We start from the raw sequence: 57,671 nt of genomic DNA, 5'->3' as shown, positions 1-57,671 counted from the left end.
CCGCCTACGACGGCAGTACGACGGGGCCCGCGGATTCGGAATTCGGCCTGGAGATCAAGAACCCGCGCGGCGTCAACTACATCGCCACCGCACCCGGCGACCTCGGGATGGCCCGGGCCTATATCGCCGGTGACATGCTCGCCCACGGTGTGCACCCCGGCGACCCGTACGCGCTGCTGAAGGCCATGGCGGGGCTGAAGTTCCGCCGCCCGACCGCGCTGCAACTGGTGGTCATCGCCCGTTCGCTCGGCTGGGAGCTGATGAAGCCGGTGCCGCCGCCGCCCCAGGAGGCCATGCCGCGCTGGCGGCGGGTGGCGTTGGAGGGGCTGCGCCATTCCAAGCTGCGCGACGCCGAGGCCATCCACCACCACTACGACGTGTCGAACACCTTCTACGAGTATGTGCTCGGTCCGTCCATGACCTACACCTGCGCCGCCTACGACAACGAGAATCAGACGCTCGAAGAGGCGCAGGAGAACAAGTACCGGCTGGTCTTCGACAAGCTGCGCCTGAAGGAAGGCGATCGGCTGCTCGATATCGGCTGCGGCTGGGGCGGCATGGTGCGCTACGCCGCCAAGCGCGGGGTCAAGGTCATCGGCGCGACGCTGTCGGCCGAGCAGGCCGAATGGGCGCAGCGCAGGATTCGCGAGGAGGGCCTGACCGACCTCGCCGAGGTGCGCCACTCCGACTACCGCGACGTGCCGGAGGGCGACTTCGACGCCATCTCCTCCATCGGCCTCACCGAGCACATCGGTGTGCACAACTATCCCGCGTACTTCACCTTCATGAAGTCGAAGCTGCGCGACGGCGGTCTGTTCCTCAACCACTGCATCACCCGGCCCGACAACACCCGCACCACCAAGGCGGGCGATTTCATCGACCGGTACGTCTTCCCCGACGGGGAGCTGATCGGCTCCGGCCGCATCATCTCCGAGATCCAGAACGTCGGCCTCGAGGTTCTGCACGAGGAAAACCTGCGCCGCCACTACGCGCTCACCCTCTCCGAATGGTGCGACAACCTGGTCGAGAACTGGGACAAGGCGGTGGCCGAGGTCGGTGAGGGCACCGCCAAGGTCTGGGGCCTCTACATGGCGGGCTGTCAGCTCGGCTTCGAACGCAATGTGGTGCAGCTGCACCAGGTCCTGGGCGTCAAGCTCGGAGCCGACCAGGAATGGACGGTGCCGCTACGCCCCTGGTGGCAGCCTTAATCCTCGACGCGAACCACCCTCGACGCGAACCGCGGACGGTTCCGTCACAGCAGTGAGTCCAGGAACCGCCGGGGCAGCTCCTGCGGCTCCTGTCCCCCGGTGCCCAGCGGCATTTCGTGCCGGAGGGTGCGCAGGATGCCGAGCACGCCGGGACCCGCGTCGAGCAGGGGGCGGGGCCAGTTCAGTTCGGCGCAGCGCACCACCACCGGGGTGAGCACGCTGATGGATTCGCCCGCCCAGCCCGCGGTGGACAGGCACTCGGCCAGCAGCAGGGCGGAATCCAATTCGGCTCGGGGACGGCGTTGTTCGCGGATGCGGGCGTGCAGGGCGCGGGCGCGTTTGACGGTGGTGTCATCGGTGCCGAGCGGGGCGATGTCGTCGTTGCCGAAGTAGCCGTCCGACCCGCGGTAGTGGCGGGCCAGCAGCGCGCGGATGGTGGCGATCTCCTCGGCTTCCGCGGTGAGCCAGGCGGTTCCGGTGGTGTGGCGGACAGCGCGCACCAGCGGTTCGGTGACCTGACCGCCGGTGAGCGGGTCGGGCGGCAGACCCAGGCGCAGGCGTTCGGCGCGAATATGGGCCGCGAGGCGGGCCACCTTGCGGTCGGCCGCGATGCGCGCCCCCTCGTCGAGGCGGGCGGCGGCGGTCTCCAGATCACCGCGCACGGCCTTGACCCGCGCACCGATCACGAAGGTGGTGATGAGGAAGTCCACCGGCCCGATTCGAGCCGTCAGCTGGTGACTCTGATCGAGCAGCCGTTCGGCGGCCTCCAGATCGCCGCGTCGGTAGGTCATCTCACCCAGTAGCGCCGCCGCCACCCGCACCGCATGCGAGCGCGGTCCGGACCGATCCCGTGCGGTCTGCCACGCCTGCTCGAAAGCCGCGGTGGCGGTGGCGATATCGAGTTGTTCGTAGGCCGCGGCCCCGAGCCCGCACAACCCGAGCACCTCGCCCAGCGGATCGGCGGAGCGGGTGTGATAGGTCGCCGCCCACTCCTGCATCTCGCGCGCGCCGTCGAAGTCGAAATCGCACAGCCGCACGAAGGAGGCCAGATTCGCGGCGGTGGACACCGTCCACGCGGGCAGATCGTCGGCCAGGCGCAGACATTCGGCGATGCGTTCGGCCACGCCCTCGGTGCGGTCCCGCGCCACCTGGTCGACGGCCGCCAGCACCGCGGCCTGGCAGCGCTGCCGCACCGCCTCGGCATCGGTCGGCGAGGTGCGGGCGAGCAGATTCGACAGCCGCCCCAGCGCCGACCACGCCGCGCTCGACTGCTGTAGGTTCACATTCGCCCGCGCCAAGGCCATGAGCAGCTTGGAGCGTGAAGTCACCTGCTGCACAGGCAGTTTCGACACCGTTCCGAACAGGGTGGCCAGTCGCGAGCGGTCGATGAGATCCATGCCGCCGTTCTCGACCAGGTCCAGCGCCATCTTGAAATCGGCGGCGGCCAGTGCGTGATCCACCGACTGGCGCAGCATATTGTGCTCGGCGAACCAGCGAGCCGCCTTGCGGTGCAGTGCCTTCTGTTCACCCGGCGCGGTGCGGTCCAGACGGGCGCGCAGCTGTTCGGCGAACATGGGCTGCATCCGGAACCAGGTCGGATCGTCGTCGAGCCGGTGCAGGAACAGCTCACGCTCCTCCGCCTGCTCCAAGAGCCCCGCGGCGTCCGGATCGCCGGTGAGCGCGGCGGCCAACGAGGCGTTCACCCGTTCCGGCACCGCGACCGCGCTGAGGAAGCCGAGCATGCGCGGTTCCAGCCCGTCGAGCACGTTCTCGGCGAGGTACTCGCGAATCGCCTTGGTATCACCGGACAGTCGCGCGATGAGCTGCTCGGGGTCGTGTTCGGAACGCAGTGTCATGCAGATCAGTTGCAAAGCGGCGGGCCAGCCGTCGGTGGCGGTGTGGATCTGCTCGATCTGCCGGTCGGTGAGCTCGCAGGCGGACCGGTCGGCCAGCATCTGTCGCGTCTCCGCCTCGGTCAGCCGCAGCTGCCCCGACCCGATCTCCACCAGTTCGTCGGCCACCTGCATCCGGTTCAGCGGCAGCCCGGACCGATCCCGGCTGGTGATGACGAATCGCAGGTGGTGGCAACCGTTGTCGAGCAGTGCCTCCAGCACCCGCTGCGCGCCGGTATCGGTGCTGCGATGCCAGTCGTCCACCACCACGACCACGGTGGACCCGCTGGCGTGGATCTCGTCGATGAGCGTGGACACCGCGAACGGCACCGCGTCGGCGGGACGCTCCTCGAGGGCCTGCTCCAGACCCGCTCCGAGCTCGGGCCGCACCCGCCGGATGGCGGCGATGATATGGGCGAGCAGCCACACCTCGTTGTCGTCGTCGCTGTCGATGCCGATCCAGGCCACCGCCACGCCGCGATCGGTGAGTTCGGCGCACCACTGCGCGGCCAGGGTGCTCTTGCCGAAGCCCGCCGGGGCGTGGATCAGCGCGAGCCGCCGCTGCCCGGCCGCCCGCAGCGGTTCCAGCAGGCGTGGGCGCGCCACCGGTTCCCGCGCCGGGGTGGGCGGCCGGAATTTGGTGACGGCGGTGGGGGGCATCGTGGTGCCGGTATGGGCGGCCTGGCTGCCGGTGGCGGTGCCCGCGCGGGTTCCGCCGAGCGGCGGGAAGCTCAGCGACCGCCGCGGCGACGTCACCACCGTGCCACTGCGCACTGGTGAATAGGATTGGGCGGCAGGAGATTCCGCCGACACGTCCGACTCGGGCGGGCCACTGTCGAGCAGTGCCATCTCATCGGGAACCTGACCGTGCTCGCGCTGCACCGTGCGCAGCATCTCCCCGAATTCCACCGCGCTGGCGGGCCGGTCGCGTGGATCGGGCGCCATGGCCGCCTCGATGGCCGCGGCGACATCGGCGGGGATGTCCTGCTCGCGCAGATCCGGCAGCGGCTGGCTGGTAATGCGCAGGAACTGGGAGACGACCTTCTCCCCCACCTTCCGCTCGAAGGCCGCGTGCCCGGTCAGCAGGGCGAACAGGGTGGCCCCGAGGCCGTAGACATCCGAGCGCACGGTCGGCTCCTCGCCCTTGAGCACCTCGGGCGCGGTGAAGGCGGGCGATCCGGTGATCATGCTGGTCGAGGTGCGGAATCCGCCCGGAATGCGAGCGATGCCGAAATCGGTGAGCTGTGGTTCCCCGTACCGGCTGAGCAGGACGTTCGCGGGTTTCACATCGCGGTGCAGCACGTGCGCCCGATGCGCGCTCTCGATGGCTCCGGCCAGTTTGACCCCGACCCGCACGGTGTCCGACCAGCTCAGCGGCCCGCGGTCGCGCACGAGCCGTTCCAGCGAACCGTGCACGGCGAAGGGCATGACGATGAACGGCTGTCCGCTCGCCGTCACGTCCACCTGCAGGATCTCGACGATATTGGGGTGTCCGGACAGTCGCCCCATGGCCTGTTCCTCACGCAGGAAGCGCTCCCGGCTCTCGTCGTCGATCTCCGAGGACAGCACCTTCACCGCGACCTCACGGTCCAGGGCCCGCTGGGCGCAGCGGTACACCACGCCGAACCCGCCCCGTCCGATCTCCTCGGCGTCGAAGAGTCCCATCACCTCGAGCTCGTCGACCAGGCCGACCGGAAGGTAGTTCTGCGTGTTCGTGTCGGCTGGAGTTGTGTCTGCTCGGGGTTTCCCCGAACGTGACTGTGGATTCATCTCCGCCCACCTCGAACTCGGAACAAGCGCATACCGAAACGTACGGGCCAGCCCAGTGTTCTACCCGCGCATATTTCAAACGTAGCGCGGGTGTGCGGGGTGTGTGGACGATTCGCCGCGTATCTCGGCGTGCCGACCGGTTCGAATCAGCAGGGTCGGTGGAGGTCGGGAAAACGGGACACGGCCCGGACCGCGATATTCGCGATCCGGGCCGTGTGGTTCACCCCGGCAGACACGGTACGCACCGCGTCAGTGGCGCATATGCGCCCGCAGGAGAGTTACTTGCGCAGCGACGCAGGCACCTGGAAACGGTCGCCGAACTTGGCGGCCAGTTCGTCGGCACGGGCCACGAAGGCCTCCTGCCCACCCGGGTAGCCCACGATGAACTGGTGGGTGCCACCGGTCCAGGCCGGGAAGCCGATGCCGAAGATCGAGCCGATATTGGCGTCGGCGGTGGTGGTGAGCACACCCTCGTCGAAGCACTTCTGGGTCTCGATGGCCTCCGCGAACAGCATGCGGTCCTTCAGATCCTGGAAGGTGACGCCCTCGGGCAGTTCGGTCGAGGTCTTGTACAGCGAGCGCAGCTCCGACCACAGGCTGGTGGCCTTGCCGTTCTCGTAGTCGTAGAAGCCCGCGCCACCGGCCTTGCCCTTGCGGTCGAACTCGCCCACCAGCTTGTCCAGGATCGCGGCGGTCGCGGCGGAGGCGGCGTCGATCTCGCCACCCTCGGCCTCGAGGGCCGCCGCGGTCTCCTTGTAGATCTTCTGCATGGTGGTGAAGTTCAGCTCGTCCGACAGCTTCAGCGGAGCCGCCGGGTAGCCCGCCTGCAGACCGGCCTGCTCGATGGTCTGCGGGTCGATGCCCTCGTCGAGCATCTTGATGGCCTCGTTGATGAACTTGCCGATGACGCGCGAGGTGTAGAAGCCGCGCGAGTCGTTGACCACGATCGGGGTCTTGCGGATGGCGAGGGTGTAGTCGTACACCCGGGCCAGCGCCTCGTCGGAGGTCTTCTCGCCCTTGATGATCTCGACCAGCGGCATCTTGTCGACCGGCGAGAAGAAGTGGATGCCGATGAAGTCCTCGGCCCGCTTCACTCCACCCGCCAGCAGGGTGATCGGCAGGGTCGAGGTGTTGGAGCCGAGCAGCGCGTCGGCGTCCACGATGTCCTCGATCTCCTGGAAGACCTTGTTCTTCAGCTCGGGATTCTCGAACACGGCCTCGATGACGAAGTCCACGCCAGCGAAATCCTTGGGATCGGCGGTCGGGGTGATCCGATCCAGCAGCGCCTTGGACTTCTCCTCGGTGGTCTTGCCCCGCGAGAGCGCCTTCTCCTCGAGCTTGACCGAGTAGTCCTTGCCCTTGTTGGCGGCCTCGATGGTGACGTCCTTGAGGACGACGTCGATGCCGGCCTTGGCGGTGACGTACGCGATGCCCGCGCCCATCATGCCCGCGCCGATGACGCCGACCTTCTTGATCTCACGCTTCGGCACGTCCTTGGGACGCGAACCGCCGTTGTTGATCGACTGCAGGTCGAAGAAGAACGCCTGGATCATGTTCTTCGCGACCGGGCCGGTCAGCAGCGAGACGAAGTAGCGCGACTCGATGAGCGAGGCGTTGTCGAAGTCGACCTGCGCGCCCTCGACCGCGGCGGCCATGATGGCCTGCGGGGCCGGCATGTTCTGGCCCTTGAGCTGCTTGCGCAGGTTGGCCGGGAACGCCGGCAGGTTGGCGGCCAGCGACGGGGTGGACGGGGTGCCACCGGGGATCTTGAAACCCTTGACGTCCCAGGGCTGCACGCCCTTGTCCGGGTTGGCCTTGATCCACGCCTTGGCGGCCGGGACCAGCTCCTCGATGGAACCGACGACCTCGTTGACCAGGCCGGTGGCCTTGGCCTTCTGCGCGTTGAACTCGTTGCCCTGCAGCAGCACGCCCATCAGGCCGTTGGCGATGCCGAGCATGCGGGTGACGCGGGTGACGCCGCCACCGGCGGGCAGCAGACCCAGCTTCACCTCGGGCAGGCCGATCTTCAGGCCCTTGACGTCGGCGGCGATGCGGTAGTGCGTGGCCAGCGCGATCTCCAGGCCACCACCGAGCGCGGCACCGTTGATGGCCGCGACAACCGGCTTGCCCAGCTGCTCGAGTCGACGCAGGTCGCTCTTGATGAAGGTGAGCTCCTCCATGATGGCGGCGGCGTCGTCCGGGCCGGTCTGCATCATGTTCTTGAGGTCGCCGCCGGCGAAGAAGGTCTTCTTCGCGGAGGTGATGACGACACCGGTGATGTCGTCGACCTCGGCCACGAGGCGGTCCACGGTGGCCCGCATCGAGTCCTTGTACAGCTGGTTCATGGTGTTGGCGCCCTGATTCGGGTCGTCCATGGTCAGCACGACGATACCGTCGGCGTCCTTCTCCCAGCCGATCATGTTCTCAGTCATTGGTTCTCGTTCTCCTAGAGAAAAGTCAGTGGGCGTCAGACGCGTTCGATGATGGTGGCCACACCCATGCCGCCGCCGATGCACAGGGTGATCAGCGCGTAGCGGGCATTGCGACGGTGCAGCTCGTCGACCATGGTGCCGGTGATCATGGCGCCGGTGGCGCCCAGCGGGTGGCCCATGGCGATCGCGCCACCGTTGACGTTCAGCTTCTCGTCCGGGATCTGCAAGTCCTTCTGGAACTTCAGGACGACGGAGGCGAAGGCCTCGTTGATCTCGTAGAGATCGATGTCCTCACGCTTCAGTCCTGCCTTCGCGAGGGCCTTCTCGGCGGCCGGGGTCGGGCCGGTGAGCATGATGGTGGCGTCGGCGCCGGAGGTGGCGGTGGCCACGATGCGGGCGCGGGCGGTCAGGCCGGAAGCCTTGCCGGCGTCCTCGTTGCCGACCAGCACCAGGGCGGCGCCGTCGACGATGCCCGAGCTGTTGCCACCGGTGTGGACGTGCTCGATCTTCTCGACGTAGGTGTAGCGCTGCATGGCGACGGCATCGAAGCCGCCCATGTCGCCGATACCGGCGAAGGCCGGGTTCAGCTTGCCCAGGTCGGCGGCGGTGGTGCCGGGACGCATGTGCTCGTCGTTGTCCAGCACGGTCAGACCGTTCATGTCCTTGACCGGGACGACGGAGTTGGCGAAGTAGCCGTTCTTCCATGCCTTGGCGGCGAGGTCCTGCGAGCGGACGGCGTAGGCGTCCACGTCGTCGCGGGTGAAGCCCTCGATGGTGGCGATGAGGTCGGCCGAGATGCCCTGCGGAACGATGTAGTTCGGGTACGCGGTGGCCGGGTCCATGAACATGGCGCCGCCGTCGGAGCCCATCGGCACGCGGGACATGGACTCGACGCCGCCGGCGATGACGAGATCGTCGAAGCCGGAGCGGACCTTCTGCGCGGCCAGGTTGACGGCCTCGAGGCCGGAGGCGCAGAAGCGGTTGAGCTGGAAGCCGCCGACGGTGTCGGGCAGACCCGCGGTCAGCACGGTGGTGCGGGCGATGTCGGCGCCCTGGTCACCGACCGGCGAGACCACGCCGAGGATGATGTCCGAGATGCGGTCCTCGTCCAGGTTCGGGAACCGGTTCCGCAGCTCCTGGACCAGACCGGTTGTCAGGTCGATCGGCTTGACCGAATGCAGCGAGCCGCCACGGTTCTTGCCGCGCGGAGTGCGGACGGCCTCGTAAATGTAGGCCTCTGTGGTCATATCGGAGTTGTCCTCTCTAAAGGTGCGCCGTCACCGCGTTGTGCGGAGCGGCCGCGGTTACCTCGCCGACCGGCCTTGTCGACCGACCGTCCTGACGCTGTACAAACCGCGTCACGAACCGGCTTGTCGACGCTCCGGCAGCCCTTGCGCCTGGGCATACCTTAGAACCTCGCCGAGCCAGAACTCACGGCCACCCGATCATAGTACCGCCGGATGCGAACTCCGGTTAACTTAAGGTGCCTCACACGGGTGCTGTCAAGCCTCCAGCGGGCTGGCACCCAACTCCGACCGCAGCAACTCCAAGGCCATCTCATCCGGGTCGCGGCGATCACCGGGCGGTACGGGCACGGCCGCATCGGCCAACATCTCCCGCTCCTCCTCCTCTGTCGAAGCAGGTGGGACCCCGTCATAACCTACCGGCGAGTAGTCCGACGGCCCCGGGTCGTCGGGAAGGTCCGGCCCGTCGGGCAGCGGAATATCGTCGTCCAGGGGGGATGCCGGAGCGCCCCCGGACGAGTCCCCGTCCCGGGCGCTCGACGGCGGGGCACCCCAGCCACCGGACGTATCGGTCCGCGGCTCGGCCGCCCCCGCGGCGGCGGACTTGGCCTGACTCGGCCGGGAGAACTTCGGCGGAGCCTTCTTCGCCGCAGCCTGCCCCCCTCCAGCGCCCGCCCCGCGTCCGGTGTTCCCGGCACTCCGTCCGGCACCACCCGGCGCGGCACCCCCGACCTCCCAGCGCACCTCGAACTCCCGCCCGAGTACCGCCCGCACGGTGGACCGCACCGCCTCCAGGTTCTTCGCCTCCGACAACCGCTGCGCCAGCGCCGCGTGCTGATGCGCCAGCACGATCACATCGCCCTCGACCCGCGCGACGGCGGCGGCGGCCAGCAGGGCGGGCAGCGCGGGCCCGAACTCCCGCACCTTCGCCTTGATCTCGACCCAGGCCCCCTCCACAGTCGCCAACATGTCGGCCCCCGCCGCTCCATCGGCCGCACCGGCACGCTCGGACTTCCCGGCACCCGCCGCTGTATCAGGCACACCGCTGCCCACCGTCGGCTCCGCCGCACCGGCCACCTCGGCGCCACGTCCGATCTCAGCCTCGACAGCGCCGTCCCGCCCAGGCCGAGCCGCACCGCTGGCGGTCTCCGATTCCGGCACGACAGACGCGCCTTCTCCAGCCCGCGCGGCTACGAAAGCATCACCGCCAGCACCGCTCTCGGTGTCCGTAGCAGCCTCAGCGGGCACCGCGTCCGCGGTCGCGCCGCCGATTCCCGCCCCACGCCGCACGTCGCCCGCTTCGTGCTCCTGCGCGGCGGCGACGGCAGGTGACTCGGCGCCCTCGCGTCCGGTGGCGGGCTCCCCCGGGTGTCCCGCCCCGGCCATGCGGGTGGCAGTCGATGTCGTATCGCCCTCGCCCGGCGTCCCCACCGCCCCGGCCCGCGCGGCACCGGAGGTGCCGGAGGCATCCGACCGGCCCGCGACCCCGTCCGGTGCGTCGGCACCCGGGACGAAGCCGGGAACCTCGGCGGTCCGCCGCTGTCCCGTGGCGTCCGGACCGGCGGCACGGTCACCGATCCGATCACGTTGCCCATCGGCGCCGCGCGGGGCACCGCCGGTCGAGTCCTCCCCGACCGACGGGTCGACCGCCGCACCCGCGACGGCCGGTGCGTTCGGCAGTTCAGGGGCCGAGTCCCCTTCCGGCACACCGGTGTTCCGGCGCTGCGCCGCAGCGTTCGCATCGGACCGATCGCCTGGCTGCCCATGCTCGCCAGCGGCACCGTGCGCCCCACCGTCGGAAGAGCCGCGTCCGGCAGTGGAGCCGGCCACCGCGGCCGAATCCTGGAGTCCGGCATCGATCACGGAAGCGGGCACGGCCTGCGGGGCCGCCCCTTCCGCGCGGGCGCTGGTGCTCCGTGCCGCGCCGTCCGCGTCACGCTGCGCGGCAGCGCTACCGATGCCCTCCGACGCCTGTTCGCGGGCGTCCGCATCCGAGCGCGTGGCCGGGCTGTCCGCAGCGGCCGCTGGCCGCGCGGCGTGTGCCGGCGACGTGGGCGCAACAGCTTCGCCGCTCGAAGCGTCCGGTGCCCCGGTGGAACCGGCGGCAGCGCCGGGCGTGTCGACGGATGCGGCAGTGGCGGGGCCGGCGGATCGCGCCGGAGCGGCCGCACCACCGGTCACGGGGACGCTCGGGGCGGCCGGGTCCGCGCCATGGACGACGCGCGCGGCGGAGCCGAGCAGTTCGCGCAGGGCCGCGGCGTCTTCGGTCAGCACCGTCTGGATTTCGGCGGTGGCGGCCGGGGTGAGGGTGTGCAGGCGGGCGGCCCAGCCGGTGAGCTTCTCGGTCCACTGCGGTTCGGCGACCGCGCGGGCGCTGGCGTACCCGACCAGCATGAGCAGGGTTTCGCGGGCTCGCTCGAAATCGGCGGCCGGGCCGGGGGATGCGGGCGAAACCGGTTGGGCGGCAGGTGATGTAGCCGGTTGTGTGGCGGCCGACGCGGTGGTGGCCGATGCGGCCGCCGACCCTGCGGTCGATCCCGTGCCAGCCTGGGAAACGCCGCCGCCCGGCGAGCTAGGGGCCGCTTCGGCGGGTGACTGTTGTTGCGGGGCGGCAACTTCCGGCCGGGCCGCGGATCTCGGCAGGTCGGACGGGCCGCCGGTGACCGGGTCGAGTTCGGGTGGCCGGGCGGCGGAGGTGCCGGACGGCAGGCGCGCGGCGGACGGCGCCGCCGCCGGGTCGCCGGATTGCGCGATGGCGTCGAGGTCCGGTGCGCTGCCCCCCGCATCGGTCACACCACCCTCCGGTTTCGCGGCAGCGCTGGCGTCCGGTGCGTCGTGGGTATCCGCCGGTGAGCTGTTCGAGGATGTCGGCGCGGAATTGCCCGCCGCCGCCCGGTTCGCGGGGGCTCCCGTCGACGTCGGCGCGGGCTTACCCGCCGCCCCGTGCGAAGGCCCGGCGGCACTCGTCGCGGGTGTGGATCCTCCCGTCGCGCTGCCGGAGGGTGCCGCTCCACTCGGTGGGGTGGGCTCGGGCTGGCGGGTTCCGGGTGCGGGGGATGCCTGGGTGCCGGACTTCTCGGCGCGCATGGCGGCGAGGGCTTCCGCGCCGCGACGGCGTGGTGAGCCGCCGGGGTTCGGCTGCGCCGCCGAGGGTCCGGCCGTGGGCTGCGCGCCGTGCTGCGGGGTCGCGCTGCCCGCGACGCCGGGGTCGGCGGCGGTCGGGTTGCCAGCGGTCGGGTTGCCGGGCGCGGCGTTACCGGCGGCCGGGGGCAGGGGTGCACCCGCCAGGCGGCGTTCGATGCGTTCCAGGCGTTGCAGGGCCGCGGATTCGGTGTCGGTGGCCGAGGGCAGCAGCATGCGGGCGGCGATGACCTCGAGCAGCAGGCGGGGGGCGGTGGCGCCGCGCATCTCGCCGAGACCCTCGTGCAGGAGTTCGGCGTAGCGGGTGAGGGTGGCGGGGCCGATGGCGTCGGCCTGGGCGCGCATGCGGTCGAGGACGTCGCCGGGGCCGGAGACCAGGCCGCGGTCGGTGGCGTCGGGGACGGCGCGCAGCAGGATCAGGTCGCGCAGGCGTTCGAGCAGGTCGGTGGCGAAGCGGCGGGGGTCGTGGCCGGATTCGACCACGCGGTCGATGACACCGAACAGGGCGGCGCCGTCATCGGTCGCCAGCGCCTCGACGGCGTCGTCGATGAGGGCGATATCGGTGACGCCGAGCAGCGACACCGCGCGCGGATAGGTGACCCCCTCGGATCCGGCGCCGGCCAGCAGCTGGTCCAGCACGCTGAGGCTGTCGCGCGGCGAACCGCCGCCCGCGCGAATCACCAACGGGTACACCGCTTCCTCGACCTGCACCCCTTCCTGATCGCAGATGCGGCCGAGCAGTCCGCGCATGGTGGCGGGCGGCAGCAGCCGGAAGGGGTAGTGGTGGGTGCGGGACCGGATGGTGGGCAGCACCTTGTCCGGTTCGGTGGTGGCGAAGACGAAGATGAGGTGGGCGGGCGGCTCCTCCACGATCTTCAGCAGCGCGTTGAAGCCCGCGGTGGTCACCATGTGCGCCTCGTCGACGATGAAGACGCGGTAGCGGGATTCGGCGGGCGCGTAGAAGGCGCGGTCGCGCAGTTCGCGGGTGTCGTCGACGCCGCCGTGGCTCGCGGCGTCGAGTTCGATGACATCGAGGTTGCCCGGTCCGCCCGGGGCGAGCGCCACACACGACGCACACACTCCGCACGGTGTGGACGTCGGCCCCTCCACACAGTTCAGCGAGCGCGCGAGGATGCGCGCCGATGAGGTCTTGCCACATCCGCGCGGTCCCGAGAACAGGTACGCATGACTGATGCGACCGGTGTCGAGCGCCGTACTCAGGGGTTCGGTGACGTGCTCCTGCCCCACGACTTCAGCGAACGTTGCCGGTCGGTACTTCCGGTAGAGAGCCACGGCAGAGAGGCTACCGGCGGACACCGACAGCGCATGCGCCGATGTCCCGACCCGGTTCGGCGCGTCCGATTCGACCGAAAATCCAGCCCTTTGCCCGTTCACCACCCACCCGCAAACGTGATGTGAATCACGTAGGAACCGAGCGCCCCGTTCGCCGACGTCACGCAGTCCCCCGGTGCGAGAAGAATGCACAGCAAATTCTCAGCGTAGTTCGGGAACGGAATTTGCCGGATAACGCTGTAGTGCACGATCGCTGTCTACAGACCTGCGCCCGGTTTCAACTCCGCATTACGGACATAACGATAGCGTCAACGGATGCGGCAAGATCGCAATTGCTTGGCTACCGTGGACATCGGCAACTTCGGTAGCCAAACCTTCATCAGGTTGGTGTCCCCGGCCGGTCCCTCATCCCGACCGGGGCGCAACCAAATCTCTCGGAGGAAACGCCCAACGTGCCGTCGCATGACGACATCGCAGCCGCCTGGCTTTCCGGTACCGAATTCGCCGGCAATCGAACCGCGGCGGATCTGCTGAGCCGAGCCATCAGCCCGCGCGAGTTCGATCTGCACCGGGAATCGCTGCCGGTCACGGCAGCCGCCGACCCCGCCACCGCCGGTGCGATCCTCGAACTCCTGCATCGCGGCCAGGTACCCACCCTGCCCGCCATCCGCACCCTGATCACCCAGAACGACATGCGCCGCGAGGCCGAACGCATCGAGCGTCTCGGCCGCCGCGCCCAGCGCGGCATCGACGATTTCGGCCGGGTGATCGCCACCCTCACCGACGAATACTGGACGCTGCACGGAAACGGTCCGACCCGTCGCGACATTCTGCTGTCGGAACCCGTTGTGGCACTTATTCGCGAGCACGTCGGCGATATTCCGCCGACCGCCGTGAAACACCTGTGGCTCATCGAGCGCGCCCAACGCGCGGGCTGGATCGCCTACAACGATTCTCCGCGCTCCCTGTGCGCCGGACGACGTTTCTATTCGGCGAAATACGGAAATCGGGTGTCGCTGCGACCGGTGAACGCGATCGGCACCCTGGTGGCCGCGTATCTGCGCGATCAGTTCGCCGAACACGATCGCCCGCCGCGCTGGTCGGTGCTGGCCCATGAACTGCGCGACGATCGCGGGCGCCGGGTATTCAACGACACCGCCGACGCCCGCGCCCAGCAGCAGTGGATGACCACCGCGGAATGGATGGTGCTGCGTGACGACGGTCTCCCCCTGCCCGGACCGCGCGGCCTGCGCGCGCTGAACAAGAAATCGCGACGCCCAGCCCGGGAAAAGCCGCGCTCCGACGCGCGTGTGAGCATTTCGTAACATCGCGTGCACAATCCGTAACACACGAACGCTCTTCGTAACAACGCGGAAACGTGAGCTTTCGGTAACTTCCCTGAAACGCGAAACGCGTGGAAGGAGTTACCCCGTGCCCACAATCGACGCCGCCGCCACCTCGTGGTTGCTGGCCAGCACCGCGCTGGTGCTGCTCATGACACCCGGCCTGGCGATCTTCTACGGCGGCATGGTGCGCTCCAGCGGCGTGCTCAACATGCTGATGATGAGCTTCATCTCCATTCCGCTGGTCACCGTGGTGTGGTTGCTGGTCGGCTACACGCTGGCCTTCGGCCCCGACGCGGGTGGGGGCTTCATCGGCGGATTCGATCATTTCGCCCTCTCCGGATTCGATCCGGGCACGGTGCGGGTGACCGATACCGAGGCCAACAGCGGTATTCCGGATCTGCTGTTCGTCACCTTCCAGCTGACCTTCGCGATTCTCACCGTGGCACTGGTCAGCGGCGCCATCGCCGACCGCGCGAAATTCTCCGCGTGGATGATCTTCGTGCCGATCTGGGCGACGCTGGTGTACGCGCCGATCGCGCACTGGGTGTGGAATTCCGAGGGCTGGCTCGCCGAATTCGGCGCACTCGACTACGCGGGCGGTCTGGTGGTCGAGATCGCCTCCGGCGCTTCGGCGCTCGCGCTGGCACTGGTGCTGGGTCCGCGCGTCGGTTTCAAGATGGACGCCATGCGCCCGCACAATCTGCCGTTCGTACTGCTGGGTGCGGGTCTGCTGTGGTTCGGATGGTTCGGCTTCAATGCCGGTTCGGCGCTGGCGGCAGACGGCACCGCGGCCGCGGTCTTCCTGAACACGCTGGTGGCGGGCTGCCTCGGCATGCTGGGCTGGCTGGCCGTGGAGCAGGTGCGCGACGGTCGACCGACCACCTTCGGCGCGGCGTCGGGTGTGGTGGCCGGTCTGGTGGCGATCACGCCGTCCTGCGGCTTCGTGAACACCCTGGGCGCGATCGTCGTGGGTCTGGTCGCGGGTGTGGTGTGCGCGTTCGCGGTGGGCTGGAAGTTCAAGGCCAACTACGACGACTCGCTCGACGTGGTGGGCGTGCACTTCGTCGGCGGCGTGGTGGGCACCATGCTGATCGGCCTGCTCGCCACCGAGGTGATGACCGGCGAGGGCGGCGCGGCGGGCCTGTTCCACGGCGGCGGGCTCACCCAGCTCGGCAAGCAGGTGGTGGGCGTCCTGGCCGTGGCCGCATGGGCTTTCGGCATCTCGTTCCTGATCGGCAAGGTGATCGACGCGACGATCGGCTTCCGCGTCTCCCGTGAGGACGAGGTGGGCGGCATCGACTTCGCGCTGCACGCCGAGACCGCCTATGCCGAAGGGGTGCACGGACATTCACCGCGCCGCATCGGTGAGGGGCCGCTCGGGCACTGATCCCGAGGGGTCGCGATGCACGACTCGGGCCCGTCGCCACGCGACGGGCCCGAGTTCTCCCTAGTTCACCGCGCTCGCCGGGGCGGTGAAGGTATTGCACGCGAAGGTGCGATTCTCGTCGAGACCCAGCTCGAACCAGGCTCCGCCGTTCTGCGTGGTGCCGTGGTCGCGCATATCCCCCGGTGCGTCACCGCGATGGTAGGCGTCGTTGCGCGCGACACCGATCTGCGCCGCGGTGAGCGCCCCGCCGTCCCGGGAGGAAGACAGGTACATGCCGTCGAAACAGTTGGCCTGCAACTCGGTTCGGCGCGACAGTTCGAGACCGGTGTCGGAGCGGACGCCCGCCTCGCGGCGCTGCGCGTGCACCTTGCCGAGGATGCCGGACTGCGCCTGCACGTGATGGCCGTACTCGTGCGCGAACACCGACAGGTAGACCACCCAGTTGTTCTTGAAGACATCGGTCTGCAACTGGCTGATCGGCATGTAGATGGTCTTGTCGGCGGAGCAGTAGAAGGCCGCGAAATTGCTGCTGTTGCCGGTGCACAGCGTGGTGATGCCGGTGGTGGACGCGGTCACCGTGACCTTGGGCGCTTCGAAGGACAGACCCACCTCGGCGAATACCGCGCGCCAGCCCGATTCCAGGCAGGTGGCGGCGGAATCGAAGAAGGCGCGGGCCTGCTCCACCTGGGTGCTCCACGGCGCGTAATCGCAGTCCGCCGGAACGAGAGTGGCGTCGGTATCGGTGAGCAGCGGATTGCCCGCCGTCTCGGCGACGCCGAGCGCTCCGATATCCGGGCCGTAACCGGTGTCCACCGAGTCGCCCGCCCCGAGCTTGTCCACTCCGGCACTCAGGGCGGTGCGCAACAGCACACCGGTCACCACCACGATGACGATCAACAGCACTGTGCCCCAACGACGACGGCGCGGCGGCGGGGTCGGGTGCGCGGTCGGGCCGTACGGGGTGGGGCCCCGCGGCGCGGGCGGCTGCGTCGGCGGGCGCTGGTGCGGTGTGTAGCCGACCGGGGGGAGCGGGGGCGAGAGCGGAATGCCGTACGGCGATGCCTGCGGCCCGCCCGGTCCGGGATGCGGTTGATAGCCGGGCGGCGGTGGAAATCCCTGACGCTGTGGATAACCGGGACCGGGCCGTTGTGGATAACCCGGCTCCGAGCGCGGGCCGGGAGCGCCGGGACGGCGACCGGGCGGCGGCGGAACAGGCCGTCCACCAGGGGAAATCGGCCCCTGTCCGTACGGTGGTCGAGTCATTCCCCCGGACCCCCTCGTCACCTCGATATCACCGACAGCCGCTGAGGAAGGATAGCAAGCTGTCTAAAGTACCCTTCCATGCAGATTTTTCGGGGGGGCTTGGTCGTCGCGCTGCTCGCCCTGCTGGGCCTGCTCGCCCCGGCCGCCCAAGCCCAGCCCGCTCCGGACGGGGTGCGGATCGTCGCCGATGTCGATCTCGGCGATGACGGGCTGCTGCGGGTCACCGAGACGGTGACGGTGCCCGAGGGCGAGGAGTTCCGTCAGGTACTGCCGCTGCGCGTGCAGGTCAGCGAGAGTGTGGCGCGCACCTTCCGGGTGACCGACGTGCGCTCGGCCGGCGCCGGGGAGGCGACGGTGGCCGACGACCGCTTCACCATTACCGCGCGTCCCGGGGAGTCGACGTTCGAGTACACGGTGCACAACACGGTCAGCGATACCACCGGAGCGCAGGTGTTCCACTGGACCGGTGTGCTGAATACCGATGTGGCGTCGGTGGTGGCGACGGTGAGCAGTCCGGATTTCCGGATGGGCGTGACGAAGTGCACCATCGGGCCACCCGGACAGCCGCAGGACTGCGCGGATATCCGGGTCGAACCGGACGGTTTCGCCCATCTGGAGAAGACCGATCTGCGCAAGGGCGATGTCATCGACGTGACCCTGCAACTGCCGCCCGGGACGGTGGCGGCCAATGCCGATATCGACGATGCCGACGCGCCGGGTCCGTTCTCCGTCACGACTCCCGTGCTCGCCGCCTTCGCGGTCCAGTTGCTCGGGGTGGCGGTGGCCGCCGGATTCGTGGTGTGGTCGCGCAGGCAGGCGACACCGCAGCAGGCCGAGGCGGTCGATCCGCTGCTGCGCGAGGGCAATCGGGTGCTGTTCACCTCCCCGGCCGGGGTGCTGCCCGGTACGGCGGGGCTGCTGCTGGACGGCTACGTGGATCCCCGCGATCTCGCCGCGACGGTGGTGGATCTGGCGGTGCGGCGGTACCTGTGGGTGACGGCGATCGACGACACGGATTGGCGGATCACCCGCGTGAATCCGGCCGACGGACAGCTCACCGACCATGAGCGGGCGGTGTACGCGGCGCTGCTGCCGGAGGGTTCGGAGTCGGTGCTGCTGTCGGAACTGCGGGGGAGCTTGGACGCCACGGCGGTGCGCAAGGCGCTGGTGGCCGATGCGGTGGCGCAGGGACTGTATGTGGATCGCGCCCGGCGCGGGACGGAATTCTGGCTCGGCGTCGGGTTGGTCGCGGTCGGCGCGGCGGCCACCGTCGGCCTGGCGCTGGGGCCCGGTCACGCCCTGGTCGGGGTGGCGATCGCGCTCGGCGGTGTGGCGGCCCTGCTGCTCCCCCGCTATCTGCCCGCGCGCACCGCGGCCGGTCGCGAACTCACCGACCGCGTGCGCGGCATGCAGCGCGCCCTGGATGCGCTGTCGCGCGAGCAGATTCCGCCACCTGACCAGGAACTGGTCTTCTCCCGCGCACTGCCCTTCGCGGTGGCCGCGGGCCGCACCGACCATTGGACCCGCGCCTTCCGCGACCTCAACCCGAACTCGGACGGCCGTCCCGGCCTGTACTGGTTCGGCGGCTTCGAACGCGACCGCGACCTGTACCGGTTCGCCGGGCACTTCCCGTACTTCATCACGGTGCTGGAGGGGCTGTTCACACCCGGGAAGTAGTTCGCGCGGGGCTGGACACATCGACGTACACCCCGGGCGGCACCGGTCCCGGATACTCCCGGGCGTGGGCCAGAGACGCTCCCGACGCGATCAGCGAGCGCGAGTGGCGCGGCGGACGGCCGACAGCGGGTCGGCGTAGAAGACGCTCAGCGAGGTGACCGCGGCGGCGCTCTCCTGGACGCGGCCGCCGAAGCGGCTGATGCGCAGGTCGGCGTCGGGCAGGGTGGTGTTCTCGGTGAACGTCCGTGCGACACGGGCGATTCCGGGTTGGTAGCCGGTGAACGCCTGACCGCCCAGAATGACGCGGTCCGGGTTGAACATGTCGCGGATGAGCGCGGCGGTTCGGCCCAGTATCTCGGCTCGTTCGGCGAGCAGGTCGCGCGCGGCGGCATCGGTGTCGGCGGCCCGGTGGAGGTCGGTGATGCGGGGGCGGCGGTGCGCCTCGGGCTTGGGCAGGATGCCGTGGCGCACGGCGCGCGCGAGCAGTTCGCGCTCACCGACGGTGACCTCCAGGCAGCCGCGACGGCCACACGGGCATTCCACCTGCGAACCGGTGGGCAGATGCGCGATCGAGCCCGGACCGTTGGCGGGCGTATGCACCCGATCGTCCAATGTCACCGCCACACCGACGGTTTCGCGCGCGTAGAGGTAGAGACTGCTGCCGGGGCGGCTGTCCGTCTCGCGTGGCGTCAGCAGCAGTTCGGCGGCGGCCATCGCCTCCACATGCGCGGATACCGAAACCGGAAGGTCCAGTACGGAACTGAAGACGGCGGCGACCGGCGCGGACCGCCAGCCCAGCCGTGGGTGGTCGACCTCGCCGGCGGCGGCGTCCACCCGTCCCGATACGGCGACCCCGACCCACAGCGGCCGCCGGCGCGGTAGCCGGTCCAGGAAGGCTCGGGCACTGCGCGCGACTATGGTCAGCGCGGCCTGCTGCCCGGTCTGCGGCGTGGCGATCTCGAGGCCGCCCAGTATCCGGCCGGACAGATCCGCCGCGACGATCCGTGTGACACCGCAGCCGATATGCACCCCCACCGTCGCGAAGGAGTCGGTGTCGACCTCCACGGGCACCCGCGGGCGGCCGACCGCGCCGGAGACCGTGAGATCGGCCCGCTCCCGCAACAGCCCGGCCGAAAGCAGTGCGGACACTTGACGATTGACGGTGGCGATACTCGCGCCCGTGGTCCGGGCGGCGCTGTCGCGGAAGATGGGACCGCGCGCCGCGGCCCGCAGCACCGCGGCGGCCGGGTTGTCGGAGATGCGCAGTTCCGGCGGCACGGCGGGACGGGCCGGAGCCGGGCGGGTGGATACGGTCGGAGTATGCGGTCGCTCGAGGGCGGGGCTGGACATGACGCGAATTCCTTGCTGCGGTCCCGCACTCGGACGGGACATGTCGACAGGACGTATCGGCAGCGGCAGCGAGGATGCCCGAGGGCGATGGCGACCCGGGATCAGAACTCGACTGCGCGACGGCGGGAGCAACACAGCTCGCGCTGGCGCGGCAGCCGCACACCCAGCGCGACGGTCACATAGGTGACCCGCGTGGCGCGAGGGCGGCTGGCAGTCATGTCGAGCAACATAACATCCCACGAATCCGGCCCGCCAGCTTCGAACGCCGTCCCCCTGACCGTGGCGGGGGCGCGAGCGATACGGCATCGCGGTGCGGCGGCGGCCAGACCGCTGCCCCCGTCGCGACGACCGGGACCGCGCCAATCACGTTGTAGTTGCCAGAAATTCGCCCTGCACCGGTCAGTGAGACGTGTGGTTGCGTCGGCATCTTTCCGTTACTCTTTCGTCGAGAAAGTGTGACCTTGCGCTCATCTCGAGCACACGGGCATCGAATACCGGCAGGCGCGCCATCCGGAAGCAGGGAAGATCTACGTGGGCATTCGGCACAACCTGCGCACAGCGTCCGCCGCACGGTCCGATGCACTGGCACGCGACCTCCGTGACCTGCGGGGGCGGATCGGCATCCGGGCCCGGCTGCTGTCCATCGTGCTCATCTCCAGCGTCACCCTGCTGGCCATCGGCGGCGGCGCGGCCGTGTATCTGGTGGACGACGCGCGCAGCTCCACGGAATGGGCCGACCTGGCCAGCAGCACCACCGGCCCGGCCATCCTCATGATCTCGGCCTTCGAGGAGGAACGCCGGCTGTCCCTGCTGCGGCTGGCCGGTGACGAGGGCGCGGCCGCGCAACTGGCCACCGCGCGCCAGCAGTCCGATGCCGCGCTGGTCGCGCTGGAGGCCAAGGGCGATGCCGCCACCGAACTCAACCCGAACAACTCGGCGGCCGATATCGAGGGCTACAACCGGCTTTTCGAGATGGTGCCCACGCTGCGCGCCGGTATCGACGCCCTGCGGGTTCCGGCCGATCAGGTGTTCATCTTCTTCACCCAGGTGATCGGCACCATCATCGCCGCCTCCATGCTGGCGGCCCGGGTGGCCCCGGACGCCGAGATCGCGGTCGAACTGGGCTACGGCGTGGACGTGCTGCGCGCGGCCGAGGCGCTGTCGCAGGCCGACACGCTGGGCTCGGTGGCCCTGACCACAGGTGAGCTGACCGAACCGCAGCTCCTCGAATTCTCGCGCCGGGTGGGCGAATTCCGCGATCAGGTGGCCTACGCCGCCACGGTGCTGCAGGGGAAGCGGCTCGACCAGCTCAACGCCATCACGGCCGGTCCGGCCTGGCAGCAGGTCACAGCCATGCAGGACGCCGTCGTGCTGCGCGGCGCGGTCACCGACGGAGCCAAACCGAAAACCGCGCTCCCCCTCGATCTGGCCGGTTGGCAGTCGGCGACCGCGCAGGTCAATTCCGCGCTCCAGCAGCTGTGGGAAGACCAGAGCCGCGACGCCCACGCCGTCGCCAAGCAGCGCGGCACGGACGCCACCCGCGATGCCCTGCTCGGCGGCGGCGCGGTGCTGCTGGTCGCCACCATCGCCTTCCTGCTGGCACTGCTGTTGGCCAACCGATTCATCGGCCGGATGCGCCGATTGCGCCGCCACACCCTGGAATTGGCCGATGAGCGCATGCCCGAACTGATCCGCCGTGCTGGATCGGGCGCGGCCGTGGACGCCGAGCGGGACGCCGCCCGGCTGGACTTCGGCACCGATGAACTCGGCCAGGTGGCCGACGCCTTCAACCGCGCCCACGGGGCGGCGGTGGCGGCCGCGGTGGCGGAGGCCAAGACCCGCACGGGTATCAATGCCGTCTTCCTCAATATCGCCCACCGCAGCCAGGTGGTGGTGCACCGGCAGCTCGCCCTGCTGGACCGGGCCGAACGCGAGGAGACCGACGCCGATCAGCTCGAATTGCTGTTCCAGCTCGACCATCTCGCGACCCGGGCGCGCCGCAATGCCGAGAACCTGGTCATTCTCGGCGGTGAGCAGCCCGGCCGCCGCTGGCGCAATCCGGTGCTGCTGATCGACCTGATCCGCGGTGCGGTCGCCGAAAGCCTGGACTACACCCGGATCTCGACCGGGCGCATCCCCGAGGTGCGAATCGCCAGCAAGGCGGTGGCCGATGTGATCCACCTGCTGGCCGAGCTGATGGACAATGCGACCGCCTTCTCGCCACCCGAATCACCGGTCACGGTATCGGCGGTGGTGGTCGGCCGCGGGGTGGCGATCGAGATCATCGACCAGGGGCTCGGCATGTCGGAGGCCGAGTTCGCCGAACGCAATGCCATGCTCGCCGATGCTCCGGACTTCAGCGTGGCGACGCTGTCCGGCGATTCCCGGCTCGGGCTGTTCGTGGTGGCGAAATTGTCTGGACGACACGGGATCTCGGTGCGGCTGACCGAATCCGACTACGGCGGGGTGCGGGCGGTCGTGCTGGTGCCGCACCCGGTGCTGGAGGCCGCGCGGCCGGTCGACACCGACGTTCCCGAGGTCGGCGCCGTTCCCGATGTCATCGTTCCCATCGGGACGACCTCGGTGGATATGCGACGCCTGGCCGAGATCACCATGCCACCCATGCCGCCACTGCGGGCGTCACGGCCGGGCCTGCCGCCGCTGAGCCCTATCACCCTGATCGGCACCGTCGACATCGCGCCGTCCACCGCACCGCCATCGTCTGCCCGGCCGCTGCCGTCGCGGGACGACCGGCCGGAACTGCCCCGCCGCCACCGCCACTCCGGCCCGGAGGCGAACGCCGACCGCGCGGCGAACACCGACACCGCTGCCCCCGCCCCGCCGCGCCAGCGCACCGCCGACGAGGCGCGCGATCTCATGAGCGCGATAGCCAAGGGCACCCGCCAGGGTCGGCAGGCGCACCCCGACACCGCCCGCACCCCGAACGAATAGCTCTACCCACAGAAGGCGACAATGACCACTTCACAGCGAATCGACCTCGGCTGGCTGCTCGACGAACTGGTCAGCGGGCTGCCCGACGCGCAATCGGCGGTGCTGTTGTCCGCCGACGGCCTGCTGCTCGGCTTCACCAAGGGACTCGACCGCGCCGACGCCGACCGCTTCGGCGCCATGGCCTCGGCCCTGCACAGTCTGGCGCGCAGCGCCGGTCACCACTTCAAGGCCGGTGGGGTGTGTCAGACCGTGGTGGAACTCGATCACGCGGTGCTGTTCATCACCGCCGCCGGTGCGAACGCCTGCCTGGCCCTGCTGGCGGCCGAGACCGCCGATATGGGGCTGGTGGCCTACGAGATGAATCAGACGGTGCAGCGGGTCGGCACCCATCTGGCGGTGGATCCACGGTTCACGGCGGTCGACCGGCCACAGCCATGAGCGACGCGCGCGAGCACTGGTACGAGGAGGACGCGGGCCCGCTGGTCCGCCTCTACGCCGTCACCCGTGGTCGCGGCCGGGCCCGGCGGCCGGATCTGGACATGACGACGCTGGTGGTCGACATCCACCGGGGCGCGGCGTCGCGCCGCACCGAACCCGAGTACACGGCCATCATCGGGCTGTGCCGCACCCCGCTGTCGGTGGCGGAGGTGTCGGCGCATCTGCGGCTGCCGCTGACCGTGACCAAGGTGCTCATCGGTGACCTCATCGACGACGGGCGGCTGCTGCACCGGTCGCCGCCGCCCGCGCCGACCGGGCACGCCGACACCGGCGTCCTGCATACGCTGCTGGAGGGCATCCGAGCCCTGTGATCGGTCCCGGATGCCGTGCGGGACTAGCTCAATCGCGCGGCGAGACGGGTGGCGTTCATGTAGCCGATCGCCTCGATGGTCACCATGGGATTCACCCCCGGCGCGGTCGGGAAGCAGGAGCCGTCGGCGACGACGATATTGGCGACATCCCAGGTGACACCGTCCGGATCGACCGCCGACAGCTCGCGGGTGCCACCCATGCGCGCCGAACCCATGATGTGCAGCGCGCCCATCGCGCACCGCCCGGGCGCGTAGCCCGCCCGGCGGCACGCGGCGGCGAAGTCGTCGTGGGAGCCGCGCACCCCCGGCTCGTAGTCGATGCCCGCCTGATGTCCCGAGAAGATCCGGCGCGCTCCGGCGGCCTCGAGAATCGACGCGGCCCCGACGATTCCGGTGTGCAGATGCGCGGCGTCGTAGTCGGAGAGCCGATATTTCACGATCGGTTCACCGCTGCCGTCCACGGTGACGGTGCCCGGATCGCGGTCGCGGGTGATGACGCCGACCGAATTCGACCGGGCGAAGTCGAGCATGGTGTCCCGGAAGCCCGCCGCGCCGCGCCAGTTCATGAAGCCGGTGGCCAGTCCCGGATGGATCGGCCCGGTCTCGTAGATGACGCCGTAGCCCCGGCCGTCCAGGTCGGCGTGGTGGCGGCTGATCCGTCCCTGGAGCGCGCCCTCCCACGGGCGGATGTCCTCGTCGAATACCCCGAAGACGGCGGCGGCGGGATGCAGCCGCAGATATCTGCCGATGTTCTTGTTGCGCAGGCCGGATCGGCGCAGCAGCGCCGGTGTCTGGATGGCACCGGCGGCCACCACCACGGCGCGCGCCCGCACGTCGATCTCCATCCCGGTCGAGGTGCGTGCCGAAACAGACTCGGCGCGGCCGTTTTTCACCTCGATGCGGCGCACGTCGGCGTCGACCACCAGGCGCGCGCCGTGGGCGGCGGCGTCGGCGAGCCAGGTCTTGGTCACCGTCTGCTTGGCCCCGAGGCGGCAGCCGTAACCGCAGCGGCCGCATTCGACCCCGGCGTCACAGGCGTCGGAGACATTGCGCGGCAACGGATCCACCGCCCAGCCCAGCGCCCGTGCGCCGCGTTCGAGGACGCTGTCGCGGGCCGAGAGCGGCGAGCGCTGCTCGGTGACGCCGATCCGCTTGCGCACCACCTCGAGCGCGTCGCCGAATTCGGTGTCGGCGAACTGCGGGACGCCCAACTCGGCCCATTCCTGCCGGATGGCGTCCGGCGTCGGCAGCGAGGTGCTCCAGTTGACCACGGTGCCGCCGCCCAGACAGGTGCCCGCCACCAGCGTGAGCTGTCCCTCCGCGGTGGCGGACGGGCCGGGCGCGTACAGCTTCGTCAGCGCGTCGAGCTCGCCCGCGCCGAAATCGCGGTCGTCGTAATAGTTTCCGCGTTCCAGCAGCACCACGTCGAGACCGGCCTCGGCGAGCACCGCCGCCGCCACGCCGCCACCCGCACCCGATCCGACGATGACCACATCGCAGCTCAGCGAGGTGTTCTCGGTGAAACGCAGCGGGGTGAGCGCGGGCCGCGGGGACGACTGCAGCGGGCCGGTGGGCTCGGGGTAGCCGATGCGCCCCCAGAGCGGATTGGTTCCGGTCGGGCCGGGCGTGACGTTGTAGGCGAGCAGCGCCGCCTGTTTGAGCGCCTGGAATACGGCCCGCGCGGGCGCGAGGCCGGAGTCTCCGAGGCGCAGCAGCGCCTGTTCCCGCTGCTGCTGCGACAGCGACGAGAAGCGGCGCGGGCCGCTGCCGGTGAGCAGTCCGGCCAGCCGCGAATCCCACCGGTCCAGCAGCATGGCCAGTTGTTTCCGCTCGGCCTCGCGCGGATTGCGGCCCAGGATGGCGAAGATCGTGTCGACCGCCCCGAGTTCGGTCGCCGCGGGCAGGGACACCCCGTCCCCCGGCAGGAACGTATCGCAGATCATGCCCAGCGCCGCGCGCTGTCGGGCCGTTGGTTCCATGACGAATCCACCCTTCGTAACCGAGTGAGTTTTACCACGTTTTGTGAATACTCGGTCACTTTCATGGCAATGACAAGGTGTTAGCAAGATTTCTCCATGTGAACGCTGAATAACATCAGCCCCTGCACGCGTAGTACCGCCACGCAATGCCACATCCTGACCTTCGCGCACCACCTCGCCGGGCATCGGACCTGACCGGAGCAGGGTATTGATCCCCTACCTGCTTGTAGCACGTGGTGATGTGCAGGGGCCCGCCATGATCGTTGGCGAACAGCCATTCGTCCTTGTCGCGGCCGCGCAGTGGTAGGAGCGCGATAAACGCGTCCGGGTGCCCAGCTCGACGCCGGTGAGGCCGTCGATGTAGTCGTTGGCCGCCTGCGTGAGGGTCTGGATTGGCGCGGCCGGTTCGCCGTGACGCGGGTGGGGATGCTGGACATGGAGGAGAACCCCAATGCAGTCGGTCGGACAGGTGCGACGACATCTCCTCAGATGTCCGTTCTGTTGACCGCTGTTGTTGACGGCCCAGGTCGGTTGCGAAGAAGACCGTCTCCGACCTGGGCCGTCGTGGCGGACGATAGGGATTGAACTCTTCCGGGGGTACCGGCACCGAAATACATCGAGCTACACCGAATTGCCTGTGAGCAGTGTGGATAGCGCGCGGGAGGCGGGCAAGGTGCACGTAGATACACCCGGATACCTCAGCGGTGTTGCATGGCGAAGGGGTCCAGTCGCGATAGGTCGGCACGAGTCGCGCCAGCAGTCGCGCCATGCAATCCCGCAGGTGAGAGCCAATTACGCCAGTCGCGCCACGTGTGGGGGCTACCCGTCCAAGCGGCGCGAATGGTGGGCAGCGCCATCGGTCGGGTGTTGGTCCCGTCACCTGGCGCGATTGGCGCAACTGACCGTGACCAGCACGTTCTAAGTCGCCAAGGGTGGCGCGACTGCTGTCGCGCGGCTGTCGCGACAGCAGGTACCCCCGGCACGGTTGCAAGGAGCCGGGGGTGTCGGTGTGAAGTGCAGAAGGTTCAGCATCCGCTGATCAAGGTGCAGGCATCCAACGACCTCCTCCCCAGGTTGCCCGAGCTTCGGAGTGGCTTCGGCGGCTAGGCTTCGTCGGCCCTGGCGGGCGGCAAGTCATGCAGCGGTGGCATCGCGCGCCGCGCGTAGGTCTCTTCCGGATCCACGGTGATCACGTCGAGTTGCTTGACCAGCACACCCGGTATCTGTGCGCCCTCGAAGTGGTCCGGACTCGGGACTATCACCGCCTCCGCGTCCAAGCGAGTTGCTTGCGCCTTGAGCCTGGCGAGTGGTGGACGGCCGAACTTGGGGTCGTAGATCACCATGTCCGCGAAGTCGTAGCCGAGACGGTCGGCCAGGCGGCGAATTCGGCTCTGATCCCAGAGCAGCGCCATTCCGGACACGTCCGTTCGGACGTACCCGAGACATGTTGGCTTGTAATGCATTTCAGCACCTGACTGTTCGTAGTCGTTTGCTTGGTCGCTGTCCGGGGTGCGCCCGTAGTACTCCAGATAGACGCCCGTGCCGTCGTCCGGGCCGTCGTCGTAGGCGTTCGTTTCCAAGATGCCGCCCGAGAACTCATAGATCCTGCGGCGCGGGATCATCTCAGCCCCTCGTCTGTGGTCGGTCGGAATCTGCGGAAGGGCAGGCGGCCCAGCGATCGGCCGCAGCGGCGAACCGTGCCATCAGATCGACGGACGGCATAGGAACTGTCCAGGCCGTGAACCAGCGCGTTCCCGGCTTCCGTTGCAGTAGTTGATGATTCACGGTCTCTCCCCGGCAGGCGGTCACACGCTGGCGAGGCAGTTCGGGACCGAGCCGACTGCACCGGCCCCGAACGCCTGAATCGACGCTACGAACGAGCGAAACGGCCGGTACAGCGGTTTGCAGCATCTTGCAGCAAACTGGGCAAAACATCCCCCAATGAGCATCTGCGAGGAACCATAGAAAGTGCCGAAACACACGGCAGCACACCGCTAGACAGGAGACTGATCATGTCGGACGGACCGATCCTGCGACTGACGTACTTAGGCAAAGGTGGCTCGGATGTTGGCGAATGCCCCACGCTCTACGCGAGCGATCATGGAACGTACGTGATCATCGGATGGAGGACCGCAAGACCCGGAACGGTCGAAATCCCGCACCTACTGCTCGGGTTCGCCGAACCGGATACGTTCATCGGTACGCCGCTCACCGACACCGGGCGGGGCACGTTCACGCTCACCGGTCGGCCGATCACGGAAGCCGAAACGCTCGCTCAGATGAGCATCGAGCCCCACGAGACTGCTATCGAGGTACCCAAGACGGAAAGGGCTTTCTACGGTGCTCCTGCGGCCTAGAGACGAACCGGGACTATGGCCGAGCTTATTCGCGGAATGCCAGCGCTCGGCGTTCCATCTCGAACAGCGAGACACCTACGCCGTACCCGAAGAGGAGGAACGGATACGTCGCTATCTCTCCGGAGAGGAGGCCGTGCCCGCGCCTAGCCGGGAATGGCCGGATCTCATCGCGGATGCTCGCAGCCGGGGCGTAACGGTGTCCAGGGTGCGAGTGGTGACTGTGCCGCACACGGACTATCACCGTTGGTTGCTGTCCGTGACCGACGTACGGGTAAACGACGGCGAGGACATCCGCTATCTGCCGCGCCACCTCGCGGGCGAAGTGCCTTCGGACGACTGGTGGCTCATGGATGCCGAGCGGGTGGCGTACAACCTGGTCAACGGCGAGGGCCGCCCGGCGGGGCTCGCGGTGACCACCGATCCGCGGATTGCCGCGTACTGCGAGGAGGTACGGCAACGATTGTGGAAGCTGGCGATTCCATACGCCGATTACGTGGGTAGTGAGTTCGCAAAGCAATGACGAACAGCGTTTACGACGCACGCGAAGCTCTCGGGGCACGCCTCCGAGAGCTTCGCCGTGCCGCAGGGCTGACCGGCCGCCGCCTAGCCGAGCTGTCCGGCTGGCACGAATCGAAGGTGTCCAAGCTCGAATCCGCGATTACTAAGCCCAGTGACGCCGACCTACGAGCCTACTGCGAACACACAGGCAATAACGACCAGCTCCCCGACCTGTTGGCCACCCTCCACAACATTGACGCCGCGTACGTCGAATGGCGGCGAGTGCTCAGCACCGGACTCAAACGGCGGCAACAGAAGTCGCTACGAATCGAGGCCGAAGCTAAGGACATTCGCGTCTATCAACCGCAGATCGTTCCGGGACTCTTGCAGACACCCGAGTACGCAGAGGCGAAACTCCGGGCCGGGATCGAGTTCTACCGGATACCCAACGATCTCGCCGAGGGCGTCGCGAAGCGTATGGAGCGGCAACAGATCCTCTACAAACGCGATCACCGATTCCATTTCGTCATCGCTGAGCAAGCCCTACACGGAACCGTCGGCAACGACGAAGTGATGATCGGGCAGCTCGACCGACTAAGCGCGGCCATCGGCATGCCCCGCGTGACGATAGGCATTGTGCCCGCCCAGGCAGAGGTGCTCGTCGTCTCCAGCAACTTCGCGATGTACGACGACCGGTTGGTAATGGTCGAAGGCACGGCCGCAGAACTGACCATTACTCAGCCCCGCGAGATTGCCATATACGGACGCGCCTTCAATATTCTTGCCTCACAATCGGTTACCGGCAAGACTGCGCGAGCGTTGATCTACAAGGCGCGCGAAACGCGCTCGTAGCGGGCCGAGCACTTCCAATCTGTATCTCATTCTGTACCTATCCCTGGGTCTACGAGCCCTGGGGAGAAAGGACACTGGGCGCGGCTCTACCTGTGGTCACGATCAATGGCCTGCGGCACACACACGCAACCATCCTGCTGGAGCTGGGCGTCAATCCGAGGATCGTTCAGGAGCGACTCGGGCACACCACGATCACTACGACCATGAACGTCTACAGCCATGTGACGCCCACCATGAAACGGTCGGCGGCCGACTTGCTCGCTGGCGCGGTTACGGGCCGTGACGCAGGCTGACAGCGGACCCTTGTTGCATATCGTGTTGCATGGCCCGGAACGAGGAACACCCGCTACCAGCGTTTGAGCTGGTAGCGGGCGTTATCCCACTGGCGGAGGATAGGGGATTTGAACCCCTGAGGGCTGTTAACCCAACCCGCGTTCCAGGCGAGCGCCATAGGCCACTAGGCGAATCCTCCGCTGAGCAATATAGCGGCTGATCCGGGTGTACGGCAAAACGGGCAGCTGAGGGGCTATTTCTGTGGGAGGGCGGCGAGGGCCTTCTGGACCTGTTCCTTGGCGATCTGGCCGACTTCGTCGGTGCTGATCGTATCGGCGCTGGCGCGCGCGACGCTGATCTCCACCTTGACCGAGACATTGCTGTCGCGCACCGCGACGGTGTAGTCGAGGTTGTTGCGATAGCTGGAGTCGCGGGTCTCGGTGTGCCAGTAGCCCTCCTCGCCCAGGCCCGTCACATCGCCGGAGGCCAGGCCGCTGCCGGTGGAGCGGGTGTCGTATTCCTTCCAGCGCTTGTAGTCCGGATCGGGCTGGTAGTACTTGCTGCCCGCGGCCAGGAAGGACACCTCGAGTGTGATGTCGGCGTCATTGTCGACGTACTTGTCGGAGCTCGGCTCGGTGTAGCTCGCCTTGCACTCGAGCTTGCCGCCGGAGTAGGAGGTGGGCTGGGTCTCGGTGTGCGTCGGCGAGCCCTCCGGGGTGCGCGACCACCGGGTCAGCGCGGTCGGGTCGATCAGTGAGCAGGCGTTGGTGACATTGTCCATCGTGTACTTGCCGTCGGCATTGGCGTTCTCGGTCTCACCGCCGGCGGTGTTCGAGGAGTCGTCGCCACCGCTCATGAGGGCGATGCCGCCGATGGCGACAGCGACGATCACCACCAGGCCGATAATGCCGCCGACGATCAAACCGGCCTTGTTGCCGCCGGACGGCGGGGGCGTCGGATAGCCGGGGTAGCCGGGCTGGGGAGCCGGACCGGAGGTGTAGGGCTGCGCGGGTCCGGCGGCGAACTGCTGCACCGGGGCGGGGCCGGAGGTGTAGCCCGGCTGGTAGGTCTGCTGCGGGGGCGGCGTGTAGCCCATGCCCCCGCCGTAGTTGAGCATGGTGGGATCCGGTGCGGATGGCTGCGGCGCACCCTGGTTGAGCATGGTCGGGTCCGGAACCTGTTGTCCCGGCGCGTAGTTCAGCATGGTCGGATCACCGGCGGCCGGCTGGGCATCGGCTGCGGCGGGTGGGGTGGACCACCACTGGGCCGTCTCGGAGTGGTTTCCGGGGTTCTGCTCGCCGCCCGGTGGTGGATTCGTGCCTGTCACTGCCTGTTCCCCTCGATGTAGAGCGGGCCCTCCCCGCAATGTCCGACAGATCGTAGCGACCCCGAGCGGCGGGCGGCTCGGTGAGCGGCTACACTGGCCGACGGATCCAGCGCGGCGCGCATCCTGTGAACTCCCCCAGGGCCGGAAGGCAGCAAGGGTCAACGGGCTCTGCCGGGTGCGCTGGGTCCCCTTTCATTTCCGGGCCGGTTTTCTCCGGTCGCCGATCGGCTCCGCGTATATCCCTCCCACTTCCGCCTGCTCGCCGAGTAACGTGGGCGGCTGGGTCCGCGGACCCCCATCGCGGACCCCAAGGAAATCGACCCCACGCCGTTGGAAAGGCCCGAGGATGCCCCGGCAGACGCAAATCGGTTTGATGAGCCATGCGGAACTCGTATCGGAACACGAGACGCAGGACGCGAACTACGCGAAGCTCAAGACCGAGAAGCTCACGCTGGATCTGACCCGGGGTAAGCCCGCGCCCGAGCAGCTGGATCTGTCCGCGGATCTGCTCTCGCTGCCGGGCGCCGACGACTACCGGGACGGTTCGGGCACCGATGTGCGCAATTACGGCGGACTGCACGGTCTGCCGGAGCTGCGCGCCATCTTCGGCGAACTGCTGAACATCCCGGTGGAGAATCTGCTGGCGGGCAACAATGCCAGCCTGGAGATCATGCACGACATGGTCGTGTTCGCCATGCTGCACGGCACCGCGGATTCGGAGCGGCCGTGGGTGCAGGAGCCGGTGCGCAAATTCCTGTGCCCGGCACCGGGTTACGACCGGCATTTCGCCATCACCCAGTCGCTCGGCTTCGAGATGATCCCGATCCCCATGCGCCACGACGGTCCGGACGTGCACGCCATCGCCGAGTTGGTGGCCGCCGATCCGACCGTCAAGGGGCTGTGGGCGGTGCCGAACTACTCCAACCCCACCGGTGTCACCTTCTCCGAAGAAGTAGTGCGCGAACTGGTTTCGATGCCGACCGCGGCCGCCGACTTCCGGCTGTTCTGGGACAACGCGTACGCCGTGCATCCGCTGACCGATACCGCCGACCCGGTGCTGGACGTGCTGGGCATGGCGGGTGCCGCCGGTAACCCCAACCGTCCCTTCGTCTTCGCCTCCACCTCGAAGATCACCTTCGCGGGTGCGGGCGTCAGCTTCGTCGGCGCGTCCACCGCCAACCTGGACTGGTATCTGAAGCACGCCGCAAAGCAGAGCATCGGCCCCGACAAGGTGAATCAGCTGCGTCACCTGCGCTTCTTCAAGGACGCCGAGGGCGTGCGCACGCATATGCAGAAGCACCGCGCCATCCTGGAGCCGAAGTTCGCACTGGTGCTGCGCATTCTGGAGGACCGTCTCGGCGCGTCCAAGGTGGCGTCGTGGACCGAGCCCAAGGGCGGCTACTTCATCAGCCTCGACGTGCTGGAGGGCACCGCCAGCCGGGTGGTGGCGCTGGCCAAGGACGCGGGCATCGCGCTGACCCCGGCCGGTGCGTCCTTCCCGTACGGTAGGGACCCCGACGACAAGAACATCCGCATCGCCCCCAGCTTCCCCAAGGAGGCGGAACTCGAGAAGGCCATGGACGGCCTGGCGACCTGCGTGCTGCTCGCCGCCACCGAGAAGCTGCTCGCGGACGGCAAGTAGGGCACATGCCACGGACATGACCACGAATGCCAGCGGCGCGCACCGTTGCCCGGTGCGCGCCGCTGGCTTCTCTGAATGAACCTTCTCCGAATGAACTTTCTCCGAATGAACTCAGCCGTCAGGCGGGTTTGTGCGCGAGGACGGCGAAGATGGTCACCGACAGGTGGATATCGCCGGAGGCCGCACCGGCCTCCAGGTCCGCCACCAGCTGGTCGCGCTGCTCCTGGGTGATGGCCCGGCGGGCGACGGCCATATCGGCGACGCGGGCGACCAGTGCGCCCGCGCCCGCACTGCGGTCTTGGACCAGCGCGTGCGAGCCGATGTCGTCGATGACCAGTCCCGCCCGGGTGAGCTGCCCGGCGAGCTGGCGGCCCGCGTACGGATTGGTGGTGCTGGCGATCATGGTGTCGATGACCTCGTTCACCACGCGGCGGTCGCCGGGGTGCACGATGGCGGTGCCCCAATCGCTGTCCATCACCACGACGCGACCGCCGGGCGCGAGCACGCGGGCGATCTCACCGGCGGCGCGGGTGGGCGCGGTGAGGTGCTGGAAGACCCGTTCACACAGGGCGACGTCGAAGGTGTCATTGCCGAACGGCAGCCCGTAGGCGTCACCGGACATGAATTTCGCGCTGGAGCCGTGGTTGGCGGCCCGCCGTTCGGCGGCGGCCAGCAGGGCCGGGTCGGGTTCGACGCCCATGGCCAGGCCGGTGGGGCCGACCCGGTCGGCGAAGGTCAGCACCTCGGACCCGGCGCCGGAGCCGATGTCGAGGGCGCTTTCGCCGGGCTGCGGGGCGAGCGCCTCATGGGCCCAGTGCCGCAGGCTGCGGATGGCGGGTAGTGCCGCGCGTAGGTCGCGGACGTCGACGAGTTGGTCTTGGCCGTTCTTGTCGAACCGATCCGGTGCCAGCCCGGACCGCGTGCCGTTATGCGGCACGGAGCCCACTGTGGGGGAGGCCATAGTGTCAGGCATGGGCCGAGCCTACTTGTGTTCGGGGACGACGCATCACATGGTCTGTGATATGCGTCACGATAGCGCTCTTCGCCCGGTTGCGCACGGATGCGGTCGCCGTCGCACCCCTTCTCGCTCGACAGTGCGTGCCGAAGTGCGATGATCGATGCCATGGCGACCCGCAAGCTGTGTATCGCGCAGGATCCGCAGGCCGATGAGCTGCTCTCCACCGACGACTTCGCATTGCTCGTCGGCATGGCCCTGGACCAGCAGTTCCCCATGGAGCACGCGTTCCGCGGCCCGCAGAAGATCGCGGACCGGATGGGCGGTTTCGACATCCACCGCATCGCCGCCGCCGATCCCGCCGAGTTCGAGGAGATCGGGGCCACGCCGCCCGCCATCCACCGCTACGGGCGCTCCATGGCGCGGCGGGTGCAGGAGTTGGCGCACTACATCATCGAGCACTACGACGGCCGCACCGCCGGTCTGTGGACCGACGGCGACCCGGACGGCAAGGAAGTCCTGAAGCGACTCAAGGCCCTGCCCGGTTTCGGTGACCAGAAGGCCCGCATCTTCCTGGCGCTGCTGGGCAAACAGGACGGCTTGGCGGCGAAGGGCTGGCGCGAGGCCGCCGGTGCCTACGGCGAGCAGAACTCCCGACGCTCGGTCGCCGACGTCACCGACGCCGAATCTCTCGCCCAGGTCCGCGAGTTCAAGAAGCAGGCCAAGGCCGCCGCCAAGGCGGGCTGACCGGATCCGCCGCCCGCCGAGTCCGGACACGGTCGGGCCACGCGGCGAGGGGGCGGCTGTAAGTCCGATCGTGACCGACGCTCACGAAGGAGTTGTGCGCCCCGAGCGCAGCGCGGCGACCACCTCGGTCACGGCCGTGGACAGCAGACGGACGTAGGCGTCGGGGTCCGGGATGACGACCGGATCGGCGTGCACCGAGAAGGTGACCGTGTCCCCGAGACCGTGGATGCCGTGAGTGAGGTGCATGACGGATCCCAGGGCCGGAAACCCGGCGGTGAAGTGGACGCGGCCGTTGCCGAGGGTCAGGTCGGCGGGGCCGCGGTGGACGCTGGAGACGACGGTGTGGCCCGAGACCTGGTCGGGGAGGATGTCGATCGGGTAGGTGGTGACGTCGCGGTGCAGGATCGGGGCCGGGAGGGCGGCGGTCACCGCGTCCTGGGCGGCGTGCAGGGGGTGGGTCGCCCGGGTGCGGCGGGAGGCCATGGTCGCGGCGATGCGGTCGGCCCGACGGCACAGGTCGGGTTCGTCGATGGCGAGGTCTACCGAGAGGTCGCGGTAACTGTTGCGGCGGCCGCCGGAGTCGCCGGAGACGGCCATGGGAACCTGAGCGCCGAGGGCGTCGGCTGGCCGGCCCCGGGCGCTGAGGTAGCGCTGCAGGGTCAATGACACCGCGGTGAGTGCGGCGACGGTGACGGTGTACCCGGGGGTGCGCAGGTCGGCCACGTCATACACGCGAACACGGACCGCGTGGGCGGGGACCGAGCCCGTGCCGTGCAGCAGATTCGGCGGGTAGCCGGGCGATGGTGGCGGAAGTTCGCCCCGCACGGTCAGCTCCCCCAGCTCGCGCTGCGCGCGGTAGGCGGTGTAGCCGCGAAAGACGGTGCGGGCCATGCCTATCGGTATGGCGGGCAATGCGCTTGCCGCCGCGAGCCAACTCGTCGCGCGATCCGGGAACACGGCGGACCACCACGCGGCCAGGCTGCCGCTCCCGTCCGTCCGACCCACGTCGTTCGCACAGTCTGTTCTCGCGTCATTCTCGCTGAGCGGCAAGGGGAACGGCGCTCCCCCGTCGTGCTCGGTGAACAGCGCGCGGGCGAGGGCGGCGGCGTGGCGGCCGTCGGCGAGGGCGTGGGAAACCTGGAGGACCGCGATCAGGGCGGGGCCGTTCATGGTCGGGGCATCGGTTATGCCGCGGAACAGATGCAGCCGCCAGGGACGGTCGGCGGCGTCGAGACCGGTGCCCACGAGTTTGCCGAGGGCAGCAAGAAGTTCAGACCAGTCGGATTTATCGAGAGTGTGCTCGAGGAGCTGGCTGTCAGCGAACTCGCAGGGCGTCCAACGTGGATACGCAAGGTTCGCAGGAACGTCCAGCACCCGGACCAGCAAATCTGGAATGCGGGTGGTTCGCTCGGCAATGGCGGTACGCAATTCCGCTGTGGGCACACCGGTATCGGCGAAGCAGTACAGCAGGAACAAATCATTGCGGGTGCGGGTGGACAGCCAGTACATGGTCGCGTCCCGAGGCGCCAGCGAGTTCACGCCCGCGACCATATCGGCCGGAATTCCGGCCCGACCCAACGGCACTGCGTGCTACCGTCTGTAGTAGAAGTATTTCACTCTCCTGCGGGGGCGGGGTGACCGCGAATGGCAACTTCACGTGCGGGCCGTCGAGCGGCCGAACAAGCCGATGCCATGGATGCGCGGTATCAAGCCGCCGCATTCCTGAAGCGATCCATCAACAAGGTGTTTCCGACCCACTGGTCGTTCCTGCTGGGTGAGATCGCGCTCTACACCTTCATCATCCTGCTGCTCTCCGGCGTGTATCTGACGTTGTTCTTCGACCCGTCGATGGCGCACGTCGTCTACGACGGCACCTACCAGCCGCTGCGTGGCGTCACCATGTCACGCGCCTACGAGTCCACACTGGAGATCTCCTTCGATGTGCGTGGCGGACTGTTCGTGCGGCAGGTACACCATTGGGCCGCACTGCTTTTCACTGCGTCCATGATCGTGCACCTGTCCCGCGTCTTCTTCACCGGTGCGTTCCGGCGACCGCGCGAGGCCAACTGGGTACTCGGCTCGCTGCTGCTGATCATCGCCATGTTCGAGGGCTTCTTCGGCTACTCGCTGCCCGACGATCTGCTCTCCGGCACCGGGCTGCGCGCCGCCTTCGCGGGCATCACCATGAGCACGCCGATCATCGGCACCTGGTTGCACTGGCTCATGTTCGGCGGGGACTTCCCGGGGACCATCATCATTCCGCGGCTCTACATCGCGCACGTGCTGCTGTTCCCCGGCATCATGATCGCGCTGGTGGCCGCGCACATCGCGCTGGTCTGGTACCAGAAGCACACGCAGTACCCCGGCCCGGGACGCACCGAACGCAATGTGATCGGCACCCGCATCGTGCCGGTTTTCTCGCTGGACCAGGGCGCGTTCTTCGCGTTCAACCTGGCGATCCTCGCCTTCATGGGCGGGCTGTTGCAGATCAATCCGATCTGGAATCTGGGGCCGTACAACCCCTCCCAGGTGTCGGCGGGTACGCAGCCGGACTTCTACCTCATGTGGACCGACGGATTCCTGCGCCTGTTCCCGCCGTGGGAGCTGTACATCTTCGGCCATACCGTGCCCGGCGCGTTCGCGGTGGCCATCCTCATGCCGCTGATCTTCGTACTGCTCATCGCCTATCCGTGGATCGAGAAGCGGCTCACCGGCGATCGCGCCCACCACAACCTGCTGCAACGCCCCCGGGACGTGCCCACCCGCACGGCGATCGGGGCCATGTCGCTGACCTTCTACCTCGTGCTCACGCTGGCCTGCGTCAACGACATCATCGCGCTGGGATTCCATATCTCGCTCAATGCGACGACCTGGGGATTCCGTTTCGCCCTGCTCCTGCTGCCGCCGCTGGCCTACTACGTGGCCTACCGGCTCTGCCTGGGCCTGCAACGCAGTGACCGCGCGATTCTCGACCACGGTATCGAAACCGGTGTGGTGCGCCGACTTCCGCACGGCGAGTACATCGAACTGCACCAGCCCCTGGGCCCCGTCGACGCCCACGGCCACCCGATCCCGCTGGAATACCAGGGTGCCCGCGTCCCCCGAAAGATGAACGAACTGGGCATAGCGGGCCGCCCCGGCACCGGCGCCTTCTTCCGCCCCGACCCCGACGCCGAGCGCGACCTACACCGCGCCACCGAACAAGAGGAAGAACACAAACAGCTGGCCGTCCTCCGCCGCGCCCAGGAAGAAGGCAACGGCCACCACACCGATTGACCCCCGCACCCCCCGACCCCGACCGTCACGCTCCGGGTTCGCGGCGCGTCTCGGTTCTGGACCGAGCGAAGCGGAGGGCAAAAAACACAGCCCCGAGTCCGCGTTGACTCGGGGCCACCTGTTCTTCGGATCAGGCGCGCTTGAACTCTCCGTCGGATACGCCCATCACGAACGCATCCCACTCGCCCGGCGTGAATGCCAGGATCGGGCCGTGGCCGTGGTCCTTGCTGTCGCGGACCGCGATGTTGCCGTCCCGCAGAAACGCCACTTCCACACAGTTTCCATTCGGGCCGCTATGTTTGCTCTTGCGCCATGAGGCGCCTGCCAAATCCACCTTCACGGTTCTAGCTCCTTTGCTGCATCATGCGTGAGTACTTGCTGGCATCGTTCTCGTGACAGGCCGGAAGCGGGTGAAATCCGGCTTCCGCAGTGCGCCTGAGGTAGCACGCAACTGTGCCGTCAACTCGTTCTCTGCACTTCACGATGGGAATGCTCCCCCGATGACCATTCCCGGGCTAAACAGTAGCAGGGTTCGTCAACAGGAGATCGCATTCTTTCGAATTCAACCAGCGAATGCGTGGCAAAGTTTGCTGGCAAACTATTTGCCAAATAATTGCAGAATGCCTAAACGGGCGAATATCGGGTGGCGCATATTTATTGCGGGTGGGTGTGCGCATCCGGGTGGCGAACCGGACCGCCGCCGCTGTCGCGCACATCCGGGATGATGGAGGCCATGGCCGATGCACCGCATGCCGACGACTCCCGGGACCGTGACGAGAGCGGACGTGCGCGGAATGCGCGTCCCCGTGATCGTTTTGGCCGCCCGCTGCCCATGGGCAGTGTCGGCGTACCTCGCATACCGGACGATCTCGAACTCCCACCCGCGGAAACGCTCGAGTACGCCCAGCAACTCCTCGATGCGGGACTCGCCTTCAACGCCCATGAGGTCCTGGAGGCCGCGTGGAAGAACGGGCCGTTCGCCGAAAGGATGCTGTGGCAGGGATTGGCCCAGTATGCCGTTGGCCTGACCCACATTCAGCGGGGGAATCGGAAGGGTGCGCGCACCCTCCTCGAGCGCGCCGTGCACCGCCTCACGGCCTTCGGACCACCGCCGTACGGTATCGACAGCGCCGGACTCGTCGCCCGTGCGAAGGAGCTCCTCGCAACCTTCGACACCGATACACCCATCGCCGAGGAGAGGTTGCGGGTGCGGCTGACGCTGCCACCGGGCGGATGTCGCCGCGATTAGCATGGACGGACGTGTCCACCGACCAGACCGCGCCCGCCCCGCACCCGGCCACCACCGTGGGCAACGGCCGGTTCGCGCCCAGCCCCTCGGGCGATCTGCACCTGGGGAATCTGCGCACCGCCCTGCTGGCCTGGCTGTTCGCCCGCTCCACCGGGCGCGGCTTCCTCATGCGCGTCGAGGACCTGGACCGGGTGCGGCCCGGAGCCGCCGAACGGCAGCTCGCGGACCTGGCGGCCATCGGGCTGGAGTGGGATCCGCCGGTGGTGCGGCAGTCCGAGCGGATACCGCACTACGAGGCGGCCATCGCCCGGCTCACCGATGCCGGGCTCACCTACGAATGCTTCTGCACGCGCCGGGAGATCCAGCAGGCGGCCACCGCACCACACGGCCCGATGGGCGCGTACCCGGGCACCTGCCGCGATCTGACCGCTCGACAGCGCGCCGAACGCCGGGCCGCGGGTCGGCCCGCCGCGCTCCGCTTGCGCGCCGAGGTCCACGAATTCGAGATCACCGACGAACTGCACGGCTCCTACCGCGGCGCGGTGGACGATCTGGTACTGCGACGCGGCGACGGTATCCCGGCCTACAACCTGGCCGTGGTGGTGGACGATGCCGAGCAGGGCGTCGACCAGGTAGTGCGCGGTGACGACCTGCTGCCCTCCACACCCCGGCAGGCGTATCTGGCGACCCTGCTCGGCCTGTCCGTGCCGCAGTACGCCCATGTGCCACTGGTGCTGAATCAGGCCGGGCAGCGGCTGGCCAAACGCGACGGCGCGGTCACCCTCGGTGACCGGCTCGACCGGGGCGAAACCGTCGACGAGGTGGTGGGATACCTGGCCCGGTCGCTCGGCTACGCGGCGCACAGCCCGGCCGAGTTGCTGCCCCGTTTCCGCCCGGCGGACCTGCCGCGCGAACCGTGGACACTCGATCCGGATTGGCTTGTTGCGAGCAGTCCAGGTCCGTAACGTACGGATTCGACACCACACCGGACGAAACTTCACATGAGGACGGCGAGACAATGACGAGCGGTGGGTACGACCCCAATCAGTATCCGCAGGGCGGCGACCCGTACGGGCAGAACCCCGGCGGCCAGCCCCACGGCCAGGGCCAGCCACAGTACGGTCAGCAGCAGCCCTACGGCCAGTCCGACCCCTACAACCAGCAGCCGCCGCAGTACGGACAGCAGCCGTCCGATCCCTACGGCCAGCAGCCGCAGTACGGGCAGCAGCCGGACCCCTACGGGCAGCAGCAGCCGTATGGCCAGCCGCCGCAGTACGGGCAGCAGCCCGGTTACGGCGCACCGGGATTCGGTGGCGGGTTCGGCGGCACGGCCCCCGGTGAGCTGTGGCCCCGCCTCGGAGCGCGCATCATCGACGGCCTGATCGTCGGCATCCCCGCGGGCATCATCGGCTGGGTGCTCAACTCCAGCTCCAGCACGCTCGGCACGCTGTGGTCGGTCCTGACCCCGGCGCTGCTGTTCGGCTACTTCGTCTTCATGGAGACCCAGCAGGGCGGCCAGACCCTCGGCAAGAAGTTGCTCGGCATGCGCGTGCTCGCCCCCGGCGGCGGCACCCTGGATCCGGCGACCTCGGCCAAGCGCAACCTGTTCGTCCTGGCCAATATCATCCCCTGCCTGGGCTTGCTCATCTCGATCGGCCTGTGGATCTACATCGCGGTCACCATCGAGCAGGACCCGAACAAGCAGGGCTGGCACGACAAGTTCGCGGGCGGCACCCAGGTCGTCAAGAGCTGAACCGTCGAGAGCTGGCGACAGCACCAGAGCGGGGGCACATCCGGTCGGATGCGCCCCCGCTCTCGTCCGTCCGGGGCCGGGCTAGGAGCCGGAGATGACCGCCGCTCCGATGAAGATCCACGCCAGCACACCCAGCGCCAGTCCGGCCGCACCGACCCAGATGCCGCCCAGGGCCAGGCCGCGGCCCTCCTGCTGTGACTGTTTCACCTGGTTGAGCGCGGCCACGCCCAGAATCAGGCCGACCAGCGATCCGATCGGCAGGAAGCAGAAGAACAGGGTCGTCAAGCCCAGGATCGACACCACCAGCGACGCGATCGCCATGCCGTTGGTGCTCCGCTGGGGCGCGTACCCGTACGGCGCGTAGCCGCCCTGGGGATAACCCGGTTGTGCCTGCCCACCGGACTGATAGCCGTACGGCGGCCCGGGGGCGGGTGCGGGAGTAGGCTGCGGGTATCCGGGCGTGCTCGGATTCGCCTGCGGCGGCGGGTAATTCGGATACTGCTGCTGGGGCGGCGGCGTCATCGGCGGAGCCTGGTACTGCGGTGCCGAGGAATAACCGGCGACCGGGGGCTGCGGCACCGACGGCGAGGAAGACGAATCGGGCGTGACGCCCTCACCCCCGTACTGCTTCCACCACTCGTCGGAGTCACCGCTATTCGTCATTTGCCCAGCCTATTCCACCGATGGCAGTGACCGGTATCCTGTTCACTTCGTGAGTGATGCATTACCGGCCGAGACGGTCGGACCTGGACGCCCCGCCACCGAACACGCGGCATTCGCGAAGGCGGCGGGGGGCTACTACACACCGGTCGTGGCACTGTTCACGGCAGTTCTGATCATTTCGAACATCTGCGCCACCAAGGGCGTGCAGTTCCTCTCCGACCACTCGCTCAGCCTCGGGCCGATCGAACTCCTCCCGATCACCACCGACGGCGCGTGGTTCCTCTTCCCGCTCGCCTACATCATCGGCGACGTGCTCAGCGAGGTGTACGGCTTCAAGGCCGCGCGGCGGGCCATCTACTACGGCTTCGGCATCCTGCTGCTGATGGTGGTGGCGTTCAAGATCGCCATCGAGCTGCCCCCGGCCGGGTTCTACGAGAACCAGGAAGCCTTCCGCAGTGTGCTCGGCACCACGCCGCAACTGGTGCTGGCCGGACTGGCCGGATACTTCGTGGGCGAGATGCTGAACTCGGCCACGCTGGTCGCGATCAAGGAGAAGACCAAGGAGAAGCACCTGTGGGCGCGACTGCTCGGCTCCACCGTGGTCGGCGAATTCGGTGACACATTGATCTTCTGCTCCATCGCGGCGACGGCCATCGGCATCAGCACGTGGGGCTCGTTCATCAACTACGTGATCGTCGGGTTCCTGTGGAAGACCCTGGCGGAGGTCATCGTGCTGCCCCTCACCTACTGGGTGATCGGGTACCTGAAGCGGCACGAGCCGTCCTACGCGCCGCGCGCGGAATCGGCGCTCGCGAGCTGACCGCGACGGGTGTGGGGGCTCCGGCTCCCACACCCGGCCGAGATCAGTTGGCCGGAGCCTTGATTCGGCCCTTCCACCGACCGAGGAAATCGGTCTTGTAGGCATCGAACTCACCGCGCTCGATACTGCCGCGGATACGGTCCACCAACCGGACGGTGAAGCGTTCGTTGTGGATGGTGCACAGGGTGGCGGCGAGGATCTCCTTGGCCTTGAACAGGTGGTGCAGGTAGGCCCGGGTGTAGTTGGCGCAGGTGTAGCAGTCGCAGGTGTCGTCGATGGGGGTGAAGTCGCGGCGGAAGCGACTGGTGTTGATATTGAATCGGCCCTCGTCGACGTAGATGGCCGCATTGCGCGCCACCCGGGAGGGGTTCACGCAGTCGAAGGTGTCGGCGCCGTTCTCCACCGCCGTGAACATGTCCTCCGGCTCGCTGATGCCGAGCATGTGCCGCGGCTTCCGCTCGGGCAGTTCGTCACAGCACCAGCGCACGATGGTGCCGAGATTGTGCTTCTCCAGCGCACCGCCGATGCCGTATCCGTCGAAACCCGTTCCGGCGGCGCCGCGCAACTCCTCCAGATCGCGACATGCCTTGCGCCGCAGGTCCTCGTACTGCGCACCCTGGATGACACCGAACAGCGCCTGATAGGGCCGGTGCGAGCGCGCCGCGGTGAGCCGCTCGTGCTCGTCCAGGCAGCGTTGCGCCCAGCGCCGGGTGCGCTCCAGCGATTCCTCCTGGTAGCCACGGGTATTCATGAGCGTGGTGAGCTCGTCGAAGGCGAACATGATGTCCGCGCCCAGCTGATGCTGGATGCCCATGGACACCTCGGGGGTGAAGCGGTGCTTCGACCCGTCCAGGTGGGAGCGGAAGGTGACGCCGTCATCGTCCACGTGGGCCAGCCGCTCCTTGCCCTTGGCGATCACGTCGTCGTTCTGTACGCCCACGGCCTCCATGGCGAGCACCTTCTTGAAGCCCACGCCCAGCGACATGACCTGGAAGCCGCCGCTGTCGGTGAAGGTCGGTCCCGGCCAGTTCATGAAGCGGGACAGCCCACCGGCCTCGTCCACGATGTCCGGACCCGGCTGTAGATACAGGTGGTAGGCGTTGGCCAGCAATGCCTGCGACCCCAGCTCCTTCATGGCCTCGGGCAGCACCGCCTTCACGGTCGCCTTGGTGCCCACCGGAATGAAGGCGGGCGTGGCGATATCGCCGTGCGGCGTGCTGATCACACCCGTGCGGCCGTGCCGACCGTCCAACCGGGTGCCGACCTTGAAAGCGAAGGATTCGGGGGAAGACACCCGAATATCCTCCCAGCCCCCCGTCGCGCGTCCGAGACGGGTCGCGGTCACCCCGGGAGCCGTGCGGCGAGGCGCAGGTCGAAGCCGTAGGCCGCCAGGGCGGGCAGGAATTCCGCCGGATCCACCAGTTCCTCGATGTGATGAATGCCAGCGGGGAAGCCGGAGACGCGTCGGACGAGCAGCGCCGCCACCAGGCCGGTCGCGGCACTCTGCCGGTGGCCTGCGAAATAGGCCGCCGCGGTACCGGATTCGGCCACCAGGGCGAAGCGGTCGGAGCCGAGGTGGACGCGGGTGAGCAGGCGTTCGGCGGTGCGGCCGCGCATGAACCGGGCCAGGGCGGGGCGGCGGGCGGCGGCCAACAGTGCGGTGACGGCCCGGGAGTCGAGGGCGAGGCCGGTGTCGGCGGTATCGAGGCCGAGGGTGCGGCGCAGCGTGTACTGGTCCGAGAACGGGAAGCGGTGCACGGTGCGGGCGCCCTCGGGGAAGCGCATCCGCCAGGAACCGGTGAGCCGGCCGAGGCCGTTCAGGGTCCAGTGCACGGCGGCCGGACCGTGCGCCTCACCGGAGCCGAGCATCGCGCCGATGCGCACGGTGCGCAATCCCGAAGCGGCGACGACCGTTCGGGCGAGCAGATTCGACACCCCGGGGATGAGGCCGACGCTGAGCACACCGGTCACGCCCGCCGCCGTGGCGAGGTCGTGCAGTTCCTCGAGCGCGGTGATCACCTCGAGCGTGGCCGTGACATCCAGGTAGGCGATGCCGCGCTCGAAGCACGCTCGGGCGATGCGGGCATTGTCGAGTTCGGCGCACATGAGCACGACATCGGCATCGGCCAGCGCGGCGGTCACCTGGTCGGGGTCGGCCAGGTCGACGCGCAGCAGTTCGGCTCCCGGCACCGGTCGCGCCCGCTCGGGATTGCGCCCCGCGAGGGTCACCCGGTGGCCCGACGCGACCAGATGTGCGGCAGCTTCGCGGCCGACGGTGCCGTAGCCGCCGAGTATGAGGACACGCATGGGCACAATCTCGGACATGACACCCCTTTCACTAGAGCGATACTCTAGCGAGTAAAGCAGGGCGGGGCCGCGCGCGCCAGTGCGACAGCACGTGGCACGGCAAGCTACGGCACCGAAATTCGCACGTCAGGTCTTCGCCAGCGGTACCGCGTCCGCGTCCGGCTCGTCCGCACCGCCTTCGTCGGTGATGGCGGCGGCGAACTGGGCGTTGTAGAGCCGGTAGTACGCGCCACGGGCGGCGAGCAGGCGTTCGTGGGTGCCGATTTCGACGATCCGGCCCTGCTCCATGACCACGATCTGGTCCGCATCGCGAATGGTGGACAGTCGGTGCGCGATGACGAAGCTCGTGCGATCCCGGCGCAGCGCCGCCATGGCCTGCTGCACCAGCAGTTCGGTGCGGGTGTCCACCGAGCTGGTGGCCTCGTCCAGGATGAGGATGGACGGTTTGGCCAGGAAGGCGCGGGCGATGGTGATGAGCTGCTTCTCACCCGCCGAGACGCCGGAGCCCTCCTCGTCGATGACCGTGTCGTAACCGTGCGGCAGCGCATGCACGAAGCGGTCCACGTAGGCCGCGCGCGCCGCCTCCAGAATCTCGTCCTCGGACGCCTTCGGATTGCCGTAGGCGATGTTCTCCCGGATCGTGCCGCCGAACAGCCAGGTGTCCTGCAACACCATGCCGATGCGTTCGCGCAGGTGGTCGCGGGTGATGCGGGTGATGTCCACACCATCGACGGTGATCGCGCCCGCGTCCAGCTCGTAGAAGCGCATGAGCAGGTTCACCAGCGTGGTCTTGCCCGCACCGGTCGGGCCGACGATGGCCACCACGTGGCCGGGTTCGGCGATCAGGGACAGCTCCTCGATGACGGGGGTGTCGGGCTCGTAGCGGAACGACACCTCCTCGAAGGCCACCCGGCCGCGGTCCACCGGCCGCGAATCCTCCACCTCGGGATCGGGCACCTGCTCCTCGGCGTCCAGGATCTCGAAGATGCGCTCGGCCGACGCCACACCCGACTGCAACAGATTGATCATGGAGCCGATCTGGGTGAGCGGCTGGGTGAAACCGCGCGAGTACTGGATGAACGCCTGCACCTCGCCCAGCGACAGATTGCCCGAGGCCACGCGCAGACCGCCCACCACGGCGATGAGCACGTAGTTCAGGTTCCCCAGGAACATGATGGCGGGCATGATCAGGCCGGAGATGAACTGCGACCGGAACGCGGCGTGGTAGAGCTTGGCGTTGGTCTTGTCGAACTCCGCGCCGACCTCGCGGCCGCGGCCGAAGGCGGTGACGATCTCGTGGCCGGTGAAGGCCTCCTCGACCTGGGCGTTGACCTGGCCGGTGTACTTCCACTGGTCCACGAAGTGCGGTTTGGAGCGCTTGGCGATCTGGGCGGTCACGATGACCGCCAGCGGCACCGTCAACAGCGCGATCAGCGCCAGCAGCGGCGAGATCCAGAACATCATGAACAGCACGCCGATCACCGTCAGCGTGGAGGTGACCAGCTGACTCATGGTCTGCTGCAACGTCTGTGACACATTGTCGACGTCATTGGTGACGCGCGAGAGCAGATCACCGCGCGGCAGCTGGTCGAAGTAGCGCAGCGGCAGCCGGTGGATCTTGGCCTCGATATCGCCGCGCAACCGCTTCACGGTGCGGTTGATGACGATATTGAGCAGGTACGACTGGAGCCAGCCGAACAGCGACGCGCCGATGAACAGCAGCAGCACCCCGGTGAGGACCATGCCGACGGCCGAGAAGTCCACGCCCACACCGGGAACCACGTCCATGCCGGAGAGCATGTCGGCGAAGGTGGTGTCACCGCTGGCGCGCAGCTGCTCGACCACCTGCTCCTTGGACTGTCCGGCCGGAAGCTGTTTGCCCACCACACCGTCGAAGATGAGGTTGGTGGCCTTGCCCAGGATCTGCGGCCCCAGGGTGTTCAGCACCACCGAGACCACCGCGAGCACGAAAATTACTGTGAGCGAGGACCGTTCGGGCGCGAGCCGCCGCAGCAGCCGCTTCAGCGACGGACCGAACGATTTGGCTTTCGCGTCCGGAGCGCCCGGATTCGGTGCCCCCGGCCTCACTTCGCCGCCCTTCCCCGCGGGACACCCGCACCCGGTCGGCACGACGAGAGGCTCCGCCCAGTGTGTCTCATCGCGCCTCCTCCGGGCTCAGCTGCGATTCCACGATCTCGCGGTATTCGGTGCAGTCGCGCAGCAGTCGGTCGTGGGTGCCGAGGCCGACGATCGCGCCGTCCTCCAGCACCACGATCTGGTCGGCCTCGCGCACGGTCGAGATCCGTTGCGCCACGGTGATCACCGCGGCGTTCGCGGTCTCCGGCCGCAGCGCCTCGCGGACCCGGGCGTCGGTGGCCACGTCCAGGGCCGAGAAGCAGTCGTCGAACAGGTAGATGCGCGGTTTGCGCACCAGGGCGCGGGCGATGGCGAGGCGCTGGCGCTGGCCGCCCGACACCGTCGTACCGCCCTGTGCCACCGGCGTTTCCAGGCCCTGCGGCATATCCCGCACGAAGTCGGCCGCCTGCGCGATCTCCAGGGCATGCCACAGTTCGGCGTCGGTGGCGTCGGGCTTGCCGTAGCGCAGATTCGACGCGATCGTCCCGGAGAACAGGTACGCCTTCTGCGGCACCAGGCCGATCTGCGCGCGCAACTGCTCCAGGTCGATATGCCGCACATCGGTGCCGCCCACGTAGACCGCCCCGTCGGTGACGTCGATGAGCCGCGGAATCAGATTGATCAGCGTGGTCTTGCCGGAGCCGGTCGAGCCCACCACCGCGGTGGTGGTGCCGGGATCCACCCGGAACCGGATGGCCCGCAGCACCGCCTTCTCCGCGCCCGGGAACTTGAATTCGGCGAAGGCGAAATCCACCGAACCCGGATCGGATTCGAACGGCCGCGGCAGCGGCGGCGGCAGCACCGAGGATTCGGTGTCCAGCACCGCCCCGATGCGCTCGCCCGACACCGCGGCGCGCGGGGCCATCATGGCCAGGAAGGAGGCCATCATGACCGCCGTCAGGATCTGCATGATGTAGGACAGCATGGCGGTGAGCGAACCGATCTGCATGGTCCCGGCGTCCACATGGTGGCCGCCGAACCAGATCACGCCCACCGCGGTCACATTGGAGATCAGCATGACCAGCGGGAACATCAGCGCCATATAGCGGCCGACGTACAGCGCCTGTTCGGTCAGCTCGGAGTTGGCGACGCCGAAGCGCCAAGTCTCCTGCCGCTCCCGCACGAAGGCCCGCACCACGCGGATACCGGTGATCTGCTCGCGCAGCACCCGGTTCACCGCGTCGATGCGCTCCTGCATGCGCCGGAAGCCGGGCACCATGCGGGTGATGATGAAGGCCATCGACAACCCCAGCGCGGGCACCGCGATGAGCAGCAGCCAGGACAGGCCCAGATCCTCGCGCAGCGCCATGATGATGCCGCCCACGCACATGATCGGAGCCATCACCAGGATGGTGGCGCTCATCAGGATGAGCAGCTGCACCTGGTTCACGTCATTGGTGTTGCGGGTGATCAGCGAGGGCGCGCCGAACATGCCCACCTCGCGCGCGGAGAAGCCGCCGACGCGGTGCAGCAGGGCCGCGCGCATATCGCGTCCCGCGCCCATGGCGGCCTGCGCGCCCAGGTAGACCGAGGATGCCTGCGCCACGATCTGCACACCGGTCACGGCCAGCATCCACAGGCCGGTGTTCCAGATGTAGCCGATATCGCCCCGGGTGACGCCGTAGTCGATGATGTCGGCGTTGAGCCTGGGCAGGTAGAGCATGGCGAGGACCGAGATCAGCTGAAGCACAACGACCCCGGCCAGCTGTGACCGGTAGGGCGCCAGGAAGGTGCGGAGAAGTCTGATCAACATGATGTTCGCAGGCTACCCCCGATGCGGCGCACCCGTCCCCGGGAATTGTGGGGGCAGCGCGCCGCCGCCGAGAAAAGTGAAACGAAGCCTTCCGCAGGCGGGTCAGATATCCGGCCGGTCCAGATCGCGCCACTCGCCGTGCGGGCCCGCCTCCGGGTCGCGCCATTCCCCGTGCGGGGCGGTGTCCAGCGGGCGCGGACGCCGGGTCCAGGCATCGGGATCGCGCAGCAGTTCATCCAGGAAGGTCGGCAGCAGATCGTTGCCGATATCGGCGATGCTCACCCGCTCCAGCACCGAGCGGATGTTCACCCGCAGCGCGATCCACACCCGCTGCAACGGCTCGGCCACTCCGGGGTACACCACATCCTCTGGCCGCTGCCCGCGCACCGAGGCCAGCGGCCCCTCCACCGCGCGAATCACATCGGCCACGCTGATCTCGCGGGCGGGCCGGGCCAGCCGGTAGCCGCCCTCGGGACCGCGGCGGCTGGTGACCAGTCCGGCCTTGCGCAATTCGGCGACCACCGACTCCAGCACCTTCGGCGGGATCTCCTGGGCGGCCACGATCACGTCGGCCTTCACCGATTGCGATTGCGCCCGGGCGATTTCGACGAGTATTCGCACCGCGTAGTCGACTTTCGCGGTGATGTGCACAAGGGGCTCCTGAGTTCGGTACGGCGAAAGAAGAATTTAGCGCGCCGGGATCAGAACTCCGAGCGCCGCGTCCAGGAGTACGCGTTCGACCAGCTCCTCGTCCACGTCCGGCGCGATCTGCTGCGACAACAGCGCGGTTTTGACGACGTCCAGGGCCGCGCTGGCCCGCAGCAGCGCTTCCGGATCGGCGTCCGGTCCGGCCAGCCACCGGCACAGCTTGCTGTGCATCTCGAGCATCTGCTCGTAGTTGCGGCCGATGGCATTGCCGACCGCGACGCCGTCGTTGACGAACATCCGGCCGATGGGGCGGTGATCGAGCATGGAGCGCAGCTGGCGGGTGAGGATCTCGCGGACGGCGTCGCGGCTGTATTCCCGCTCGTCGATCTCGGCGGCCATGGCGCGCATATCCGCGAAGACCGGTTCGATCACGGCCAGCAGCAGATCCTGTTTCGAGGAGTAATGATAGTAGAGGGACGCCTTTGTGATTCCTACCTCATCGGCGACCTCCCGCAGGCTGGTCTGCTCGAAGCCCCTGGTGGAGAACAGCCGAAGTGCCACATCCCTGATGACGTCTTTAGTGCCCCTACCTGCGGCGATATCTACAGCAGGTTCTCGTCCGGTCATGGGATGATCCTCTCACCACTAGTCTGTACTGCGAGTAGCGCCACCGGAATTGAGGTTGTTCCTCCGCTTAGGCGCTGGGTAGTCTACCTACCGCACGGTAGGCAGAAAACGTCAGTCTGGAGGCGGAGTGCGCACGCGGCACCCGCAGGGAGTGCTGTCTACGAGTAGCTCGACACCAGCACACGCACAGCCAATCGCCAGGAGACCCCTCGTGTCCGTATACCTCTATCGCTGGGGAAGGTTCGCCTTCCGCAGAAAGTGGATAGTCATACCGGTGTGGTTGACCCTGCTGATACTGCTCGGCGGTATCGGCGGTGCGCTCTCCAAACCGTTCCAGGACCAGTTCACCATGCCCGGACTGCCGTCCGAGCGGGCCACCGAAATCCTCGACGAGCACTTCCCCGGCATGTCGGCCGCCTTCGACATGAACGTGGTCACCGGCACCTATGTGGTCGGTGCGCCCGAGGGCGAGAAGCTCACCGATCCGCGGAACGCGGCGGCTCTGCAGGCGTTCGTGGACAAGCTGTCCGCCCTCGACATCGTCGACAAGAGCAAGCCCGTCGTCAATCCGATCACCGCCACCGAGGAGATCGGCAAACCCGCGGGCATCAACTGCCTCACCGGCGACCGCGACAGCCCCGGCTTCACCGCCGTCTGCGCCAGCGCGCCGCTGAACGTACTCAGCGAGACCGTGCCGGACTCGGTGGCGACCGTCGAGGTCAAGTACTCGATTCCGAGCTTCGCCGATGTCACCCCGGCCGATCGGGAGAAGGCGCACGACGTCGCCGCGGATGCGCAGGCGGCCGGACTCGAGGTGTACCTGACCGGCAGCATCGCCCAGGAGCCGGAAACCGGCGGTGCGGCCGAGCTCATCGGTATCGCGGTGGCGCTGGTCGTGATGGCGGTGGCGTTCGGCGCCATCGTGGCGGCCTTCGTGCCGGTGCTGACGGCCCTCATCGGCCTGGGCTCCGCGATCTCGGTGATCCTGTTCGGCACCCACTGGCTCACCCTGCCGACCTTCACGCCGATCCTGGCGTCCATGATCGGCCTGGCGCTGTCCATCGACTACGCCATGTTCATCGTCTCGCGGTACAAGCACGAGCTGAGCGTGGCGGATTCGCCGGAGGAGGCCGCCGGCACCGCGGTCGGCACCGCCGGTTCCGCGGTCATCTTCGCGGGCCTGACGGTCGTCATCGCCCTGGCCGCGCTGAGTATCGTCGGCGTCGGATTCCTCACCTACATGGGTATTTTCGGCGCGGTCGCGGCGGCGTTCGCGGTGCTGGTGGCCGTCACCCTGCTGCCCGCGCTGCTGGGCGCGTTCGGCAAGTACCTGTTCAAGCCGAAGCTGCCGCTGGTCGCCAAGCACGATCCCGAGGACGACACCGCCGTCACCAACGGCATGCGGTTCGCCCGTCTGATCGCCAAGGCTCCGGTGCTGGCGCTGGCCGCCGGTGTGGTGGTGCTCGGCCTGCTGGCCGCGCCCGCCGCGAATATGCAGCTGGGCCTGCCGGGCGGCGACTCGTTCCCCGAGGGCAACCCGATGCGCGAGGCGTACGAGTTGCAGACCAAGGGCTTCGGCGAGGGCTCCAACGGCACCCTGATGGTGGCGGTGGATCTCACGGACGTGCCGCAGGACCAGCGCGAGGCCGCGGTCACCGACCTGCGTGAGCGGCTGGCGGGCTACGAGGGCATGGACTACCTGACCGCGACCATGCCGAGCGAGGACGGCAACGCGGCGCTGTTCACCGGCGTCCCCGATGCCGGACCCAACGATCAGACCACCAAGGATCTGGTCGAGCACGCCCGCGACGCCGAGTCCGAGTTCAAGGACAAGTACGGCATGGAGTACGGCATCACCGGTACCACCGCCATCTACGCGGATGTGTCGGCGGCGCTGCTGAAGGCCGTCGTCCCGTACCTGTCGCTGGTGGCCGGGGCCGCGTTCCTGCTGCTGGTGCTGGTGTTCCGGTCCATCCTGGTGCCGCTGACCGCCGCGCTCGGATTCCTGCTGTCCATGGCGGCCACCTTCGGCGCGACCGTGCTGATCTTCCAGGAGGGCGCGTTCGGGCTGTTCGAGGGCCATCCGCTGGTCAGCTTCCTGCCGATCATGCTGATCGGCCTGGTATTCGGCCTGGCCATGGACTATCAGGTGTTCCTGGTGACCCGCATGCGCGAGGAGTACGTGCACGGCAAGTCCTCCAAGCACGCCATGATCAGCGGCTACCACCACGGCGCCCGCGTCGTGACCTCGGCGGCCATCATCATGATCTCCGTCTTCGGCGCGTTCATGCTCCAGGAGAACGTGGTGGCCAAGTCCATGGGCTTCGCCTTGGCGGCGGGCGTCTTCTTCGACGCCTTCATCGTCCGCATGGTCGTGATCCCGGCGCTGCTGGTGCTCATGGGTCCCTACGCCTGGTGGATCCCGAAGTGGCTGGACCGCATCCTCCCCGATATCGACGTGGAGGGCGCGAAGCTCACCGCGATGCGGGAGAACAGGGCGCAGGACGGTGCGGTGGCGCTGGAGAAGGAACCAGCGGGCGTCTGACGACGCTCATCGACGACTCGCCCCTCATCCATCGGATGGGGGGCGAGTTGTTTTCGCGCTCGCGGCGGCGGCCAGCACCCGAGCCCGATGGCATTCGAGGGCCGCGAGGATCGCGAACAGCGCGGACAACCCGGCGGCGGTGAGGCGCAGGTACTGACCGACCTGGAATTCCATTGCCGCGCGTTCGATTTCGGCCAGGGTGTGGCTGCCGCGCTCGTCGAACAGGACCGTGGCCCGCGGCCACTGGTACAGCACCGACAGCAAGAACTGGCCGCTGACCAGCGCCGTCAGTGAGGCGGCCAGCCATTTCCGGGCGATCCGGTAGCGCACCGCGACCGCGGCGGCGACGAGTGCGGTCACCAGGACCGCCGCGCCGAGCGGTCGCATGACGTCGCCGACCGCGACCGCGCTCATGAACTCCTCGGTCAGCTCCAGCGATGCGGGAATATCGCGAAAGACGTTGGGGTAGAGCAGCATCGTCTCCGATGCCGCCGTGGCGAACAGGAAGGACGCGATGACCGCGTAGCCGCCGAGCGCGAGTGCGGGCAGCCGGAGTCGTCTGCGCCGAGTGGTCGTAGTCATGTCCTCGACGCTAGGAATCACGGCGGGGCGCGACATCCGGTGTCGGTATCGAACGCGGGTCGCGTTCCGACGCTGCGTATTACGTCGAGAAGCGATATCGGTCGGCGCTTTCGGACGTATGCGCGGCGGGCGGCGCTTCGTAGGATCGAACCGTGACCGAAGCGGAGCGTCCGGAGCGGACCGGGGTTGCGCCGTGGCCGCGCGACGCGCTGCTCGGTTTCACCGTCACCGGCGTGATCGTCCTGATCATCGCTTTCGGGCACGGCGGGCGGCAGTCCGTGGGCGCGTATCTCTTCGCGGTCGGATTCGGTGCGCTGCTGCTGTTGCGCCGCCGGATGCCGGTGGTCGTGGTGGTCGCGACGGCGGCGGCGACCTTCACCTATCACGCCCTGGACCATCCGCCGATCGGCGTGGCGGTGCCCATGGTCGCCGCGCTCTACGCGGCCGCCGACGCGGGCCGGACATGGGTGGCGGTGGGGGCGGGTGCGCTGGTGTTCACGGTGTCGCTCGCCGTCCGGATCGGGCAGGGGGAGTCCGCGGCGTATCTGGCCGGATACGAAGGGGTCTCGCACGCGGCCCTGATCGCCGTGGCCATCGCGCTCGGGGCCGCCATGCGATCCCGCCGCACCCGGGCGGCGCAGCAGGCGGAGATCGCGCGGCTGACCGCGGAGCAGTCGAATGCTCGGGCCGAGTGGCGAATCCAGGGCGAACGGGTGCGGTTGTCGCGGGAACTGCACGATACCGTCGGCCACGCCATGTCGGTGATCTCGTTGCAGGCCGGGGTCGCCGCCGAGGCCGTCGGGCGCGATGACGCGGCGGCGCGCACCGCCATCGGCCACGTGCTGGACACCGCCGACCGATCTTTGGACGATATGCGCGCCATGGTGCGGCTGCTGCGCGACGACGCCGAGACGGGTGTGGTGTCGCTGTCCGGCATTCCCGATCTGGCGGCCACCGCCGAACGGGCCGGGCTGACGACGACCTGCCGACTCGACGCCGCCCCCGATCAGCTGCCCGCGCGGGTGGACGCGACCGCCTACCGCCTGGTTCAGGAGGCGTTGACCAATGTGGTCCGGCACGCGCGGGCCACCGAGGCCACGATCACCGCCGAACTGAGCGACGGCCTGCTCCGGATCACGGTCGGCGACAACGGGCGGGCCACGGTACCCGGCGCGGTGCACGGTTCCGGCCTGGACGGCATGCGGGAGCGGGTGCGGCTGCTCGGCGGTTCGCTCACCGTGGGTCCGCGTGCGGAGGGCGGATTCCTGGTCGACGCCCGCATACCCGTCGAGGTGACCGAATGATCCGGATAGTCCTGGCCGACGATCATGAACTCGTCCGCACCGGTTTGCGGGCGCTCGCCGAACACGACGGCGATATCGAAGTCGTCGCCGAGGCGGTGAATGGTCGCGACGCGGTGGCGGTCGTGCGCGGATATCGCCCCGACGTGGTGCTCATGGATATCCGGATGCCGATCCTGGACGGCATCGCCGCCACCCGCGAAATCGTCGCCGACCCGCAGTTGGCCGGTGTGCGCGTGGTGGTGCTGACCACCTTCGACGAGGACGAGAACGTTTTCGGAGCCATCCGCGCCGGGGCCGCCGGATTCCTGCTCAAGAACATCACCCCCGACGGACTGCGGTCGGCCATCCGCACCCTCGCCGCGGGTGACGCGCTGCTCTCCCCCTCGATCACCCGGCGGATTCTGAGCAGCGTCGCGCGGGGCATCGGGTCGATCCGACCCGAACTCGTAGCCGGACTCACCGAGCGGGAACGCGAGGTGCTCACCCGAGTGGGCATGGGCGAGAGCAACAGCGAGATCGGCGCGAGTCTGCACATCAGCCCCGCCACGGCACGCACCTACGTGAGCCGCCTGCTGGCCGCGCTCGGGGCGCGCGACCGCTCGCAACTGGTCGTGCTCGCATATGAATCCGGGCTGGTCACCCCCGGATCGGGTGGACGGTAGGCAATTCCGGATGGCGACGCCTATCAAGATCGGATATAGTCGCCCCGTGCTCATCGAATTCATGCGCCTGCGCGTCGGCTGACTCGACGCACTCCGCAGCCCGTCGTGGCTGCCAGCGTGGCCGCGTACCCGCGTCGCCACGTTCGTGCCGTCGAGTAGTCCGATACCGCACTCGACAGGAATTCCTATGCGCAACTCTGCCTTTGGCATGCCCACCTTCGTCTTCGTCCACGGCTCGGGAACGAGCTCGTCCATGTGGACGCCCATCCAACGCGAACTGGCGCTGCGGGGACAGCGCTGTCTCGCCGTCGACCTGCCGGGCCACGGGTTCGAGGCCCAGTTCCCGATCGCCTACCAGGCGCCGCAGCAGCTCGACCGGCTCGCCACCGAGCCGTCCGCGCTCGCCGCGGTCACCCTCGAGGACAATGCCGACGCGGTGCGAACCGTGGTCGAGCGGGTGCACGAGTACGGCCCGGTCGTACTCGTCGGCGCGAGCCTCGGCGGCACGAGTATCAGCGTCGTCGCCAACCAGGTACCGGATCTGCTGGACCGGATCGTGTACATCTCCGCGTGGGCCTGCACCACGTTGACGAATCCGATCGAGTACATGTCCGAACCCGAGTTCACGCGGAGCCTGCTACCCGGACTCGCCGACCTGAACGTCGGGGACGCGATGGAACTCGGCGTAGGACGCGCCAACTACCGCGGTGCCGACCGAGACCAACTCGCACGCCTGCACGCCGCACTGATGGCCGACCGCAGCGAACAGGAATTCCTCGCCTTCCTCAACGCCCTGCAACCCGACGAATCCCTGGCCGCGATGATGGGCGACGCCCGCCTGCACCCCGACCTCGGCGGGCAGGTCCGTCGGCAATACGTGCGGCTGATCCGGGACCGGTCCCTGCCCATCGACATGCAGGACCGGCTCATCGCGGAAGCGGACGCGGCGACGCCCGGGAATCACTTCGAGGTGGACAGCCTCGATACCAGCCACGCGGGATTCGTGTACCACCCGGAAACGGTGGCGAAGCTGCTCATCCGGTGACAGCAAAAAGCCCCTCACCTGCGCGAGCAGGTGAGGGGCGGGAGCGGTGGCGGAGGGATTTGAACCCTCGGAGGGGGGTTACCCCTCACACGCTTTCGAGGCGTGCTCCTTAGGCCGCTCGGACACGCCACCGCTGGTGACTTTACCGGACGACCCCGCGGAAACCGAAATCGCCTCCTCAGGGGCGCTGGGCGTGGAAGAAGGTGTCGAGCAATGCGGCGCAATCGGATTCGAGGACACCGCCGCGGACCTCGGGGCGATGATTGAGACGTCGGTCACGGACGACGTCCCACAGGGAGCCGACCGCACCGGTTTTGGGTTCCCAGGCGCCGAAGACCAGGCGGCCGATGCGGGCGAGGGTGAGCGCGCCCGCGCACATGGTGCAGGGCTCCAGAGTGACCGCGAGGGTGCAGCCCTCCAGCCGCCAGCCGTCGCCGTGCACCGCGGCGGCCCGGCGCAGGGCCAGGACCTCGGCGTGCGCGGTGGGGTCGCCGAGGGCCTCGCGGGCGTTGGCGGCACGCGCCAGCTCGCGGCCCGCGGCGTCGAAGACCACCGCGCCCACCGGGACGTCGCGCGGGTCCGCGGCCGCGGCGGCCGCGATCGCCGCGCGGATCAGCGTCTCGTCGGCCCGCTCGGCGGCACCGCGAGATCCGGCCGCGCTCATTCAGCGGGGGAGCTTGTCCAGGACCGCCGAGAACTCGTTGGCGAAACCCAGGCGCTGGGCGATCATGCCGAGCTGCTCGTCGGGGTAGAGGTCGGTTTCGGCGAGGATGACGCTCAGCACCGGCTCCGGCAGTCCGAGGTCGGCCAGCACGCCGAGGTCGCCCTCCTCCCACGGCTCGATATCGTCGAGTTCGTCCGGATCGATATCCGGGATCTCGACATTCAGCGCCTCCAACACCTCGGCGGCGATGTCGTAGTCGATGGCGGCGGTGGCGTCCGACAGCAGCAGACGACTGCCGGTCGGCGCTGGACGCAGGACGATGAAGAATTCGTCGTCTACGTCGAGCAGACCGAATACCGCGCCGGAACTGCGCAACTCGCGCAATTCTCGCTCGGCCTCGGTCAAACTGGAGAGTGCCGCCTGAGTCAACGGCGTGACCTTCCAGGTGGCCTCTTCGCGGACAACCGCCACTGCGAACCCTTCCACGTCGTCGTAATCGTCCGACGTCGCCCTATTCGTGCTCGAGCGCTGTGCTGCCATGGGCGCAACGGTAGTCCGCTTCGGGGGAAATGTTGAAGTCGTATGCGAATCTGGTGCCATGACGGGCGATCGGAAACCAGCTGTCTGCGTCCTCGGGACGGGTTTGATCGGCGGTTCGGTGCTGCGTGCCGCCGTCGCCGCGGGGTACGAGGCGTGGGGATTCAACCGGTCGGAGCCGGGTGTGCGGGCCGCGCGCGCCGACGGCTTCGACGTGAGCGCCGACATCGGGGCGGTACTGGGCCGGGCCGCGGACCGCGACGCGCTGATCGTGATCGGCGTGCCGCAGCCCGCCCTCGACACCGTGCTCTCGGATGTACGCAGTTTCGCCCCGGCGTGTCCGCTCACCGACGTGACCAGTGTGAAGAAGCCCGTCCTGGATGCCGTGCACCGGCACGAACTGGGCGCGCACTTCGTCGGCGGGCATCCCATGGCCGGGACCAGCGAATCCGGCTGGGCCGCATCCACACCCGACCTGTTCAAGGGCGCGGCCTGGGCGATCAGCGTCGATCCGGGCGTACACGCCGACCCGTGGACCCGGGTGGCGCGGCTGGCGCTGGACTGCGGGGCCGTGGTGGTGCCGGTGCTCTCCGCCGAACACGACAGCGCCGTCGCCCGCATCTCTCACCTGCCGCACGTGCTGGCCGAAGCCCTCGCCATCCAGGGTGCGGGCGGCGGCGCGCTGGCGCTCGGGCTGGCCGCCGGG

45 protein-coding genes, 2 tRNA genes and 1 other RNA gene (1 of these 48 running past the window's edge) are annotated in these 57,671 nt (G+C 68.5%); 24 read left to right on the top strand and 24 right to left on the bottom strand.

Going from position 1 to position 57,671, the window contains the following annotated elements:
* On the top strand, positions 1–1,208 hold the 3' portion of the coding sequence (locus tag ON31_RS01925) for a class I SAM-dependent methyltransferase (protein WP_039808666.1). Its footprint begins 109 nt before the window's first position; only the last 1,208 of its 1,317 coding nucleotides appear in the window; its start codon lies beyond the left edge, outside the window; it ends in the stop codon at positions 1,206–1,208.
* A gap of 44 nt (positions 1,209–1,252) precedes the next feature.
* Here ON31_RS01925 and ON31_RS01920 read toward each other — a convergent pair whose 3' ends face one another.
* The 4 genes from ON31_RS01920 to ON31_RS37680 all read right to left on the bottom strand — a co-directional run bounded on the left by ON31_RS01920 (position 1,253) and on the right by ON31_RS37680 (position 12,980).
* Positions 1,253–4,765 (bottom strand): serine/threonine-protein kinase, encoded by a 3,513-nt coding sequence (locus ON31_RS01920; protein WP_255221949.1) that lies wholly within the window; start codon positions 4,763–4,765, stop codon positions 1,253–1,255.
* A 383-nt stretch (positions 4,766–5,148) separates the two neighbouring features.
* Complete coding sequence (locus tag ON31_RS01915) at positions 5,149–7,302, bottom strand: 3-hydroxyacyl-CoA dehydrogenase NAD-binding domain-containing protein (RefSeq protein ID WP_039808662.1); 2,154 nt, start codon at positions 7,300–7,302, stop codon at positions 5,149–5,151.
* 35 nt (positions 7,303–7,337) lie between these two features.
* Positions 7,338–8,549 (bottom strand): acetyl-CoA C-acetyltransferase, encoded by a 1,212-nt coding sequence (locus ON31_RS01910; RefSeq protein ID WP_029932843.1) that lies wholly within the window; start codon positions 8,547–8,549, stop codon positions 7,338–7,340.
* A 255-nt stretch (positions 8,550–8,804) separates the two neighbouring features.
* On the bottom strand, positions 8,805–12,980 hold the full coding sequence (locus ON31_RS37680; protein WP_255221948.1) for a DNA polymerase III subunit gamma and tau: 4,176 nt from the start codon (positions 12,978–12,980) through the stop codon (positions 8,805–8,807).
* A gap of 452 nt (positions 12,981–13,432) precedes the next feature.
* On the opposite strand from ON31_RS37680, the gene ON31_RS01900 reads away from it, so the two are divergent.
* Complete coding sequence (locus ON31_RS01900) at positions 13,433–14,305, top strand: hypothetical protein (RefSeq protein WP_051036671.1); 873 nt, start codon at positions 13,433–13,435, stop codon at positions 14,303–14,305.
* Positions 14,306–14,411: 106 nt separating this feature from the next.
* Positions 14,412–15,713: an ammonium transporter gene (locus ON31_RS01895; protein ID WP_039808659.1), complete on the top strand. Its 1,302-nt coding sequence runs from the start codon at positions 14,412–14,414 to the stop codon at positions 15,711–15,713.
* A gap of 60 nt (positions 15,714–15,773) precedes the next feature.
* Here the strand turns inward: ON31_RS01895 and ON31_RS01890 are convergent, their stop codons facing one another.
* Positions 15,774–16,616, bottom strand: coding sequence for a neutral zinc metallopeptidase (locus tag ON31_RS01890; RefSeq protein ID WP_051036669.1), 843 nt, complete (start codon positions 16,614–16,616; stop codon positions 15,774–15,776).
* Between the two features lie 438 nt (positions 16,617–17,054).
* On the opposite strand from ON31_RS01890, the gene ON31_RS01885 reads away from it, so the two are divergent.
* The gene (locus ON31_RS01885) at positions 17,055–18,653 is read left to right on the top strand and encodes a DUF2207 domain-containing protein (protein ID WP_039808657.1); all 1,599 of its coding nucleotides are present in this window, start codon (positions 17,055–17,057) and stop codon (positions 18,651–18,653) included.
* Between the two features lie 90 nt (positions 18,654–18,743).
* On the opposite strand, the gene ON31_RS01880 is transcribed toward ON31_RS01885, so the two are convergent.
* Positions 18,744–20,003, bottom strand: coding sequence for an ROK family protein (locus ON31_RS01880; RefSeq protein WP_039808655.1), 1,260 nt, complete (start codon positions 20,001–20,003; stop codon positions 18,744–18,746).
* Positions 20,004–20,534: 531 nt separating this feature from the next.
* Here ON31_RS01880 and ON31_RS01875 point away from each other — a divergent pair.
* Genes ON31_RS01875 through ON31_RS01865 form a run of 3 tightly spaced genes read left to right on the top strand, consistent with a single transcriptional unit; the run spans position 20,535 to position 23,764 of the window.
* Positions 20,535–22,955 carry a sensor histidine kinase gene (locus tag ON31_RS01875; RefSeq protein ID WP_051036665.1) on the top strand — a complete coding sequence of 807 codons (2,421 nt, stop codon included), beginning with the start codon at positions 20,535–20,537 and terminating at the stop codon, positions 22,953–22,955.
* Between the two features lie 21 nt (positions 22,956–22,976).
* Positions 22,977–23,393, top strand: coding sequence for a roadblock/LC7 domain-containing protein (locus tag ON31_RS01870; RefSeq protein ID WP_039808653.1), 417 nt, complete (start codon positions 22,977–22,979; stop codon positions 23,391–23,393).
* A complete protein-coding gene (locus ON31_RS01865; protein ID WP_039808651.1) occupies positions 23,390–23,764 on the top strand; it encodes a DUF742 domain-containing protein in 375 nt (124 codons plus the stop codon). The genes ON31_RS01870 and ON31_RS01865 overlap by 4 nt, the downstream gene beginning before the upstream one ends.
* Before the next feature lie 23 nt (positions 23,765–23,787).
* Here ON31_RS01865 and ON31_RS01860 read toward each other — a convergent pair whose 3' ends face one another.
* Positions 23,788–25,743, bottom strand: a complete 1,956-nt coding sequence (locus ON31_RS01860) for a GMC family oxidoreductase (protein WP_039808649.1) — start codon at positions 25,741–25,743, stop codon at positions 23,788–23,790.
* Positions 25,744–26,846: 1,103 nt separating this feature from the next.
* Positions 26,847–27,365, bottom strand: coding sequence for a hypothetical protein (locus ON31_RS01855; RefSeq protein WP_255221947.1), 519 nt, complete (start codon positions 27,363–27,365; stop codon positions 26,847–26,849).
* Between the two features lie 390 nt (positions 27,366–27,755).
* Here ON31_RS01855 and ON31_RS01850 point away from each other — a divergent pair, with 390 nt between their 5' ends.
* The 4 genes from ON31_RS01850 (at position 27,756) to ON31_RS35375 (ending at position 29,743) form a co-directional block, all read left to right on the top strand.
* Entirely contained in the window at positions 27,756–28,100 is a 345-nt protein-coding gene (locus ON31_RS01850) for a hypothetical protein (protein WP_255221946.1), read from the top strand.
* The gene (locus tag ON31_RS38480) at positions 28,084–28,620 is read left to right on the top strand and encodes a DUF6879 family protein (protein WP_370450373.1); all 537 of its coding nucleotides are present in this window, start codon (positions 28,084–28,086) and stop codon (positions 28,618–28,620) included. Before ON31_RS01850 ends, ON31_RS38480 begins: the two co-directional genes overlap by 17 nt.
* On the top strand, positions 28,617–29,450 hold the full coding sequence (locus ON31_RS01840; protein WP_051036663.1) for a helix-turn-helix domain-containing protein: 834 nt from the start codon (positions 28,617–28,619) through the stop codon (positions 29,448–29,450). The genes ON31_RS38480 and ON31_RS01840 overlap by 4 nt, the downstream gene beginning before the upstream one ends.
* Before the next feature lie 92 nt (positions 29,451–29,542).
* Positions 29,543–29,743 carry a tyrosine-type recombinase/integrase gene (locus tag ON31_RS35375; protein ID WP_039808647.1) on the top strand — a complete coding sequence of 67 codons (201 nt, stop codon included), beginning with the start codon at positions 29,543–29,545 and terminating at the stop codon, positions 29,741–29,743.
* 90 nt (positions 29,744–29,833) lie between these two features.
* On the opposite strand, the gene ON31_RS01830 is transcribed toward ON31_RS35375, so the two are convergent.
* Positions 29,834–29,922, bottom strand: a tRNA-Ser gene (locus ON31_RS01830).
* A 54-nt stretch (positions 29,923–29,976) separates the two neighbouring features.
* Entirely contained in the window at positions 29,977–31,050 is a 1,074-nt protein-coding gene (locus ON31_RS01825) for a hypothetical protein (protein WP_039808645.1), read from the bottom strand.
* Positions 31,051–31,149: 99 nt separating this feature from the next.
* On the opposite strand from ON31_RS01825, the gene ffs reads away from it, so the two are divergent.
* Both ffs and ON31_RS01820 read left to right on the top strand, forming a co-directional pair.
* An RNA gene (gene ffs / locus ON31_RS35190) (signal recognition particle sRNA small type) lies at positions 31,150–31,244 on the top strand.
* Positions 31,245–31,396: 152 nt separating this feature from the next.
* Positions 31,397–32,692, top strand: coding sequence for an aspartate aminotransferase type Ic (locus ON31_RS01820; protein WP_039808643.1), 1,296 nt, complete (start codon positions 31,397–31,399; stop codon positions 32,690–32,692).
* A gap of 118 nt (positions 32,693–32,810) precedes the next feature.
* On the opposite strand, the gene ON31_RS01815 is transcribed toward ON31_RS01820, so the two are convergent.
* Positions 32,811–33,653 carry a methyltransferase domain-containing protein gene (locus tag ON31_RS01815; RefSeq protein WP_085996321.1) on the bottom strand — a complete coding sequence of 281 codons (843 nt, stop codon included), beginning with the start codon at positions 33,651–33,653 and terminating at the stop codon, positions 32,811–32,813.
* A gap of 162 nt (positions 33,654–33,815) precedes the next feature.
* Between ON31_RS01815 and ON31_RS01810 the strand changes: the two genes are divergently transcribed.
* A complete protein-coding gene (locus ON31_RS01810) occupies positions 33,816–34,394 on the top strand; it encodes an HhH-GPD-type base excision DNA repair protein (RefSeq protein ID WP_029932856.1) in 579 nt (192 codons plus the stop codon).
* An 81-nt stretch (positions 34,395–34,475) separates the two neighbouring features.
* On the opposite strand, the gene ON31_RS01805 is transcribed toward ON31_RS01810, so the two are convergent.
* The gene (locus tag ON31_RS01805) at positions 34,476–35,933 is read right to left on the bottom strand and encodes a wax ester/triacylglycerol synthase domain-containing protein (RefSeq protein ID WP_169334991.1); all 1,458 of its coding nucleotides are present in this window, start codon (positions 35,931–35,933) and stop codon (positions 34,476–34,478) included.
* A gap of 105 nt (positions 35,934–36,038) precedes the next feature.
* Here ON31_RS01805 and qcrB point away from each other — a divergent pair, with 105 nt between their 5' ends.
* Entirely contained in the window at positions 36,039–37,670 is a 1,632-nt protein-coding gene (qcrB, locus tag ON31_RS01800; protein WP_039808638.1) for a cytochrome bc1 complex cytochrome b subunit, read from the top strand.
* A gap of 130 nt (positions 37,671–37,800) precedes the next feature.
* Here the strand turns inward: qcrB and ON31_RS01795 are convergent, their stop codons facing one another.
* Positions 37,801–38,010 carry a DUF397 domain-containing protein gene (locus ON31_RS01795; RefSeq protein ID WP_029932862.1) on the bottom strand — a complete coding sequence of 70 codons (210 nt, stop codon included), beginning with the start codon at positions 38,008–38,010 and terminating at the stop codon, positions 37,801–37,803.
* A 393-nt stretch (positions 38,011–38,403) separates the two neighbouring features.
* Between ON31_RS01795 and ON31_RS01790 the strand changes: the two genes are divergently transcribed.
* From ON31_RS01790 to ON31_RS01780, 3 genes are read left to right on the top strand one after another with little or no spacing between them, the layout of a single operon-like run.
* Positions 38,404–38,919: a DUF309 domain-containing protein gene (locus tag ON31_RS01790; RefSeq protein WP_039808691.1), complete on the top strand. Its 516-nt coding sequence runs from the start codon at positions 38,404–38,406 to the stop codon at positions 38,917–38,919.
* An 11-nt stretch (positions 38,920–38,930) separates the two neighbouring features.
* On the top strand, positions 38,931–39,884 hold the full coding sequence (gene gluQRS / locus ON31_RS01785; RefSeq protein WP_255221944.1) for a tRNA glutamyl-Q(34) synthetase GluQRS: 954 nt from the start codon (positions 38,931–38,933) through the stop codon (positions 39,882–39,884).
* Positions 39,885–39,937: 53 nt separating this feature from the next.
* Positions 39,938–40,672, top strand: a complete 735-nt coding sequence (locus tag ON31_RS01780; RefSeq protein ID WP_039808636.1) for an RDD family protein — start codon at positions 39,938–39,940, stop codon at positions 40,670–40,672.
* Positions 40,673–40,753: 81 nt separating this feature from the next.
* Here ON31_RS01780 and ON31_RS01775 read toward each other — a convergent pair whose 3' ends face one another.
* Positions 40,754–41,335: a DUF4190 domain-containing protein gene (locus tag ON31_RS01775; protein WP_039808634.1), complete on the bottom strand. Its 582-nt coding sequence runs from the start codon at positions 41,333–41,335 to the stop codon at positions 40,754–40,756.
* Positions 41,336–41,384: 49 nt separating this feature from the next.
* Between ON31_RS01775 and ON31_RS01770 the strand changes: the two genes are divergently transcribed.
* Positions 41,385–42,155: a queuosine precursor transporter gene (locus ON31_RS01770; protein WP_029932867.1), complete on the top strand. Its 771-nt coding sequence runs from the start codon at positions 41,385–41,387 to the stop codon at positions 42,153–42,155.
* Positions 42,156–42,198: 43 nt separating this feature from the next.
* Here the strand turns inward: ON31_RS01770 and tgt are convergent, their stop codons facing one another.
* The 6 genes from tgt to ON31_RS01740 form a co-directional block, all read right to left on the bottom strand.
* Positions 42,199–43,449 carry a tRNA guanosine(34) transglycosylase Tgt gene (tgt, locus tag ON31_RS01765; protein WP_051036680.1) on the bottom strand — a complete coding sequence of 417 codons (1,251 nt, stop codon included), beginning with the start codon at positions 43,447–43,449 and terminating at the stop codon, positions 42,199–42,201.
* Positions 43,450–43,496: 47 nt separating this feature from the next.
* The gene (locus ON31_RS01760; RefSeq protein WP_370450372.1) at positions 43,497–44,480 is read right to left on the bottom strand and encodes an NAD(P)H-binding protein; all 984 of its coding nucleotides are present in this window, start codon (positions 44,478–44,480) and stop codon (positions 43,497–43,499) included.
* Between the two features lie 108 nt (positions 44,481–44,588).
* Positions 44,589–46,550: an ABC transporter ATP-binding protein gene (locus ON31_RS01755; protein ID WP_039808632.1), complete on the bottom strand. Its 1,962-nt coding sequence runs from the start codon at positions 46,548–46,550 to the stop codon at positions 44,589–44,591.
* A gap of 67 nt (positions 46,551–46,617) precedes the next feature.
* A complete protein-coding gene (locus ON31_RS01750) occupies positions 46,618–48,351 on the bottom strand; it encodes an ABC transporter ATP-binding protein (RefSeq protein WP_039808630.1) in 1,734 nt (577 codons plus the stop codon).
* Between the two features lie 102 nt (positions 48,352–48,453).
* Positions 48,454–49,002: an RrF2 family transcriptional regulator gene (locus tag ON31_RS01745; protein ID WP_081592155.1), complete on the bottom strand. Its 549-nt coding sequence runs from the start codon at positions 49,000–49,002 to the stop codon at positions 48,454–48,456.
* Positions 49,003–49,038: 36 nt separating this feature from the next.
* Positions 49,039–49,560 (bottom strand): TetR/AcrR family transcriptional regulator, encoded by a 522-nt coding sequence (locus ON31_RS01740; protein WP_244961441.1) that lies wholly within the window; start codon positions 49,558–49,560, stop codon positions 49,039–49,041.
* A 277-nt stretch (positions 49,561–49,837) separates the two neighbouring features.
* Here ON31_RS01740 and ON31_RS01735 point away from each other — a divergent pair, with 277 nt between their 5' ends.
* A complete protein-coding gene (locus tag ON31_RS01735) occupies positions 49,838–52,171 on the top strand; it encodes an MMPL family transporter (protein WP_039808626.1) in 2,334 nt (777 codons plus the stop codon).
* Between the two features lie 24 nt (positions 52,172–52,195).
* Here the strand turns inward: ON31_RS01735 and ON31_RS01730 are convergent, their stop codons facing one another.
* Entirely contained in the window at positions 52,196–52,753 is a 558-nt protein-coding gene (locus ON31_RS01730; protein ID WP_051036678.1) for a hypothetical protein, read from the bottom strand.
* Between the two features lie 152 nt (positions 52,754–52,905).
* On the opposite strand from ON31_RS01730, the gene ON31_RS01725 reads away from it, so the two are divergent.
* From ON31_RS01725 to ON31_RS01715, 3 genes are all read left to right on the top strand, one after another.
* Positions 52,906–54,057, top strand: coding sequence for a sensor histidine kinase (locus ON31_RS01725; protein WP_039808624.1), 1,152 nt, complete (start codon positions 52,906–52,908; stop codon positions 54,055–54,057).
* Positions 54,054–54,719 (top strand): response regulator transcription factor, encoded by a 666-nt coding sequence (locus ON31_RS01720; RefSeq protein WP_039808622.1) that lies wholly within the window; start codon positions 54,054–54,056, stop codon positions 54,717–54,719. The genes ON31_RS01725 and ON31_RS01720 overlap by 4 nt, the downstream gene beginning before the upstream one ends.
* Positions 54,720–54,906: 187 nt before the next feature.
* Positions 54,907–55,764, top strand: a complete 858-nt coding sequence (locus tag ON31_RS01715; RefSeq protein WP_172544787.1) for an alpha/beta fold hydrolase — start codon at positions 54,907–54,909, stop codon at positions 55,762–55,764.
* A 44-nt stretch (positions 55,765–55,808) separates the two neighbouring features.
* Here ON31_RS01715 and ON31_RS01710 read toward each other — a convergent pair.
* The 3 genes from ON31_RS01710 to ON31_RS01700 all read right to left on the bottom strand — a co-directional run bounded on the left by ON31_RS01710 (position 55,809) and on the right by ON31_RS01700 (position 56,968).
* Positions 55,809–55,896 (bottom strand) — tRNA-Ser (locus ON31_RS01710).
* Positions 55,897–55,942: 46 nt separating this feature from the next.
* On the bottom strand, positions 55,943–56,428 hold the full coding sequence (locus ON31_RS01705) for a nucleoside deaminase (RefSeq protein WP_051036661.1): 486 nt from the start codon (positions 56,426–56,428) through the stop codon (positions 55,943–55,945).
* Complete coding sequence (locus ON31_RS01700) at positions 56,429–56,968, bottom strand: tRNA adenosine deaminase-associated protein (protein WP_029932879.1); 540 nt, start codon at positions 56,966–56,968, stop codon at positions 56,429–56,431.
* Between the two features lie 58 nt (positions 56,969–57,026).
* On the opposite strand from ON31_RS01700, the gene ON31_RS01695 reads away from it, so the two are divergent.
* On the top strand, positions 57,027–57,671 hold a 645-nt coding region (locus tag ON31_RS01695), incomplete at its 3' end, for a prephenate dehydrogenase/arogenate dehydrogenase family protein (protein WP_039808684.1).

Origin of the sequence: Nocardia otitidiscaviarum NBRC 14405, from assembly GCF_000308635.1 — a bacterium.
Taxonomy (GTDB): Bacteria; Actinomycetota; Actinomycetes; order Mycobacteriales; family Mycobacteriaceae; genus Nocardia; species Nocardia otitidiscaviarum.
The sequence above is the reverse complement of the archived record's forward strand: the minus strand, read 5'-3'. Positions and strand labels throughout refer to the sequence as shown.

What these genes read in the sequence shown, in the direction of transcription:
- ON31_RS01715 (WP_172544787.1), top strand. Translation starts at nt 54,907, where the DNA reads ATGCGCAACTCTGCCTTTGGCATGCCCACCTTCGTCTTCGTCCACGGC.
- ON31_RS01705 (WP_051036661.1), bottom strand. Translation starts at nt 56,428, where the DNA reads ATGAGCGCGGCCGGATCTCGCGGTGCCGCCGAGCGGGCCGACGAGACG.
- ON31_RS01855 (WP_255221947.1), bottom strand. Translation starts at nt 27,365, where the DNA reads ATGATCCCGCGCCGCAGGATCTATGAGTTCTCGGGCGGCATCTTGGAA.
- ON31_RS01810 (WP_029932856.1), top strand. Translation starts at nt 33,816, where the DNA reads ATGGCGACCCGCAAGCTGTGTATCGCGCAGGATCCGCAGGCCGATGAG.
- ON31_RS01880 (WP_039808655.1), bottom strand. Translation starts at nt 20,003, where the DNA reads ATGTCCAGCCCCGCCCTCGAGCGACCGCATACTCCGACCGTATCCACC.
- ON31_RS01910 (WP_029932843.1), bottom strand. Translation starts at nt 8,549, where the DNA reads ATGACCACAGAGGCCTACATTTACGAGGCCGTCCGCACTCCGCGCGGC.
- ON31_RS01820 (WP_039808643.1), top strand. Translation starts at nt 31,397, where the DNA reads ATGCCCCGGCAGACGCAAATCGGTTTGATGAGCCATGCGGAACTCGTA.
- ON31_RS01775 (WP_039808634.1), bottom strand. Translation starts at nt 41,335, where the DNA reads ATGACGAATAGCGGTGACTCCGACGAGTGGTGGAAGCAGTACGGGGGT.
- ON31_RS01865 (WP_039808651.1), top strand. Translation starts at nt 23,390, where the DNA reads ATGAGCGACGCGCGCGAGCACTGGTACGAGGAGGACGCGGGCCCGCTG.
- ON31_RS01815 (WP_085996321.1), bottom strand. Translation starts at nt 33,653, where the DNA reads ATGGCCTCCCCCACAGTGGGCTCCGTGCCGCATAACGGCACGCGGTCC.
- ON31_RS01750 (WP_039808630.1), bottom strand. Translation starts at nt 48,351, where the DNA reads ATGTTGATCAGACTTCTCCGCACCTTCCTGGCGCCCTACCGGTCACAG.
- ON31_RS01720 (WP_039808622.1), top strand. Translation starts at nt 54,054, where the DNA reads ATGATCCGGATAGTCCTGGCCGACGATCATGAACTCGTCCGCACCGGT.
- ON31_RS01850 (WP_255221946.1), top strand. Translation starts at nt 27,756, where the DNA reads ATGTCGGACGGACCGATCCTGCGACTGACGTACTTAGGCAAAGGTGGC.
- ON31_RS01760 (WP_370450372.1), bottom strand. Translation starts at nt 44,480, where the DNA reads ATGTCCGAGATTGTGCCCATGCGTGTCCTCATACTCGGCGGCTACGGC.
- ON31_RS01700 (WP_029932879.1), bottom strand. Translation starts at nt 56,968, where the DNA reads ATGGCAGCACAGCGCTCGAGCACGAATAGGGCGACGTCGGACGATTAC.
- ON31_RS01780 (WP_039808636.1), top strand. Translation starts at nt 39,938, where the DNA reads ATGACGAGCGGTGGGTACGACCCCAATCAGTATCCGCAGGGCGGCGAC.
- ON31_RS01790 (WP_039808691.1), top strand. Translation starts at nt 38,404, where the DNA reads ATGGCCGATGCACCGCATGCCGACGACTCCCGGGACCGTGACGAGAGC.
- qcrB (WP_039808638.1), top strand. Translation starts at nt 36,039, where the DNA reads ATGGCAACTTCACGTGCGGGCCGTCGAGCGGCCGAACAAGCCGATGCC.
- ON31_RS01920 (WP_255221949.1), bottom strand. Translation starts at nt 4,765, where the DNA reads ATGGGACTCTTCGACGCCGAGGAGATCGGACGGGGCGGGTTCGGCGTG.
- ON31_RS01870 (WP_039808653.1), top strand. Translation starts at nt 22,977, where the DNA reads ATGACCACTTCACAGCGAATCGACCTCGGCTGGCTGCTCGACGAACTG.
- ON31_RS01915 (WP_039808662.1), bottom strand. Translation starts at nt 7,302, where the DNA reads ATGACTGAGAACATGATCGGCTGGGAGAAGGACGCCGACGGTATCGTC.
- ON31_RS01840 (WP_051036663.1), top strand. Translation starts at nt 28,617, where the DNA reads ATGACGAACAGCGTTTACGACGCACGCGAAGCTCTCGGGGCACGCCTC.
- ON31_RS01885 (WP_039808657.1), top strand. Translation starts at nt 17,055, where the DNA reads ATGCAGATTTTTCGGGGGGGCTTGGTCGTCGCGCTGCTCGCCCTGCTG.
- ON31_RS01730 (WP_051036678.1), bottom strand. Translation starts at nt 52,753, where the DNA reads ATGACTACGACCACTCGGCGCAGACGACTCCGGCTGCCCGCACTCGCG.
- ON31_RS01860 (WP_039808649.1), bottom strand. Translation starts at nt 25,743, where the DNA reads ATGGAACCAACGGCCCGACAGCGCGCGGCGCTGGGCATGATCTGCGAT.